The following is a 53,409-nucleotide window of genomic DNA, read 5'->3' as shown; positions in this document are numbered from 1 at the left end:
AATGGCCATATCGATGTGGTCGAAGCGGGCAAGGGCTGGACCGTTGATCCGTTTGGTGGCGAGGTGCGCGGCAACAAGCTTTATGGGCGCGGTACCTGCGACATGAAGGGCGGCATCGCGGCCTCCATGATCGCGGTCGAGGCGATCCTGCGCGAGAATATCGACTTTGCCGGAGCGCTGGAAATCAGCGGCACGGTGGACGAGGAAAGCGGCGGTCATGCCGGTGTCGCTTGGCTGGCCTCGAAAGGCTATTTCTCCCCGCCCCGCGTCGATCATGTGATCATCCCCGAACCGCTGAACGTCGACCGCATCTGCCTCGGCCATCGCGGCGTCTGGTGGGCGGAGGTCGAAACCAAGGGCCGCATTGCCCATGGTTCCATGCCTTTCCTCGGCGTCTCAGCCATCCGCCATATGGGCCAGTTCCTGGACCGGGTGGAGGAACGGCTTTACCCTCAACTCCTGGCCCGCACCACCAATATGCCGGTGGTGCCGGAGGGCGCGCGCTCCTCGACCCTCAATTTCAACTCGATCCATGGCGGCCAGCCAGAAGGGTTCGACGGTCTGCCATCCCCTTGTGTCGCCGACAGCTGCCGCCTGATCCTCGACCGCCGCTTCCTGATCGAGGAAACCGCCGATGGCGTGAAGTCCGAGATCACCGACCTGCTGGATGAACTGGCAGCCGAACTGCCCAATTTCGCCTATTCCATCAAGGATCTGATGGTTGTCCACCCGACGATGACCAAGGCCGATGCCCCGGTGGTCAAGGCCCTGGATGGCGCCATTCAGGATATCCTGGGTAAGAAGGCAGCCCATATCTGCTCGCCCGGCACCTACGATCAGAAGCATATCGCCCGGATCGGTAATCTGCATGATTGCGTCGCCTATGGGCCGGGTATCCTCGATCTTGCCCACCAGCCCGACGAATATGTCGAGATCGACGCCATGATCGCCTCGGCCAAAGTCATGGCCGCTGCCAGCCTGCAACTGCTTTCCGCGTGAGTTCCCGTCCATGAGCGGTCCTGGACGTTTGAACCTCATCACCGATGTCCCCGGACTGTCGGTCGGCAATGCCGAAGATCAGGCGGCAATGAGCGGCGCCACGGTGCTGCTGGCCGATAGCTCCATGGTCGCAGCCGTCGATGTGCGCGGCGGCGGTCCGGGTACCCGTGAAACCGATGCCTTGTCGCCCGCCGCCGTGGTGGATCGCATCCATGCGATCTGCCTATCCGGCGGTTCGGCCTATGGGCTCGCGGCGGCCGATGGCGTGATGAGCTGGCTTGGCGCTCAAGGGCGCGGTCTCAAGGCAGGTGGCATGACGGTTCCCATCGTGCCGGGGGCGATCCTGTTCGACCTTAACAACGGCGGCGACAAGTCCTGGGGGATGGAGCCGCCTTATCGCGCGCTCGGTATCCAGGCGGCCAAGACAGCGGGCAAGCGGTTCTTTCTCGGCAATAGCGGTGCTGGCCTGGGGGCGAAGGCCGGACGGCTGAAAGGGGGCCTGGGATCGGCCTCCTGGCTGCTGGGCGACTGGAGCGTCGGCGCGCTGGTCGCGGTCAATCCGCGCGGTTCGGTGGTGCATCCCGGCACCGACAGTTTCTATGCCTGGTATCTGGAACAGGACAGCGAGCTTGGCAATCAGCGCCCGCCCGGCAAGCCGATCCAGGATCTGGCCGATATGGAAGAACTGGCGGCCCCTGCCCTTGGCACCAATACCACCCTTGCCATTGTCGCGACCGACGCGCCGCTGACCAAGGATGAGGCAGCCCGGCTTGCCATCATGGCCCAGGACGGCTTTGCCCGCGCGATCCGCCCGGTCCATACGCCCTTTGATGGCGATATCGTCTTTGCCGTCTCGACAGGGGATGGCTCAGGTGTCGGCGCTAATGCCTTGGTGCAGTTGGGAATGGTGGCAGCAGACTGTGTCGCGCGCGCCATTGCCAGAGGTGTATTTGAAGCCAAGACTTCGCCGATATATCCATGCTACCGTGACCACTATGGACGTTGAATTTTCCTTTTAACGTCAGAAGCTTGCATAATTGCGGAGGGTTCCGATGAGACTGCGCCTCGCCTCTACCCTTGTGGCCTCCCTGCTGGCCGGTGCGGCAGCCTTTCCGGCCGTTGCCCAGACCAAGGACACCTTGACGGTGGGCATGCCCATCGAGCCCCCGAACCTCGACCCGACTGCCGCCGCCGCCTCGGCCATTCGCGAAGTCACCTACCGCAATGTCTATGAAGGTCTGACCCGCCTCGACCGCAACGGGCAGGTACAACCGGCTCTGGCCGAAAGCTGGACGATTTCGGACGACAAGCTCACCTATACCTTCAAGCTGCGCCAGAATGTCAAATTCCATAACGGCCGCGCCTTTGTCGCCGACGATGTGAAGTTCTCGCTGGACCGCGCCAAGGACCCGCAGAGCACCAATCCGCAAAAAGCACTTTTCACCGCCATCGACTCGGTTGATGTGGTTGATCCGCATACGGTCACGGTGAAGCTTAAGGCACCGACCGGCCTCTTCCTGTGGAACATGGCCTGGGGCGACGCTTCGATCTTCGCCAAGGAAACGGTGGAAACCAACAAGACCAATCCGGTCGGCACCGGCGCCTATAAGTTCGTCTCCTGGACCCGCGGCGATCGCGTGGTGCTGGAGAAGAACCCCGATTATCGCGATGCCGCCAACGTCAAGATGCGGCAGGTGACCTTCCGCTTCATCGCTGACGCCCAGGCGCAGTCCGCCGCCCTCAAGGCCGGTGACGTCGATGCCTTCCCGAACTTCGGCGCGCCGGAATTGTTCGAGGAGTTCAAGAAGGACTCCAAGTTCACCGTTGTCGCGGGCAATACCGAAGGTGAGATCGTCGCGGGCATGAATAACGCCCGCAAGCCCTTCGATGATGTGCGCGTGCGCCGGGCGCTCGCCATGTCCATCGACCGCAAGTCCTTGATCGAGGCGGCCTATTCGGGCATCGGCATTCCCATCGGCGCCCATTTCTCGCCTGCCCAGCCCGGCTATGTCGATCTGACCGGCGTCTATAAATATGATCCGCCTGCCGCCAAGAAGCTGCTGGCCGACGCAGGCTATCCGAACGGCTTTACGGCCACGATCAAGATGCCGCAGATGACCTACGCCACCCGGTCGGCGGAGATCCTATCGTCCTTCTTTGCCGAGATTGGTGTAACTCTGAAGCTGGAGCCCATCGAGTTCCCGGGCCAATGGCTGGATCAGGTCTATAAGCGCACCGAATACGACATGACCATCGTCGCCCATACCGAGCCGCTCGACCTCGGGATCTATGCCCGCGACAACTACTACTTCAACTACAAGAACGACGCCTTCAAGGCGATCATGGCCAAGGTCACCACGGCAACCGACGACAAGCAGCGCTTCGAGTTCCTGGCCGAAGCGCAGAGGAAGCTGGCCGAAGATGAACCGGCCCTGTTCCTCTTCCTGCTGCCCAAGCTCGGCATCTGGAATGCCAAGTTGAAAGGCATGTGGGAAAACCAGCCGCTGCCCGTGAATGATGTTGTCGAGGCTTCGTGGCAATAACATCCGCGTCCGGTAAAGGTGGGGCGGCATGAGCAGTTTTCTGCTCCGCCGCCTCTCCTCTCTGATCCTGACCCTGGCGGTAACTTCGCTCGCGATCTTCCTGGTCATGGAGGTGCTTCCCGGTGATCCAGCCGCGATCATGCTGGGGCTGGAGGCGCGTCCGGATACGCTCGCAGCTCTGCGGACCGAACTCGGGCTCGACCGGGGATTGTTCGAGCGATATTTCAGCTGGGTCGGCGGGCTGCTGACCGGCGATTTCGGCGTCTCCTACACCTATCGGGTTCCGGTCGGACAATTGATCGGCGAGCGGATGGTCGTGACCGTCCCGCTGGCGCTGATGGCGATCTGCGTGGCCGCAGGCATCGGTGTGCCGCTGGGGGTTCTGGCGGCGTCGGCCCGTGGCAAGCTGACCGATCAGGCGGCGACTGCTTTCAGCCAGCTCGGCATCGCGGTGCCGAATTTCTGGATCGGACTCGTCCTGATTCTCGTCTTCGCCCTCTCGCTCGGCTGGTTCCCCGCCGGCAGCTTCCCTGGATGGAGTTCCAGTATCCCTGGAGCCCTTCAGGCCCTGGTCCTGCCTGCCATCGCCCTCGGCTTGCCCCAGGCGGCGATCCTGACACGCGTCACCCGGTCCTCGGTGCTGGAAGTGCTGACGGAGGATTTCATCCGCACCGCCCGCGCCAAGGGCCTCTCCCGCCGCACCGTCCTGCGCCGCCACGCCCTGCGCAATGCGCTGATCCCCGTCATCACGATCCTGGGGCTGCAGCTCGCGACACTGATCGGCGGCACGATCCTGATCGAGAATGTCTTCGCGCTCGCCGGTTTGGGGCGCCTGATTTATCAGGCCATGACCCAGCGCGACCTGATCGTTGTCGAAAGCGTCGCCATGCTGATGGCGGCCCTTGTCATCACGGTGAATTTCCTCGTCGATCTCGCCTATGGCTGGCTTGACCCCCGCCTGAGGGCTGGGCGATGAGCCGCTTCTGGCGCAACCCGACCCTGATGATCGGCCTGGTGCTCACGCTTCTGATGGTCGGCATCGCCCTGGTGTCCCTGGTCTGGACGCCGGAGGTGCCGACCCGGCTGCGCCTGCCCTTCCGTCTGCGTGCACCCTTTGGCGAATCAGGGCTGCTTGGCACCGACCATATGGGCCGCGATGTGGTCAGCATGCTGATGGCGGGGTCCTGGAACTCCCTGGCCGTGGCGATCCCCTCGGTCCTCCTCGGCCTCGCGGGCGGGGTATCCCTGGGCCTGATTGCGGCGGCACGCGGCGGCTGGCTGGATGAAGCCATCATGCGGGCGGCCGATATCACCTTCGCCTTCCCGGCCGTGCTGACCGCCATTATGCTGGGCGTGCTGATCGGCGGCGGCGCTCATACCGCCATCCTGGCTATCGGCATCTTCAATATCCCCGTCTTCGCCCGCGTCAGCCGCGCCGCCGCCCTGCAGGTCCTTGCGCGGGAGTTCATCGCTGCAGCCCGGGGAGCTGGCAAAGGGCCGATCCTGATCGCGGTTCAGCATGTGCTGCCGAATATCGCGGGCATCCTGATCGTGCAGGCGACGATCCAACTGGCCCTGGCTGTCCTGACCGAAGCAGGACTCAGCTATCTGGGGGTCGGTATCGCCCCGCCCGCCCCCTCCTGGGGCCGGATGCTGGCCGAGTCCCAGACCTTCATGAGCCGCGCACCCTGGCTGGCTTTGCTGCCGGGTCTGTGTATCGCCATTGCTGTGCTGGGCCTCAATCTGCTGGGCGACGGGCTGCGCGACGCCCTCGACCCCAAGCTGAAGGCGAGGCGCTGATGCTGCGGGTGAAGACTCTTGACGTCAGCCTGCCCGTTCCCGGTGGCCGTGCCGCTATCCTGGAGGGGATCGACTTTACGCTGGAAGCAGGCGGCAGCCTCGGTATCGTCGGCGAAAGCGGCTCGGGCAAATCGATGCTGGCGCTGGCGTTGATGGGTCTCCTGCCGGAGGGCGCGCAGACAAAGGGGCAGATTTTCCTTGATGGAGAGAATCTACTTACCCTGCCGGAAAGCGAGATGTGCCGCAGGCGGGGCAAGAGCCTGGCCATGATCTTTCAGGAACCCATGACCAGCCTGAACCCCACGATGAGTGTCGGCGATCAGGTGGCCGAGGCGGTGCGCTGGCATGAGGCGTCAGGCTACGCAGCGGCGCGGGCCAGGGCCTTGGACCTATTGACCCGCGTGGGACTGCCCCAGCCCGAGCGGCGGATCGACAGCTATCCCCATGAACTTTCGGGCGGGCAGCGGCAGCGCGTCGGTATCGCCATCGCCCTCGCCTGCCGACCCAAGCTGCTGATCGCCGACGAGCCGACAACGGCCCTGGACGTCACGGTTCAGGCCCAGATCCTGCGTCTGCTGAAGCAATTGGCGGCTGAAGACGGCATGGCCCTGATCCTGATCAGCCATGATCTGGGCGTCGTGGCCCAGATGGCTCAGCGCACGATGGTGCTGTATGCCGGGGCGACCGTTGAAGCCGGATCGACAGCCGCCCTGTTCAAGCGGCCACTGCATCCCTATACCCGCGGCCTGCTGGGGGCGATGCCCCGGCATCTTGGGCTTGGAGGCCGTTTGGCGACCATCCCCGGCCGCGTCCCCAGTCCAAACGAGCGCCCCTCCGGCTGCCGCTTCCGCGACCGATGCGAGTTGGCAGAACCCGAATGCGCAGACGCCGCGCCGCTGATAGCCCTGGAGGGTCGCTCGACGGCCTGTCGACGGTGGGAGGCGCTGGCATGAGCGAACCCTTGCTAAATGTCACGGATGTGCGCCGCTGGCACCGCCTGCCCGCAACGCATCTATTCGCCGCACGGCCGGTTCTGAAAGCCGTCGATGGTGTCAGTTTCAGCCTGAAGGCCGGGGAAAGCCTGGGGATCGTCGGGGAAAGCGGCTGCGGTAAATCCACTCTTGCCCGTATGGTTATGGGCCTCGACAACCCCGATGGTGGCAGCATCCAGATTGACGGCGGGGAGATTGCGACCTCGCGTGCCAAGGTCCAGATGGTGTTCCAAGACCCCTATGGCTCGCTGGATCCCCGCTGGCCAGTCTGGCGCATCGTCACCGAACCGCTGCATCTGCTGGGCGGATTGAAGCGCAAGGCTGCCAAGGCCAAAGCAGCAGAGATGCTGCAATCGGTCGGCCTGGACCCAAGCCACATCGACCGCTACCCGCACGAGTTTTCCGGCGGTCAGCGCCAGCGCATCGCCATCGCCCGTGCCCTGGTAACCGACCCGGCGCTCCTGATCGGGGACGAGCCGGTATCGGCCCTCGATCTCTCCGTCCAGGCGCAGGTACTCAATCTGCTGGCCGACCTTAAGGAACAGCGCGGCCTCGCCCTGCTGCTGATCAGCCATAACCTGTCGGTCGTCGCCCATGTGACGCAGCAGGTAGCCGTGATGTATCGCGGCAAATTCGTCGAAACCGGCCCGACAGCGCGGATATTCGAGCATGCGCGCCATCCCTACACTCGCGCCCTGCTGGCGGCCGAACCCTCACTCGACCCAGCTGAGGAACTGCCCCCCGCTCCCCCCGGCGAAGCTGGCATGGAGCCGCCACCCGAAGGCTGCGCCTATGTCCCGCGCTGCCCGCTCGCGACCGACCGCTGCCGCAGCGAAGCCCCCGTGCTGACAGAGGGCGTCGCCTGCCATCATGCGTGAGTGCGCTTACCGGCCCGGCGCAGATAGATGATTTGGGCGGTCAATCCCAGGATGAGCATCAGCAGAAGCGCGCCCTGAGACCCAAGCAGCAAAGGAGACTGCAGGTCGGTCACAAAGGGGTGGCCTTCGGGGACCCGGCGTAGGGTTTCGCTCACTGTCGGCACCATCAGCAGGAAAACGGTCAGGCTCAGAGAGATTGTTTCTACATATCGGGCGGCGCGACCCAGCGCAGGAACTCGTCCGGCGGCATAGCCAACCAGCAAAAACAGGATCGTCGCGATCGCGATCCCGAAGCTGACCGGCTGGTGCGCAAAAAGAAAAAGCGACGCAGCGCCGATCAGCATCGACACGAAATAAACGGCCCCCGGAAGCGACCAGGGTACGATCCGGCCATGGCGGACAATCATATAAATCGCCACCGGAATGGCGGGCAGGCTGCCAAGCGTATGCAGCCAACCGAGCGTAGAAATGCCAAACATCGGATTAGTCCCTTCCTTTGATTGCTTACCTATCAGTAGGTAGGTATTTTGCAGACAACAAAACCGATGAGAGCCATGTAGCTCTACATCAGCTGCGAGAGGTCAGCCGGTCCAACTGCGGATACATAACGGCGCCGAACATCTTCACATCGCCATAGGCGCGCGCCGACAGCATGGCCCCATGAACGGTAGCGAGAAACACTTCGGCTTCAGCCCGGGCCGACCCGGTCAATGTCAGACCACCTTGCCGCGCGCCACGTTCAAGAACGGATGTCAGCCATGCGGAGAGGGATCGGAAATGGGCCCGCACCTCCAGCACCACTTCCTCTGGCAGCACCGGTATCTGGCTGGCCAGCAAGGCACATACGCAAAAAGGTGCTGTCTGATTGAGGATGCAGGCTTCCCAATAGCCGACATAAGCGCGCAACTGCCCCACGGGATCGGAGATCCGCCGCTCCATCTCGGCTATCCCCGCTTCCGCCGCCTCGCGATACTGCACAACCAGCGTGCGGACCAGATCGACTTTGCTTGGGAAATGGTGGTGGATGCTGGCCTTGCGAATACCGACCACTTTGGAAATATCGGCATAGCTGAAACCGTTGTAGCCGCCTTCGAGAAGGAGGGAACGGGCGCAGCTCAGGATCTCGTCGGATGTGGTCGATAGATTTGCCATGGCGTCTACCTACCTACTAGTAGGCATTCCGTCAAGATCAGAAGACTGAACGACGATTTGGAGGCAATCGGTTCCGATTGATCCGGAACCACGGCTGGGCTTAACTTAACCCTTATGAGCGTTGAAGTTGCAGCCCTGCCTTTTCCCCGTTTGCGCCATGCCGTTCCGACGGATGCCGACAGATGTGCGGAGATCTATCTCGCGAGCCGTCGGGCCACCTTCACCTGGGTTGAACCAGAGCGGTTCCAGTTGGCGGATTATGCAGAGTCGATAAAAGGGGAAGAGGTCTGGGTCGCGGAGCTTGACGGCGAAGTCAGGGCCTTTGCCTCATTCTTCCTGCCGGAAAGCTTCCTACATAACCTGTTCGTGATGCCGGGATGGCAGCGGCGCGGCCTGGGCCAGGCGCTGCTGGGCCAGGTTCAGCGGATATGTCCGCCGCCGGTGCGGCTGAAATGTCTGGCGAATAATATCTCGGCCCGCATGTTCTATCAGTCCATGGGCTGGACAGAAGAAGGCCAAGGCCGCAGCGACCTTGGCTTCTACGTCAATATGCAGGCTCCGGTAACCACGCTCTAAAGCTTGACGGCAGCTACGCGACGATAAGCGGCGAGCTTGCGTCGTAGAGCCGCCCCGCGACGTTCAGCGAGTGGCGCGACAGCCATAGCGCCGATAGCGCCGGCGAAGGCACTGCGCTGATCGGCGGTTGCTGCCGCCTGGACCGTGGCATTGCTTCGCATCTCACCAGCCAGAACCCCGGCAAAACTCCCCCCTGACCGCGCCGCCTGATGAAACCGCATCTGAGCGGCCAGCGGACGATCGGCGAGAGCATAGATGGTGGCGCCCGATAGCAGACCCGTCATCTCAATATCCTCCAATTTGGGCGCGCGACGAGAGCGGCATGACCCGCACGTATCGCGGCAGGGGGTCCTGCGCCAGACGCCATGTCGGCATCTCGACGCGGGCACCCCGTTCCTGGTGAGGATCGGGATCGGCCGCAGCCAACCCTGGTCCGATCAAGGCCGTCGCGGCGATCGCGAAAGCCACAAGTAAGAGACGAAGCTCGACGGTCATTGGTTCCCCGCCTTACTTCGTCAGGGCGCCGATAGCGGCACCACCGGCACCACCAATGACAGCCCCGGTGATCAGTGAACCGCCGGTAAGAGCACCGACGACCGCACCGGCACCGGCACCGATTGCACCACCCGAGAGCGCACGTTGTTGCTGGCGCGACATGTCGGAGCAACCCGACACCATCAATCCGCCAACCGCCAGCAGGACCACCACAATCGAAGTAGACGGCTTTTTAGACGATTTCATTTCCATTTTTCGCCTCCTTCATTACGGGTTTTTCTCCCGACGCATGATGAGACTTAAACGCCGCAGAACGATTACTGCAACCTCTGCCCCGGTCTTCTCACAAGGGGTAGAAATCAAGGCTCCGATTATCACACCTTGGTCACACCATTTTTTGTCACAGCGGCGGTAGACACGGCGTAGACCCTTGATATCAGGCCAAAGGATGGGCTTTTCCGCTGAAAGACGCCGACCGCTTTTTGTCAAACTTTAGCCACGGAAAGCCTGACAATGAAAAAGATGAAGGCTGAGGCGAAGTTGACACACAGGAGAGCCTGGATGCGCGGCACGGTGAGTGCGGCGCTGCTGTTGGCTCTTGCTGCCTGTGAAACTCAACCGGTGCTGGTCTCGCAGGAGCCCGTGCCGACCGTCAGCCATTCGCCCGCCCTTCAGGAACAACCCGTCGCCAAACCGGCCCCCAAGCCGCGCCCGGCGGCGACACGTAAACCGACGACTCTGAAACCGGATCCGGTTGCTCCCGTCGAAACGATCCCCGCCGATCAGATGGCCGCGATCACTCCCCCGGCTATCGCCCCGTCGTCAGTGCGGGTGGTGGGGCAATCTGCAGAATCGGTTCGCGCCCGCTTAGGCGCACCGATCAATGAACGAAGCCAAGGTCCCGCCAGAATTTGGCGATACCTTGGGAACGAATGCGCGGTCGAAGTCTATTTCTATCTCGATACCGCGCGCGGAGATTTCTTCGCACTCGATCAGCGATTGAGCGGCGCCGCCGCCGACGCAGAGACATGTCTTGGAACGGTACAGGGAGGCACCCGTGGTTGAAATGATCACCAGCCCGACGCAGATTGCTCCGGTTTCCGCAATGCGCCCGCGCATTGCCCTCATCGACGACGAAAAGCTCTTCCGGGAGAGCCTCGTCTGGAACCTGGAAGACGCCGGGTTCTCGGTGAGCGATTACTCGGGGGCAGAGGCCGCCCGCGCCGCCTTTGCCAGCGGCGAGAGGTTCGATGCCATCCTGCTCGACTGGCAGATGCCCGGCATGGACGGTATGAGCTTCCTGAAGGAACTCCGTGCGTCAGGCGATCAGACGCCGGTCCTGTTCCTCACCGGACTGCAGCAGCCGATCTATGAAGAACGGGCGCTGGCCGAAGGCGCCGTCGACTTCATCGAGAAAACCCGCTCGGTCACCATCATCGTCTTCCGGCTGCAGCTTGCCATCGGCGGCTCCAAGACGGGGACCGGCGACGGTGCCATGCCGTCGCTCAATACCCCGCTGGACCTTGATATCGACAGCTGCCGCGTGGAATGGCGCGGACAGCGGGTCGATCTGACCCTGTCGGAATTCAAAGTCGTTCAGTTGCTCTTCGAACGCCCAGGCCGCGACATCACCTATCGCGAAATCTATGACAGCGTGAAAGGTGAAGGCTTCATCGCCGGATCGGGGTCAGAAGGCTATCGCGCCAATGTGCGCGCAATGGTCAAGCGCATCCGTCAGAAGTTCAAAGAGATCGATCCTGACTTCTCGGCGCTCGAAAACTACCCCGGCTTCGGTTATCGCTGGTCTACAGAAGTCCAGTAACGAGGTCAGATGAGTGGCGGACCCGGCAATAACCGGAAGTTTCATGCAGAGTAGCCCCGCCAAACGGTGGCGGCGGATGGGCGGTTTTGCCACCCGGTCTCTTCTGGTCCGGTTGGCGCTTCTGGTCGTAGTATTCGCCGTCGTCCCGATCCTTGTTTACGATCGCTTCAAGGAAGCCGACGAGCAGCGACGCGAGTTGCTGCTCTCGGCTATCCGTCTGCGTGGCGAAACGGTAGCGGCGGCGATTGCGCCGCTGCTCATTGGCGGCTCGCTCCCGCTCGAGATGTTACAGGACGAACTCAATCGCTACGCCCAGCCTACTGACAGTCTGAAACTGCTTTTCCAACCCTCCGGCACGACCGCTGGGACGGCTGAAAGCGGTTTTTTCTATATCGCCTCCGTCCCTCCGGTACCGCCCGAGGCGCTGGAGCCCGAACGCCAGCTGCTGATTGAGGCAGGCCTGCTGCAACGCCTGTCGGAAAGCTGCTCTGGCGCTTTCCCGCTCGCCATCCAGGCCAATGTGGGGAACGGGAAGGCGGAGCTGGTCACCTCTCTTTCCCCGGTGCGCACCACCAAGGGCTGTTTTGTCCTGATCGCTGCCAGCCTGCTGGGCGAGGATGCTGCACAGCGGCTGACGATGCCCTATTGGCGTCTGCCCGAAGTGCAGTTGGCGATGGCCGTTTATCTGCTGGTGGCGGTAATTGCCATCGTCCTGCTGCTGGACCTCTGGAATTCGCTGCGGCGTTTTTCCCGTCTCGCCATGGACGTGGCCCGCGCCCGCGCCACAGGCGGTTTTGCTGCTGGAAACCGGGTGCCGGAACTCAAACCCGTCGCCCTCGCCTTCGACCGGATGGTCGATACTTTGCGCGACGCCGCCCGCTCGCTCCATGACGCGGCAGAAGAAAACGCCCATGCCTATAAGACGCCGATGGCGACCATCCGGCAGGCGACCACCCAATTGCGCCGCCGTGTGGACGAGGAAGACGAGCGCGGCCAGCGGGCGCTGTCCGTCATCGATGCCTCGCTCGACCGGCTGGAAGATCTTGTCACCGCCGCCCGCCAGATCGACCGGGGCATGGCCGAACTGCTGGACCCGCCCACCGACCGGGTGGATCTCGTTCCGCTGCTCCGCGCGATCTCCGACGGCATTCGCCGCACCTTGCCGTCGGGGGGCGCACAGTTGCTGTTCGACCTTGGCCCCGGCACGGCGCGCGGCATCGCCATTCGCGGCTCGGCCAATCTGATCGAAACCGCTGTCGAAAATCTGATCGAGAATGCCGTCAGTTTCTCGCCCCCCGATGGGGTGGTGACTGTCCGCCTCGCCATTGATGGGCGCGACGCGCTGGTGGAAGTTTCCGACCAGGGCACAGGCGTCGCGTCGGAGGATCTGCACAAGATCTTCGACCGCTATTATTCCAAGCGCGACCATGACACCCGCCCCTATGGCGCAGGCAATTTCGGCCTTGGTCTCTGGATCGTGAAGCGCAACATCGAGGCGCTTGGCGGCCAAGTCTCCGCCCGCAACCGCCCCAACTCGGGCTTGGCGGTCAGTCTTAGATTGCCGAGGTTGAGTTAGCGAAAATAAGGAGGCGGCAGCGTAGTCGGATCAAGGACAGAGGCGATTACAGCATCGTAGTGCGACGCCAGCAACTCGCACCAATCAGACATATGATCGCTATAGGGGCCTTTTGAGATTCCCCTGAAAGGTCTAGGCTTGCAGCCATTCAAACCGAGTAAATGATCGAGCCCGATCCACGGTCCACCCGGCCGCCTAGCTTCCAGCCAAACTTCCTGCCGATCCTTCACCAGACGCCAAGTTACCTCTCCGTCAACCATATCAACATGTCGGTTATCGAAGATGTCTGGTCGGTGCGACTCTTCTATGACCCTGCAGCCCCGTTCCGTCAGCAACACTTTCGCGTCCCGGAAGCGAGCATCGCTGAGAATATTTATTTCGCCCAAGGTCATCATCACGCCAATCCCGTTGTCAGCCTTGCAGAAACCAGTCTAGCCTGCTCCCGCTAACAAAGGGAGCAGCACAGCATGTCGGACACCTATTGGGATCGTCAGTATAATAACCGGCTGATCGTGCCCGATTTCGCCGACTATTTTGCGGCCTGGAAAACCCGCACGGCCGAAGCGCGCGCGGCTTATATGCCGCTGCATATCCCCTATGGCGACCATGCCCGGCAGGCGGTCGATCTTTTCAGGGCGCCCGCCCCCCGTGGCACGTTGTTCTTTATCCATGGCGGCTATTGGCGGGCCTTCTCGCGGGAGGATTTTGCCTGGATCGCGCCGCCGTTCCTGGCCGCTGGCATCAGCGTCGCCCTGCCCTCCTATCGCCTGTGCCCGGAGGTTGGGATCAGCGACATCGCCGCCGATATCGAGCAGGCGCTGACCACCACCTGGAGCCGCCTCGGACAGCATGAGCGCCGCCGCCTCGTTGTCTCCGGTCATTCGGCGGGTGGTCATCTGACCGCCCATTGCCTTGCTACCAAGTTCGAGGGCAAAGATGCGCCCTACATTACCAGCGGCCTGTCGATCAGCGGGTTGTTCGATCTGGCGCCGCTGATGCGTACCTCGATGAACGACGATCTGAAGCTGGACCCGATCAGCGCCGACACACTCTCGCCGCTGCATCGCCCGCGCGTCAGCGCCGCGCCGCTGCTGTCCGTCTATGGCGGATCGGAGCCGCCGGAATGGCACCATCAGTCCGACCGTCTGGCCAGCCAATGGCCCGACGTGACCTCGGCCGCCCTGCCGTTCCGCAACCATTTCACCGCCCTCGACGCCCTGGCCGATCCGGAACACAGCCTGCACGAACAGGCGCTGGGCATGTTCGCCTGACATCATGCGGGCGCTACTAGTCATCGACATGCAGCGCTGGATGTTTCGGACGCCGGACCGGGCAGCCCAACTTCCGGTTCTGCTCCAAGCGATTGAGCGGCTGAGCCTCGATTTTGAAGCACGGAATCAGCCCCTTTTTGATATTCGGACTGAACATAAGGCAGACCGCAGCACCTGGAGTCGCCTGATGCTGCGATACGACTACCCTTGCCTATTGGAGGGATCAGAGGACACCGATACGGTAGATGGTCTTGTTCCTAGGGGAACTCGCATCACAAAGACCGCCAATGATGCGTTCCTAGGAACGGATCTCGAAACAGAACTCCATCGACAAGGAGTGTCAGAGATCGTTCTTGCCGGTGTCTTCATGGATGGCTGTGTTGGCTTAACGGCCGCCGCTGCCGCCCAACGCGGGTTCGCCGTCTGCTTTGCTGATCGAGCTATCGGGGTCCGCGACCAGACTCAGGCGATCGCGATCCGAAGTTGGCTTATCGAGATGTATGAACTAAGTACCTGTTAGCCTTTTTTGGCGCACATCTTTGCCAGCTCTGCGCCGCATGCATTGGCACAAACTCAGATTGCCGAGGTCGCGTTACTTGGCCTAGCTTGGCGCCTCATTTTGAGGGCGTCGGAGAAGTTAGCGTGAAGGCCAGGGATCAAATCCGCACCGTTGGACTTTTTGGTCATGGTGCTTTCGGCAGATTGATCGTCAGGCATCTCGGCCCGCGCTTCGATCTACATATCCACGACCCGAACCCCGCAGGCACACCGGAATTCGGCCGCTTCTGCTCGATGCAGGAGACGGCCGCCTGCGATGTTGTCATCCTGGCGGCTCCGGTCGAGAGGCTGGCACAACTCATTGCGGATATTGCGCCCTCGCTGCGGCCCGGCGCCCTGGTGCTGGACGTCGGCTCGGTCAAGACGCGCCCGGCCATCCTCATGCGTGACGGTTTACCGTCCAACGTGGAGATCATCTGCACACACCCGCTTTTTGGCCCCCAGAGCGCGGCAGGCGGCTTAAGCGGGCTAAAGATGGCCCTTTGCCCGGTCAGCGGCAGGCGCTGGCGGCTGGTCGCCCGCTTCCTGGGTCAATTGGGCCTTCAGGTTATCACCACCACGCCGGAGCGCCATGATCGCGACATGGCAATGGTCCAGGGTCTCACCCATCTTATCGCCAAGGTGCTGGTGCAGATGGAACCCCTGCCAACCGGCATGACGACCCGCAGCTTCGATCTGCTGATGCAGGCCATCGACATGGTACGCCACGATTCGCTGGAGCTGTTCCTGACCATCGAGCGCGACAATCCCTATACCAAGGATGTGCGGGAACGATTCTTCTCCCTAGCCGCCGAACTGAACGAGACCTTGAGCGCCCATGATCGGGCCTTGACGACGGGTTAGCGTTTAACTGGCTCTTCCGAGAAACGCGCCGCCTGCGGCGACAACTCATGCCCCTGCCGGACGGTTAGCGGACTATAGAGTTCAGGCCTCCGCCCCCGAATCCAGCGTCGTCCGGTTGCCAGCGGCAACAGATCGAGATCCAGATCGGCCACCACCATCCGATCCTCTGCCGCCCAGGTTTCCCCCAGGATGCGGCCGTAGGGATCCAGGATCATGGCGTTACCGGTGCGAACCTCGCCGTTATCCTCGCCGACGCCATTGCTGAAGACCAGGAACATGCCATTGTCATGGGCGCGGGCAGGCAACCAACGCAGCAGCCATTCGCGGCCTTTCGCCCCGCGAAACTCGGCTTCTATCGCCTCTGGATCGGCCTCCCGGTTGCGCCACAGCTGCGGATCGATCAGCCCCATGGCATGGGGACTGCGGGAATTGCAGCCGCCGGTCTGATGGGGCGCCAGTAGGATATCGCAGCCCAGGAGGGCGGTCGCCCGGGCGTTTTCGACCAGGTTATTGTCCCAGCAGATCAGAATGCCGACCTTCGCACCCCAGGGCGTGTCGAAAACCGTGTAGCTGTCGCCGCTCGCAATCTCCGCATGCTCGAACGCATGGAGCTTGCGGTGCACCTGCCAGGAACCGTCCGGCAGCGCGGCCAGATAGGAATTATAGAGGCGTCCGTCCGGCGCCCACTCCAGCAGCCCGGCGCCAATCAGCATGCCGCTCTCCACGGCCAGCCGTCGGATTTCCAGCGCCGCCGCGCCATCCTCCACCGACTCCGCCAAGGATTCGAGGCCATCACGGTCCAGAAACGGCACATGCCAATAGCCGGTGATGCACATCTCGGGAAAAGCCAGGATCTGCACTCCCTCCGCTTGGGCCTTAGCCACGAATTCCCGCATTAGCGCGAGGTTGTAAGCCTTGTCGTTGGCGCGATGGCAGAATTGGACGCTGGCGGCGCGGAGATGGGTCATGGCTCTCTCTTTGATGGATTGAGCCTCAACCTATCCCCTGGCACAGCGTGCGAAAATGCACCAATAATGCACCATGAGCGCTCAAAAATTCACAGACCCGGATTGGGAAGACTTGCGCGTTTTCGCCGCTCTGGCCGATACGGACAGCCTCTCGGCTGCCGCCCGGCGCCTCGGTATCACCCATGCGACCGTGGGTCGGCGGATCGCCCGACTGGAGGAACATCTTGGCGGGCTATTGTTCGAACGGGTCGAAGGGCGATTGCAGCTTTCCCCGCTTGGGCAGCGGGTCCGGCAGGATGTCGTCGCCATGCAGGCGCGGGCGGAAGCCGTCCTTCAGACCGCCAAACTCGAAAATCGGACGTCGACGGTTGTCAGACTCAGTCTGCCCAGGACGATGGCAGACCATTTCCTCGCCCCCAACCTCGACGGTGTTGTGGGGCCTGAGGTCGAACTGCTGCTTTCCACCGACAGCAGGATCGTGAGTATCGCCAAGGACGAAAGCGATATCGCGATCCGTCTCGGCAGGCCGAAGGATTCGGAGACCATCGGGCGGCGTGTGGCCGACATCCGATATCGGGTCTATGCCCATCGCGATCTCATGACGCCGGAAACCGCCTGCCTGATCGATGCGGAGGCCGAAGAAGACTATGCCGAAGTTCAGTGGTTCCGCAGGCAGTATCCAGACCGGCCCGTCGCTTTTCGCAGCGGCAGTCAGATCGCCCGGCGAGGAGCGGCCGAGGCGGGCTTGGGCTTGGCCCTGCTGCCGAGTTTTATCGTCCAGCCCGGCAGTCCGTTAACGGCTCTCCCCCTGAACGGGCAGGAGCCGCCGGTGCGTGAGGTCTGGCTGCTCGCCCGGCAGAATAAACTGCGCTCGCCGGAGATCCGGGCGACCTACGACCGGCTGGCGCAGCTTTTCAAAGACCGTTTTCCCTAGCCTTTCAGCAGATCGAGATATTCCTTGGCAAACCCGACATAGCGAGTGGCCGAGCCTGCGATATTCTCGATTTCCGCCGGGCGCATGTCGCGGAGCTTCTTAGCCGGATTGCCCGCCCAGAGTTCGCCGGTCGGCACGACCTTATTCGGCGCCAGCAGCGCCCCCGCCGCCACCATGGCATCGGTCTCGACCGTCGCTTCGTCCAGGATCGTCGCGCCCATGCCAACAAAGCAGCGATCCTTCAGCACACAGGCATGCAGCACCGCGCCATGGCCGATGGTGACATCGTCGCCGATATAGGTGCCCGCGCGGAACTGGGTCGCGTGAACGACCGTGGCGTCCTGCACGTTGGTGCGGGCGCCGATCTTGATCTCATGGACATCGCCACGGATAACGACACCGAACCAGATCCCCGCCTCCGGCCCGATCTCCACATCGCCGATGACCACCGCCCCCGGCGCGATAAAGGCGGTCGGATGGATCTTCGGCCATTTGCCATGCCAGGGCATGATCACCGGCGCGGGCAGGTTTTTCGGGTCGAAGGACATGGCCAACTCCTAATGCCAAAAAGGCGTTCCTAACATAGGAACGCCTTTTATTTAAATTCCTGTCTGCGATCTCAACTTTCGTCGATCAGGCTTCGGATTGAAGGCTCGTCCCGCATGACTGACAGAATTTTGCTGTTTCGGTATTTGGGCTCTCGCACTTCGGGCAGAAATGCGTTTGCGCATGCTGCCTGATGTACGCGATCTGAATAACGCACGGAATAGTTACCCGGTAAGCGGGGCCTGCCAAATCTACCAAGGTCCAGATTGCGGTGATCGCCCAACCGACCGGCCCAGCGAACATCTTGATGCCCTTCATCATCATATTGGAGGTAGCCAACGTAAGACCACGGCCAATCAAGATCTTCGCAACCGCATTGGCAATAATGGCGGCCATTTTGTAGGCTGCAAAACCACTCATCCTAATAGTAGTCTGCAAGGCAGCCATGGGTAGGGCCGCGGGAATGACGTTCGTGACGCTGACACCCAAATTAGTCAGAAGCTCGGACTTCTCTTTGTCGTCCATCTTCTCATAAGCCTTTTCCAACACCTTCAGTTGGATCTGGCTTTCGATAGTAGCCGCATCTGAATTTTCGGAGTAATTGACCTTCAAGCTATCTGCGACATCCCGCAGAACCTCGATATAGGGAACCCCTTTACCGCCACGAAAGGCATTAGAGAATGAATTTCCACCATACCGCTGAATTTCAGCTGCGATATCATCTGCATAGATCCGGTGATCCCCTTCATAGATCTTCTCACCAGCCCTAGGATTATGGAGTTTGAAATCAGGGACGTCATTTAGATCTTGATTGAAGTCCTTATGGATATATTCCACTAAGATCCCCAGATCTTCTGAGGAAGCTTTCCGAAGGAGCGGAATGAGATCTTCATCGGGCTCGCGAAGCGGAAGGTGTGCCATCTCTCTTTTCCTTTTTTTAAGCTGAAATAATGGCGGCAATTACGCCATTAAGAACGGGAACATTCGGTATAAGATCGGTCGCCATTCCCGCGCTTGCGATCATTGAATTTTTTCTCTTCTGTGTAACCTCACCCTCATCACGAAATATTATTCCAGAAACAAGAGCGCTAGTTTCTTGAGATGCCCAGCGCCTGTCTTTTGCATCCCTTGATTTTGATTTTCTCTCTATTTGATCTACCTTTTGAGAAAAGGTACTTCCCGAGTCTAAAAACTGCCGAGCTAGATCGGTGATTGATTGGATATGGGTCAGTTTTTTCCAATCCGTTCCACGCATCAACAGCATGTGGAGCGGCACCCCAAGGGCGTCAGCTATATCGGCAAGAGTGGTAATTCCCGCCGAATTATGGCTTTCGATCTTACCGATCGTGCCTCTGCTGACCCCGGCCAAATCGGCGAGTTCAGATTGCTTCCACCCCAGCGCGTTCCGGGCGGCTGCAATATTGTCCCCTATGACCTTATCGATATCTTCTGATTGGCGTTCTTTCATCATTGCGCATCCAGCCTATTGAGCTGCAGCCTGATCGCTCTGCCCCCTAGCTCTCCACCAGGAGATCAACCCGCGGGCAGCAAAGCCATAGACGACGATTGCACCAATAATCTTGAACATGATCGCTCCCAAGATCTGCAAAGTACTGAGAATCTGGAACGGTTGACAGATGCCCACCGACCAAGAATTCCGTACTATTTTTTCTTGACGTGATCGTATAGATCGCTGGCGGCGCGAACCGCGACGGTCGCAGCCACTGCGGCAATAATTGTTTGAAAAATGGCAGGTATTAGAACAATTGGCATATTGAGATCCTCTCTGCTTGGCGAGTAGGGTCGCCGTTTCGGTGATCTCAAGGTAACGCCCGAGCTTGGCCGCAACAATTACGTGTTATCGGCAGGAACAATGTTCCGTACAGTATACATTGCTTCCTTTGAATAAAAAAAGGCCGCAGGTTTCCCTGCGGCCTTTTTGCAGTAGGGGCTTGAAGCCCCAGGCGACTAGCGCTTCGAGAACTGGAAGCTACGACGGGCCTTGGCCTTACCGTACTTCTTACGCTCGACGACGCGGCTATCGCGGGTCAGGAAGCCAGCAGCCTTCAGGACGCCACGCAGGGCGGGTTCCTGGAAGGTCAGGGCCTTGGACAGACCGTGGCGAACCGCACCGGCCTGACCCGACAGACCGCCGCCGGTGACCGTGCACCAGACGTCGTACTGGGCCAGACGATCCGAGATCAGGAACGGCTGGTTGATGATCATGCGCAGCACGGGACGGGCGAAATAGACGGCGCCGTCGCGACCATTCACGGTCAGCTTGCCGGTACCGGGCTTAACCCAGACGCGAGCAATTGCGTTCTTGCGCTTGCCGGTAGCGTAGGAGCGACCCAGCGCATCCTTCTTCGGCTCGGCCGGAGCGGCATCGGCAGCCGGGCTACCGGCGCTGACGGCCTTCTTGAGGGACTCGAGGCCCTGCATGGTCTGAGCCATGGTTACGCGCTCCGCTTGTTCTTGGCGTTCAGGCCAGCGACGTCGAGGACGGCAGGAGCCTGAGCTTCATGGGGATGGTTCGGACCGCCGTAAACGCGCAGATTCTTCATCTGGGTACGGCCGAGCGGGCCACGGGGAACCATGCGTTCCACGGCCTTTTCGATCAGACGCTCCGGGAAGCGACCGTCGAGAATGTTCGCCCAGGTACGTTCCTTGATCCCGCCGGGATGGTTGGTGTGCCAGTAGAACTTGTTCTGCTCGCGCTTCTGACCGGTGACCTTCACCTTCTCGGCATTGATCACGACGATGTTGTCGCCGCAATCCATGTGGGGGGTGTAGGTGGTCTTGTGCTTACCGCGCAGATGATTGGCGATGATGCTGGCGAGACGACCAAGAACCACGCCATCGGCATCGATGACGAACCACTTCTTTTCGATCTCGCTCGGCTTCGCGGAGTAGGTCTTCATGGCCCGTCCTTGAGCTTGGCAGATGGTCGACATTGGGAACCGTTCCCGAGCCGACCGTTGAATGGAGGGGTGTTTACGCATTTCAGGGGCTCGCGTCAAGCGCTGAAACACCATATTTTCCGCGCATCAGAGCGGATTTTTCAGAGTGCGGTATTAAAATACCGCATCGCTAAGCCGCTGTGGCACTGGGCTTGAGGGTTGCCGCCAAAGGACACGTTATCGGGTTGATACCTGCCCTATCCCTCTCCTATCGTCCAGGGGCTTTCATGCCGGGAGGGTTCAAGCGATGGACGGTTCTGTTGCCAACGAAGCGCTGGTCATGCGGTCCGACGCCGATGGCGTTACAACCCTCACCCTCAATCGACCAGCCCAGCGCAACGCCCTGTCCGTCGCGCTCATGGGCGCCCTCATCGAGGAACTGGCCCACATCCGGCAGGATAGCGGCTGCAAGGTAGTGATCCTGGCCGGTGCAGGGCCCGCCTTCTGTTCCGGCCATGACCTCAAGGAAATGCGCGCCACGCCCGAGCCCGCCTTTTACGAGGCGCTCTTCGCACAATGCAGCGTGCTGATGCAGGCGATTGTCACCCTGCCCCAGCCCGTCATCGCCCGCGTCCATGGCATCGCCACCGCCGCCGGCTGCCAGTTGGTCGCCAGCTGCGATCTTGCGATTGCAGCCGAAGACGCCCGCTTTGCAACGCCGGGGGTCAATATCGGCCTCTTCTGCTCCACCCCCATGGTGGCGCTATCGCGTAACGTGTCGCGAAAAGCGGCAATGGAGATGCTGCTGACCGGCGAGATGGTGGATGCGGCACGCGCCCAGCAGATCGGCCTCATCAACCGCGCTGTTCCGCCGCAGGCCTTGGAGCAGGAGGTGCAAGCCCTGGCGCAAAAGATTGCGGCCAAGTCCGCACTGACGGTGAAAACCGGCAAGGAAGCTTTCTATCGCCAGCTCGAAATGCCCCTGGTCGAGGCTTATGCCTATACCGCCGGCGTCATGGCAAAGAACATGATGGCGGCGGATGCCGCTGAAGGAATTGATGCATTCCTGACCAAACGCATGCCAGTGTGGCGCAACTGCTAAACAGAAACGAAGCGAAGGGATCAATGAGCCAGGTCGATCTTACCCGCCGCCTTGCCCTGCTGGGCATCACTCCCGATGACGCCAAGGTGATCGAGCCGTTTCGCCTCAAGCTCTATGATGCGATGGACGGGATCGTCTTCCGCTTCTACCGCTTCCTGCAGTCCCAGCCCGAAGGCCAGCGCTTCTTCCCGGATGACAACCGCATCAATCAGTTGGTGCCCAAGCAGCGCGAGCATTGGCGGCGCCTGTTCAATTGCGAATTTGACGAGGCCTATATCAAAGGCTGTCAGGCAATCGGCCATGCACACCTGGTCAATGGCGTCGCGCCCTATCTTTACATCGCAGGCTATACTTTCTTCCTGGTTGAACTGCAGAATTTCGCAGTCATGAATTTCGCCAATCCGCAGGAGTTACGGACGATTTTGGCGGTCGTGACGCGACTGGTTCATCTCGACATGGACCTCGCCCTATCGGTCTATACGCGTGAAGTCGTTCAATTGGTCGCCGCCAAGGCGGCACAAGGACACTGAAACCATGAACCACGACGATTATTCGGCGAGTTATCTGCGCAGCATCCTGACTTCGGTCAAGACCATCGCCATGGTGGGCGCCTCGACCAACTGGAACCGCCCCAGTTTCTTCGTGATGAAGTATCTCCAGCTCAAGGGCTACCGCGTCATTCCGGTCAATCCGGGGGCAGAAGGCCAGGATCTGCTGGGCGAAAAGGTCTATGCCAAGCTGAGCGATATCCCCGTGCCCGTCGACATGGTGGATATGTTCCGCAAGTCCGAGGCAGCCGATGGCGTGGTCGAGGATGCGATCAAGATCGGCGCCAAGGTCGTCTGGATGCAGCTTGGCGTGCGTAACGACGAAGCCGCTGCCAAGGCCGAAGCCGCTGGCATCAAGGTCGTCATGAACCGCTGCCCCAAGATCGAATATAGCCGCCACTGCGGCGAGCTCGGCATGTCCGGCATCAATACCGGCGTCATCAGCTCCAAGCGCCGCCGTCTTTAAGGGAAGAAGCAGATATGTCCGCCAATCGTCAGCCCGGCTTCGAAACCCGCGCCATTCATGCGGGCGGTGCCCCCGACCCTGCCACCGGCGCCCGGGTCACCCCGATCTATCAGACCAGTTCCTATGTCTTTGACGATGCGGACCATGCGGCCTCGCTCTTCAATCTTCAGACCTACGGCTATATCTATACCCGTCTGACGAACCCGACAGTTTCGGCGCTCGAAGAACGGCTTGCCTCGCTGGAAGGCGGTCGTGGCGCCACCTGCACCGCTTCGGGCCATGCGGCGCAGTTGGTCGCCCTCTTCCCGCTGATGACGTCCGGCGATCATCTCATCGCCTCCAACCGTCTCTATGGCGGATCGATCACCCAGATGGGTCGCTCCTTCAAGAAATTCGGTTGGGAAGTCAGCTTCGTCGATGTCGACGATCCGGCCAATATCGCCAAGGCCGCAACGCCCCGCACCAAGGCGGTGTTCGTCGAAAGCCTCGCCAATCCCGGCGGCGTCATCACCGATCTGGAAGCCGTTGCCGCCGAAGCGCACAAGCTGGGTGTGCCGCTGATCGTCGATAACACCATGGCGACGCCCTATCTGTGCCAGCCCTTCCAGCATGGCGCCGACCTGATCGTCCATTCGACGACCAAGTTCTTAGGGGGCCACGGCAATTCGGTCGGCGGCACGGTCATCGACAGCGGCAAGTTCGACTGGTCGGCCAATGACAAGTTCCCCAGCCTCGCCGCGCCCGAGCCTGCCTATCACGGCCTGAATTTCCATGAGACCTTCGGCGATCTCGCCTACACGGTCTATGGCCATGCCGTCTCGCTGCGCGACCTCGGCCCCGCCATGGCACCGATGAATGCCTTCCTGACCATGACCGGGATCGAAACCCTGGCCCTGCGCATGGAACGCCATTGTGCCAACGCCCAGAAAGTCGCCGAGTTTCTGGCGAACCATCCCTCGGTCGCCTGGGTCAATTACGCAGGCCTGCCGTCGAACAAGTACCATGGGCTGGCCAAGCGCTATCTGCCCAAGGGCGCGGGCAGCGTCTTCACCTTCGGCGTCAAAGGCGGCTATGCGGCGGGCGTGAAGATGGTCGAGAGCATCGAGCTCATCTCCCATCTCGCCAATATCGGCGATGTACGCAGCCTGATGCTCCACCCCGCCTCCACCACTCACCGGCAATTGACCGAGGAACAGCGCAAGAATGCCGGTGCCGGTGACGATGTGCTGCGCCTCTCCGTGGGTCTGGAAAGCATCGACGACATCATCGCCGACCTTGATCAGGCACTGAAGCTGTCGGCAGGTTGAGCCTTTATATCGTCGTCATCCCGCACTTGATGCGGGATCCGGCCGTTGCTTGTTGCCAATCCTCTTCATCGGAGAATTGCCATTCTGACGGCCGGATCCCGGCTCTAGGCCGGGATGACAGGCTGTGTTTAATCCCAATCCCCCAGATCCCGGCGCATCCAATCGGGCAATTGATGGAACCAGACCGTACGGAGCTTCCCGTTCTGCTTCACACGGCGGAACGGGAACACTAACCACATTAGAATATCAGGCATAACGGGAGTCCTTCCGAGGCTTAAGGGTCAACCGACCGGATTGACTGGATTTTTTGCCAAAATCCGCATCCTGGCATTCCCCTAAAATCAGAAGCGCGTTATTCATTTTCGAATGAAACAACCACCGCTTAATTGGGATGACCTGCGTCTGTTCCTGGCCGTCATGCGCGCTGGCAGCCTGCTGGCGGCTGCCCGCGACTGTGGCCTGAGCCAACCGACCTTGAGCCGCCGCATCAAGGCGTTGGAGGATTGGGCGGGCGTGGCCCTCTTCGACCGGGTCGGCACCAGCTTGCGCCCGACTGAGGATGCCGCAGCCTTGCTGGCCCTGGCAGCGCCAATGGCGGAAGCAGCGGATATCATCACCGAAACCCACGATTGGGATGCCCGCCGGATCAGCGGCACCGTACGCATCGCCTGCGGGGAATCCACCGGCAGTTTCCTGGCCCGCATCATGGTGGACCTCGGCAAAGCGCTGCCCGACGTGCATTTCGAGCTGCGGACCGGTTACGCCTATCCCAACCTTGCCAAGCGCGAGGTCGATATCGCCGTCATCGACCAGCGGCCGACGGCGGGCGCGCTCAAAGTGCGCTCGGTCGGCCATATCGCCTATACGGCCTATGCCCACAAGGACTATGCCGCCGCGCACCCGGAGGCCTTCACCGAAGAGCGCTTTGCCCGCTGCGCCTGGGCTACCCTCGACATCGGCATGATCGAAATGCCCATCGCCGCCTGGCTGGAGCCGCGCCTGACACCCCAGACGCCAGTTCTGCGCTGCTCCCAGCGGCGTACGATCATCGACGCCGTTCTAGGCGGCTATGGTTTAGGCTTCCTGCCCTGCTGGCTGGGCGATGGCTACAACCGGCTGACCCGTGTGATGGCACCACCGACCGAACTGCCGAAGGAGATTTTCCTGGTGGTGCCGGAACAGGTGGCCAACCGCCCGGCGATCCGACAGACACTCGATTGGCTCGCCGAACGATTCCGCAAGGAAGCTGCCCTCTTGAATGGTACCGAACCTAGACTATTGTAAGCCTATCGACAGAGGAGAGACGGCGATGCGCATGGTCATGGCACTCACACTCGGAGGATTTCTGATGATGGGCAGTCTTTTCGCGCCCAAGACCGTACAGGCGGGTTCCGCCCATGACTTCAGCTTCAAGACCATAGACGGTCAGCCGATGCCGCTTGCGCAGTACAAGGGCAAGGCCGTGCTGGTGGTGAATACCGCCTCGCAATGTGGCTTCACCAAGCAATATGACGGCTTGCAGGCGCTCTACGAGAAATACAAGGACAAGGGCCTCATCGTCCTGGGCGTTCCGTCGAACGACTTCGGCGGTCAGGAGCCTGGCACCGCAGAAGAGATCAAGGATTTCTGCGAGACCAATTTCTCCGTCGATTTCCCCCTGGCCGACAAGCAGGTGGTCAGTGGCGACGACGCCCACCCCTTCTATAAATGGGCTGGCGAACAGGTGGGCGTAGCCGGTCGCCCCCGCTGGAATTTCCACAAATATCTGATTGCTCCAGATGGTCATCTGGCCGACTGGTTCTCGACCGTGACCGATCCGGGTTCCGACAAAGTGACGGCGGCCGTCGAGAAACTGCTGCCCGCCAGCTAGGCTGATTAAGCGATATTATTCAGTCGCTTGCACCTTGATGCGCAGGCGGCTCCGGCGCCAATTGTTACGATAACAAGGTTGGCATTGACGAGCGCTAGGCGCTCTGTTTTACATTCCATGCATGGAAAATAATAACCGAATCGCCGTCTGGCGTCTGGTCGGCGCCCAAGCTGTCAGCATGACCGCCAGCAACATCGTTACGGTCAGCGTCGCCCTCGCCTCCCTCACGATCTCGACCGATCCGTCGCTTGCGACCCTGCCCTTTGCCTTGCAAATGCTCGCAACGATGCTTGCGACGGTCCCGGCATCAATGGCGATGCAGCGGTATGGCCGCACGCCTATCTTTGTTCTGGGCGCCATCATAGGCGTCATCGGCGCTCTGCTTGCGACCTGGGCACTCTGGAAAGCCAATTTCGCGCTTTTTTGTGTCGCAGGCTTCTGCATGGGGGGAGCCAACGCTGTCGCACTCTACTATCGTTTCGCCGCAGCGGAGGCAGCGGACGAGGCCTATCGACCGCGCGCCATCGCGCTGGTCATGGGCGGCGGTGTCATCTCTGCTCTGTTCGGCGCGGAGGTTGCGAAATTCGGTCGTGATCTGCTCGCCCCGGCCTTTTTTGTCGGCACCTATATCATCATCGCCGCGATGCAGGTGCTGAACGCCATAGCGATCAGCCGCATTCGCCTGCCGAGGCCCCCCGTCGCCAAATTCGGTGCGGGTAGGCCGATGGCGGAAATCGCGCGCACCCCCGGCTTCACCGTAGCGCTGCTCTCGGGCGTGATCTGCTACTCGATCATGGTGCTGCTGATGACAGCGACGCCGCTTGCCATGGCAAGTTGTGGGCTGGCTTTCGAGGATTCGGCTTTTGTCATCCAATGGCATGCGCTGGCGATGTACGCGCCCTCCTTCGTTACCGGGCGTCTGATCCAGCGCTTTGGCGCGCAGAATATTCTGGCATCAGGCATCCTGTTGATGGCAGGGGCGATCACCGCGGCCCTATCTGGGGAATCGGTCGGGCATTTCTGGGTCAGCCTCGTTGCGCTCGGTCTTGGCTGGAATTTCCTCTTTGTCGGCGGCACAGCCCTGCTAACGGTCTGCTATCGGCCCGAAGAACGCGCCAAGGTCCAGGCAGTGAACGATCTTTCGATATTCACCGTCACCGCTATCGCCTCATTCGCTGCGGGATACCTTCAAAGCCATATCGGCTGGCAGGCGGTCAACTTGAGTGTCCTGCCCTTGCTCGGCTGCCTTGCGCTGGTGCTGGTTCTGCGGTGGCAATCCCTGGTCAAGGCCCGGGCTTAACGACCGCCGGGGGCCTGATAAACCGGCTTGCCGCTGTTGAAGCGGCCGAGGTTGCCGAACAGTTGTTCCAGCAGAGTTAGCGAGTGACCAGAGGTGGGCGTAGTGCGGCTGACATGCGCCACCTCCTGCTTGCTTTCCATCCCGGCCAACGCCACATCGCTCACCACACCCTGCTCATCGAAAGAGACGGTGACGACTTGCTGTTCGATGGTTTCCGGCTTGAAGAAGGCAGTCGTCTGCGTGCGGCGGCTGATGTAGTACCAATTCTTGTCGTTGAAGGTCGACATCACGGTCGGCGAACCGATGAGTTGCACAATGTCGGAACGGGTATGAACACCGGGACGGATAACCTCTACCGTTTCCAGTTCGACTTCGTTTCCTCGCACATCGACGTTTTGCGAGCAGCCCGAAAGACCGGCAACGGCAATGGCGGCAAAAACGAAACGGCGCATCAAAATAACTTCTCCCGTGAGCAGAGGCCTAGAGGTCGCACTGACAATCCCATCTGTCAACCATCCGCACACGCGTCAGCGTGACGGGAGCCTTGACCGGAAAAGGCTTAGCTCGCACTGTCCGCCCCATCGGCCCTGCTTGTAACAGGGCAAGCAGTCAGGACTTCAGAGATGGTTTTCAATTTTTTTCGCCGCCGAAAAAGCCCGGCAGAGGCGGCAGCGAACTCCCTATATGCGTCGATCTGTGCCGCAGCACGCGAGCCTGCTTTGTTTGCGCCCGATCTGATACCGGACAATGTGGATGGCCGCTTCGATGCCATCGTCCTTCATACCCATCTGGTGCTGCGCCGTCTGTCCGCCGCCAAGGCGCCGGAGGAATTTGGTCAGGCGCTTTTCGATACGCTCTTTGCCGATATGGATCAGTCCTTGCGCGAAATCGGCATCTCCGACGTGGTGCTGGGCAAGGAGATCAAGAAGATGGCCCAGGGCTTCTTCGGTCGTGCCGAAGCTTACGAGCTGGGCCTGCGGGGCGATGACAATGATCTGGCTGGGGCGGTGCGCCGCAATCTGCTGGCCACGCGCGAGCCAGAAGCATCAGATGGTGCCGTTATGGCCCTCGCCCGCTATATCCGGCGACAGGCAGACCATCTGGCATCCCAGGACACCAGTGATATAATTGCAGGTAAAGTCGATTTCGCGGCCCCGGCGATTGACCTGCCGGCCACGCAGCCTTAGGTATCCCCGCATGATCACACCAGAATTCTCCCACCCCGTCTCCGTCGACGGCATCAACCGGAATTGGAGCGAGTATAAGCTTGCTGCCAGTCCCGAGGAGCGCGTAGCGCTGGCCGAGCGGTTCGAACTGATCTCGCTCGACAAGCTCGAAGGAACCATCCGGCTGCGCCGTGGGCGCGATGGCGAGACCATCGATATGCTCGCGTCCATCGACGCCGACGTGGTCCAGCCCTGCATCGTTTCTCTTGCGCCGGTACCGTCGAAAGTCGCTGAGGATTTCGAGCTGACGTTCCTTTCCTACCCTGTTGGGCAGGAACCGGACGACCATGATCTCGAAGCACCGGAGCCCATTGAGGGCGGAAAAATTGATCTGGGCGAGGTGCTGGCACAGCAGCTTGCGCTCGCGCTGGATCCCTTCCCGCGCGCACAAGATGCTGAAATCCCTGAATCTTATCGCGGCGACCCCAATGCCGTGGATAGCCTTCCGAGCGAAGAAGACCGACCGAATCCCTTCGCTGCTCTGGAGGCCCTGAAGAAGCGGTAATATTTTACCGCTCGGCTTTCTCTTGCAGGGAGCGGCGCTTTCGGCTAAAGAAGCGGCCTCTTTTTGCGTAGTCCTGTTGACGCGAGTTTTAGAAAATGGCTGTTCCCAAGAAAAAAACCTCCAAGTCGCGCCGCAACATGCGCCGTTCGCATGATGCTCTGACTGGTTCGGCTTATGCCGAATGCTCGAACTGCGGCGAACTTCATCGCCCCCATCACGTCTGCACCAGCTGCGGTCATTATGATGGGCGTGAAGTTGTCGAAGGCGCCGCTGCCTAACGGCGGCGGGCTTCTTTGACTGGCATTGATCGACGGTTAAGGTACGTATCGTGACAGCTCGAACGCTCATTGCTCTCGACGTGATGGGTGGGGATCGGGCTCCCGATATCGTTGTAAATGGTGCGCATATTGCGCGCGAACGCTTTCCCGATGTCGATTTTCTGATGGTCGGTGACGAGGCGAAAATTCGCCCGTTGCTCGACCGCCTACCAGGCCTTGCGAAGGTTTCTCAGATTCTGCACACCGATCAGGCAGTGCGGAGCGACGAGAAGCCTTCCGTTGCCTTGCGTTCGGGCCGCAAAAGCTCGATGCGCCTGGCCCTGGATGCCGTCTCCAAAGGCGATGCCGCTGCTGCCGTTTCGGCAGGCAATACCGGCGCCCTCATGGCGATGGCCAAGCTTTCCTTGCGTATGCTGCCGGGCATCGACCGCCCCGCCATCGCCTCCTTTTTCCCGACCCAGCGCGGCGAGAGCGTCATGCTCGACCTTGGCGCGAACGTCACCTGCGACGCTGACAATCTTGTGCAGTTCGCTCTGCTCGGCGATGTGTTTGCCCGCACCGTCCTTGGACTTGTCGCCCCTTCCATCGGCATCTTGAATGTCGGCGAAGAGGAGATGAAAGGCCGCGAGGAAGTGCGCGAGGCGGCTATCCGCCTGCGCCGCACCCATCTGGCCCCTCGCCTGCATGGTTTTGTCGAAGGCGATGATATTCCCAAAGGTACCGTCGACGTCATTGTGGCGGACGGCTTCACCGGCAATATCGCCCTGAAGACGGCGGAGGGAACTTCGCGTCTCGTCGGCCATTTCCTGAAAGAGAGCATTCAGAGCAATCTGCTTGCGAAGATCGGTTATCTTTTCCTGCGCCCTGCCCTGACGCAGTTCCGCAGCCGGATCGACCCGCGCCGTTATAATGGCGCTGTGTTCCTGGGTCTGGGCGGCATCGCAGTCAAGAGCCATGGCGGCACCGATGCGCTGGGCTTTGCCAATGCCATCGGCGTTGCGGTCGACATGACGATCAACGGCTTTATCGAAAAACTGCGCGCGGAGTTGGAACAAGTGCAGTCAGTGCTGGCGCAAACAGGCGACGACGCGGTCGCCGAATGACCATTCGCTCGCGTCTCGTCGGTACCGGCTCCTATCTGCCGGAGAAATGCCTAACCAACGCCGAACTCGCGACCCTCGTCGATACAACTGACGAATGGATCGTCCAGCGCACCGGCATCAAGTGCCGACATATCGCTGCCGAAGGCGAGTTCACCTCCGATCTGGCCGTGAAGGCTGCCGAGCGTGCGCTGGCAGCCGCCGGTATCGAGGCCTCGGCCGTCGACTGCATCGTGCTGGCAACGACCACGCCCGACCGTACCTTTCCGGCGACCGCCGCTATCGTTCAGCAGCGCCTGGGGATAACCCAAGGGTTCGCGCTGGATGTACAGGCCGTCTGCGCCGGATTCATCTATGCCCTGTCGGTCGCCGACAATTTCATCCGCTCCGGCCAGGCCAAGACGGCGTTGGTCATCGGGGCAGAGACTTTCACCCGTCTGCTTGACTGGACCGATCGCGGCACCTGCGTGCTGTTTGGCGACGGCGCAGGCGCGGTGGTGCTACAGGCCTCCGAAGGAAGCGGCAGCACCGAGGATCGCGGCATCCTGACGACCCACCTGCATTCGGACGGTCGTTATAACGACATTCTCTATGTCGATGGCGGTCCGTCGAGCACCAAGACCGTCGGCCATGTCCGCATGGAAGGCCGCGAGGTGTTCCGTCATGCCGTCGTCAATCTGGCGGCTGTGGTCGATGAGGCCTTAAGCGCCGTCAACCTGCCTATCGAGGCTGTGGATTGGCTGGTTCCCCATCAGGCGAACCTGCGAATCATCGAAGGCACCGGCAAGAAGCTGGGCATCGCGCCGGAGAAAGTGGTCGCAACCGTCGACCATCACGCCAATACCTCGGCGGCATCGATTCCGTTGGCTCTCGACGAAGCTGTTCGTGATGGCCGCATCAAACCGGGTCATATGGTGCTGATGGAAGCCATCGGCGGCGGTCTCGCCTGGGGCTCGGCCTTGGCGCGAATCGGCTGAATACCTACAGTTTTGCTACAGTTTACCCCAGCCCCGCACCTATGGTTGCGGGGCTGTCTCGTTCCAGCTGGCAAGACCGCGATCTTAATCCTATATATAGCTCAAGCAATTTCTGGCATCCTCTTGGAAACAATTGGAATTGACTAGAACTTTCCCCACTTGCTAGGGTTCATGTTGAGGGTTAGGGGGAATGGGTATGGCGGAAGAAACCGTTACACGCGCCCAATTGAGTGAGGCCGTCTATCACGAGGTTGGCCTCTCGCGGAATGAATCCGCGCAGTTGGTCGAAACGGTCTTGAACGAGATTGCCGAGGCTTTGACGCGCGGCGAGATGGTCAAGATTTCGTCATTTGGCAGCTTCCAGGTCCGCCAGAAGGGTCAGCGCATCGGGCGCAACCCCAAGACGGGCGAGGAAGTTCCTATTCTACCGCGACAGGTCCTGGTGTTCCGGCCGTCGCATGTTTTGAAGGCGCGCATTAACGGCGAAGAAGCTGTTGATAAGGGGTATGAAGAATGAGCATCGCCGAGGCCAGCGATAATAGTGGCCGCCGTTCGGCCTCTAAATCGGCCGCCGCCTTTCGGACGATCAGCGAAGTTGCGACCGAGCTGGATGTGCCGCCCCATGTCTTGCGCTTCTGGGAATCCAAGTTTCCGCAGATCAAGCCGCTGAAGCGTGGCGGCGGTCGGCGTTACTATCGTCCCGAGGATGTGGATCTGCTGAAGCGGATCCGCGAGCTGCTCTATCAGGACGGCTACACGATTAAGGGCGTTCAGAAGCTGCTCAAGTCCCCCGGCGCCAAGGTTCTGCCCGGCGAGGATGACGACGGCCCCGATATGGTCGACGGCAGCGAGCTGCCGATGGCCGCGGCCCCTGCCCCGGTTGTCCATCAGCCCGAGCCGCGCCTGCCGACGCTGGCGCTGGCCACCCCGTCCGCTGCGCCTACCCTGGACGCCGAGAGCCGCATGGCGATCGAGGATGTGGTTGCCGAGCTGGAGATGATCAAAAGCCTGCTGCTGGCCCGCTAGAAGCCCCGGCATGGACGTTTTGTAGGGCCGCCCCAAAAGGGCGGCCTTACTGTTTCTGGTATATCGCACTTTTATGTGTATCAAGCTGTTGCAGCCTGTCGATCACGTCGCTATAGTCCGGCCCACATTGACCGGGCGGCAACGTCCGGACGGTGCAAGGTCGGAGCGTAGCGCAGCCTGGTAGCGCATCAGACTGGGGGTCTGGGGGTCGCAGGTTCGAATCCTGTCGCTCCGACCATTTATCCCCAAAGGGTCATCAAGGGGCCGGAACTCACGTTCCGGCCCCTGATCTTTTTTGGGAAAAGCCCGGCAGCTCCCACCCATAACGAAAAAGGGGAAACCACAAAGGACATTCCCTCAAAAATTGTGCTAATTAGTAGCTAGCACTGCTTCAATTGGCGCTCGCATGACCAGAAAACCCACTTTATCGGCAAAAGAAAATCCGCTCGATGAGCAGATAGATCTTCCACCTCTATATAAGTATGTATCGCTTTCCAGAGCGCTTCAGATCTTTCGGGATCGCGAGATCAGAATGACGCAACCGCGTTTTTTAAACGATCCACACGAAATGAGCATAGAAATAAATCCAGAGACCTTAATTAGAGAATACTATCAAAGCATCATAAAAAATCTTGGCTATCCACCCAAGAAAGCAGCCGAAATGGCTAAAAGGGGACTATTAGATTTATCTCTGGATATTGTTAACGATATAGTCAAAAAAAGAGAATCCTTCGGAATTCTTTCCTTATGCGACAGCCCTGACAACATGCTCCTGTGGGCCCACTATGCAAACGAGCATAAAGGGGCTGTAATAGAAATAGATATTTCAAAAATTTTAACTCAAGAAATTAACGATGATGACATTCAGTGTTTAGCAGAAGTTCAATATGAAGAAAAAAGAATAGATTACATTGCAAAAAAAATCCGCCCCTGGATGACATTAATTTACAAAGGGTCTTCTTGGTCATATGAGCGCGAGTGGAGATTAATAAAATCCCTCACTCTTCTAAAAGAGAAAATCCCTGATATCTTCGTCGCAGAAATTCCTCCTACCGCTATCAAGCAGGTATTTCTTGGAGCTCGAGCCGAAGGTCCAGAGGAAGAGGCCATCCTCAATTTATCATCAATCTCTCCAGACTATCAGCACGTCAAAATTCATAAAGCCATGTTCAGTAGCGAACTTGTTGGTTTAGATTTTCGTCCGGCAGAAAAATATGGATGGACCATACTGCATGGTGAACACCATTTTGGAGATCAATGGCGTGAAGTTCGGCAATGGATCAATTTTGATAAACTAGAACAAGCAGAAAAAGGAATCGGGCTTCTGTAAGCTTGAACTTCAGGAATTTGGAACTATGTTGCAAATAATAACAAAACATAGACACACCTGAAAGTAGACTTGATGCCTTTCGACTCTCTTGTTCCGATTAATGACAATATCCCTCAAAGCCTTACCCAAGATCTCGTCACCCAAGTTCAGAACTTGCACGAACAGGCCGATGCTCTTGCTGGGATTCATGGCGAGCTGCGGAGCGCCGCGCCGATCCTGATCCAGGAACTCGACGCAATCGCCGATGCTTTCCGCAATTTTGCCCAGCTGATGGCGGACGCGCGCACCGCTGACGGCGCGCGCTAATCCGGTCTAGGCCGCGATCCGCGAAGATCGCACCTGGCTCAGGAACCCGCCCACCTGTCCATTGAGCTCGTTGGAGCCGATGGAGAGTTGGCGGACCCCACCCAGGACGGTTTCGGCGGCTTTACCCGCCTCGCCCGCCGCAGCCCGCACGTCATCGAGGCGCGCGGTCATGGATTGGGTTGAGCTGGCGGCCTGCTGGATATTATCGGCGATCTCTCGCGTGGCCCGCTGCTGCTGTCCAACCGCATCGGCAATCGCGCCGGTGATGTCGGAGACGCGGCGCACCGTCTCGCGGATCGCCCCGATTTCCCCGGCCGCCTTGCTGGTTTCCGCCTGGATAGAGGCCACCTGGGCCGAGATCTCGTCGGTTGCCTTGGCGGTCTGCCCGGCGAGGCTTTTGACCTCGCCCGCAACCACCGCAAAGCCCTTGCCTGCATCCCCCGCCCGCGCTGCCTCGATGGTCGCATTAAGGGCCAGGAGATTGGTCTGGCGGGCGATGTCGTTGATCAGCTTCACCACCGCGCCGATGCGTTGCCCCGCCTGGGCAAGGCCCGCGATCACCTGATTTGTACGCTCCACATCCGCCACAGCCCGTTCGGTTATTATGGTCGATTCCGCCGTTTGACCAGCGATAAGCTCGATGGAGTTCGTCAGGGCGTCGGTCGCCGCCGCCGCCGTTTCCACCGTGCGGCTGGCATCGCGCGCCGTTTCCGTCACCACATCCGCCTGCTGGGCGGCCCGCTCCGCCGTCGAGGCCATACCTTCCGCCGTCTCCCGCATGCGGTCGGTCGAGGCAGTAACAGTATCGACGACGGATTTCACCCCATGCTCAAACTGATCGGCCAGCATGGTCAATTGCCGCTGATAGGTGCGTTGGCCTTCCTCGATATAGACGGTAATGGCGAAATCGATATCCAGGCCGATAGCCTGATTGATGGCTTTGATCCCGGCAACAGCGGCCTTGGAGTTTCGGCCATAGTGATTGACCGTGACCTCCACCAGCTCGTTCAGCGCCAGGATATAGCCGCCGATATACCAGCGCGGCTCCAGACCGATACGTTCATGGGTCCGGCCGATGCGCTGCACCCGTTCGATATAGGCATCATCGAACTGGGCATCGAGCAGCTTCTGCCAATGCTGCTTCTGCATCTCACGGGCGTGACGGCGAGTAGCCTCGTTCTTGAACAGGGCCGATAGTTCAGGGTGTTTTCCAAGGTGGTTATAAAATTTATCGAGGATCCGGTCGAGGTGCCCGCTGGCGACGGCTCCCACCTCTTTCAAGGCCTTGATGGCCTCCGCATCCGATCCAATGAACTCGAGACGTTGGCGCAAAATATCCGGTACCATCGGATGAGCCCTCCCCGACTTTCCAATTTCGTTGAACGGCATTCAGGCAACATTCGAAGAGCAGTCCCGCTCGTTAGAATGGCGGAACCGTCACAGCGAGTCCGTAATTAGGTACCCTAATATGCATAAAATGCAAACCTATCCTGCGTAAATGGACGAACTTCTTCAGCAATCCAATTGTATGCAAACAAAAAGACCCCGAGTCGCCTCGGGGCCTTCTCTAATGCATCTGATAAAAGATAACAGTTAAGCTTTACCCGCCAACATCTTGATAATGCCGGAAAAGTCAGCCCCCGCGTTCCCCTCATCGCAATAGCGTTGATAGAGATCCTGTGCGGCCTTGCCCAATGGTGTGCTGGCGCCCGAGGCCTCGGCAGCTTCTTGGGAAAGCTTCAGATCCTTCAACATCATGGCAGCGGCAAAACCGGGCTGATAATCGCGGTTGGACGGTGCGGTCGGCACCGGGCCCGGCGCGGGGCAATAGGAGGTCATGGCCCAGCATTGGCCGGACGCTTTGGAGGAGATGTCGAACAGCGTCTGAGCGTCCAGCCCCAGCTTCTCGCCCATGGCGAAAGCTTCACTGACGGCGATCATGGAAATGCCCAGGACCATGTTGTTGCAGATTTTCGCCGCCTGCCCGTTGCCGGACTGGCCAGCATGCACGATGGTCTTACCCATGGCCCCCAGGATCGGCAGAGCCTTACCATAGGCGGCATCCGGCCCGCCGACCATGAAGGTCAGGGTTCCGGCGGCTGCCCCAGCCGTGCCGCCAGACACCGGGGCGTCCAGCATGGCAAAGCCCCGATCGGCCGCGATGCTCCCGACCATGCGGGCAGTTTCTACATCGATGGTGGAACAATCGATCAGCAGAGCGCCCGCAGGCGCGCTATCAAACAAGGTGCCATAGACGGCCTTCACCTGCTGACCGGCTGGCAGCATCGTGACGACGACATCGGCATCCTTGGCAGCCGTGCCGGGCGAGTCGGCCTCCTTGGCACCGGCTTCCTTCAGCGCGGCAACGGCATCGGGATTAAGGTCGAAAACGGTCAGGGCATGCCCCGCCCGTACCAGATTCAATGCCATCGGGCGGCCCATGTTTCCAAGGCCGATGAAGGCGATCTTGCTCATAACAGACGTCCCCCACTTCTTCGCTTTTTTTGGTCGTTCAACTACCCGAGGATAAGCTCGTTCTCCGGCAGCGGCAGGAAATAATCCGCGACATCGTCGCCGCTCACCTCGTCCAGGCTGGCCGGATTCCAGTTCGGCTTGCCGTCCTTGTCGATCAGCAGGGCGCGGATCCCTTCATAGAATTCGCCGCCCTGCATGAAGCGCTGCGTCATGCGATATTCGCGCTGGAACACTTCCTCAATGGAAAGGTCGCGCCCGCCCCAGATCTGTTCGAATGTCACCTTCAGGCTGGTCGGCGACTTGGTGGCGAGGATTGCGCGTTGTTCCTCGGCCCAGGGGGTATTTTCGATCCGCAGGGCGGCCAGGATCGCCTCGATGGACCCTAGACCGAAACAGCGGTCGATGGCCGGGCGGTGGGGCGCCAGCATGGCAACCGACAGCACGCGCTTCTGGAACTCGGCCAGTACCGCATCGACCCCCGCCTTATCGGCCGGACTCCTTTCGAGCAGCGCCGCCTTCACGGCGTCGAAGTCCTCATCCTTCACGATGTGAGTCGCATAGCCGACGTAAAAAGCATCCTCCGACCCCAGGCGCGCGCCGGTCAGCGCCAGATACATGCCCGTCGCGCCGGGGCAGCGGGTCAGCATCCAGGTGGCGCCTACATCGGGAAACAGGCCGATGCCGGTTTCCGGCATGGCGAAGGTGAGGTTCTGCTCTGCCACTACCCGGTGGCTGCCATGGACCGACAGGCCGACGCCCCCGCCCATGCAGATCCCCCGCACCAGCGCCACGAAAGGCTTGGGGAAGGTGTGGATCAGATGGTTGAGGGTATATTCCTCGGCAAAGAAGTCGGACGGCAGACGGCTGTCCGGATCCCGGGTCGCCATCGCCACCGCGCGCACATCGCCGCCTGCGCAGAAGGCCCGCTCGCCCGTCCCTTCGATCAATATGAAATCGACCTCGGGATCCACCGCTGCCGCGCGCAGGGCGGGCGTGATGGCGCGGATCATCTCCAGCGACAGAGCGTTCAACGCCTTGGGGCGGTTGAGCGTGATGACAAGGGCGCCGCGGTCGCGGGTCAGCAGAACGTCTTCGGTCATGGAAGCTTCAAGCTTTCAGCAAGTTGCGGGCGATGATCAGGCGCATGATCTCGTTGGTGCCTTCCAGGATCTGATGCACCCGGACGTCCCGGAAGAAGCGCTCGATCGGATATTCCTTGATGTAGCCATAGCCGCCGTGAAGTTGCAGCGCCTGATTGCAGACCTCGAACCCGATATCGGTGGCAAAGCGCTTGGCCATCGCCGCATGGGTGGTCGCCTGTGGGCTGCCGCTGTCCAGGGATACCGCGGCCCGATGCACCATGAGGCGCGCCGCCTCTAGCTCCGTCGCCATATCGGCAAAGCGGAACTGCAGCGCCTGGAAATCACTCAGGCTTTTGCCGAACTGCTTGCGGACCTGCATATAGTCGCGTGTCGCCTCCAGGCTGGCGCGCGCCCCACCCAGCGAGCAGGCGGCGATATTGATGCGCCCGCCATCCAGGCCTTTCATCGCGAACTTGAAGCCGTCCCCCTCGTTCCCCAGCAGGTTTTCCGCCGGAACCACGCAGTCTTCCAAATTCACCATGGCCGTGGGTTGGGAGTTCCAGCCGAGTTTCTTTTCCTTCTTGCCGAAGCTAAGCCCCTTGGTGCCCTTTTCGACGATGAAGGTGGAAATGCCGCCCGCACCTTCCCCGCCCGTGCGCGCCATCACGACATAGACGTCAGATGTCCCGCCACCGGAAATGAAAGCCTTGGTGCCGTTCAGAATATAGGCCGCATTGCCGTCCTTCACCGCGCGGGTGCGCAGGCTGGCGGCATCCGACCCCGATCCCGGCTCGGTCAGGCAATAGCTGGCGAAACTCTCGCAAGACAGCATTTTGGGCAGCAGACGCGCCCGCTGCTCGTCGTTACCAAAGCTGTCGACCATCCAGCAGGCCATGTTGTGGATCGAAAGATAGGCCGCCGTGGACACGCAGGCCGCCGCCAGTTCCTCGAAAATAATCGCGGCATCGAGGCGGGTCAGACCCGAACCGCCGCTTTCCTCGCGCACATAGATCCCCGCGAGGCCAAGCTCTGCCAGCTCGCGCAGGGTATCGACCGGAAAGATCTGCTGCTCGTCCCATTCAGCGGCATGGGGGGCCATTTTGGACGCGGCAAAATCGCGCGCCATCGCCTGAAATTGGCGCTGCTCTTCCGTCAGCTCGAAATCCACGCTACATCCTCCCCCTAGAGGTCTTTGAAGGCTTGACGCGCCTGTCAGCGGTTTACCGGCTCTTTTCGGCCAGCTCTTGGCAAGAACCGTCGCCGTAACTTGCCGCGCACGTCAAGTGCCAGTTGGTTAAATGAGGTCGTTGCCATGTCCCGTCCGCAGAGTTTTCCGCTCGCTCCCTTTCCCTATTCGCGCCCGCGCCGCACCCGCATGCAGCCCTGGAGCCGCAATCTGGTGCGCGAGAACAGGCTGTCGCCCCATGATCTGATCTGGCCGGTCTTCATCGTGGAAGGCACCGACCGTGCGGTGCCGATCAATGCCATGCCGGGTCAATCGCGCCTCTCCATCGATCTGCTGGTGAAGGCGGCCGAGAAATGCCGCGACCTCGGGATTCCCGCCATGGCGCTGTTCCCCTTCGTCGAACCCGACAAGAAGTCGGAAGCGGCCGAGGAAGCCTGGAACCCCGATGCCCTGATGCAGCGCGCCATCCGCGCCGTCAAAGCCGCCGTGCCGGAAGTCGGCCTCATCTGCGACGTTGCCCTCGACCCCTATACCACCCACGGCCATGACGGGTTGCTGGTCGACGATGAAATCGACAATGACGAAAGCATCGATGCCCTGGTCAAGATGGCCCTGGCCCAGGCCGAAGCCGGTGCCGATGTCGTCGCCCCGTCGGACATGATGGATGGTCGCATCGGCGAAATCCGCGAAGCGCTGGAGGATGACGGGCATGTGAATACCCTGATCCTCTCCTATGCCGCCAAATTCGCCAGCGGCTTCTATGGTCCGTTCCGGGAGGCACTGGGTGTTGTCGGCAACTATGGCCCCCAGGGCAAGTCCACCTATCAGATGGACGCGGGCAATGGCGACGAGGCTTTACGCGAAGTCGCGGCCGACCTCGAAGAAGGCGCCGACTGGGTGATGGTGAAGCCCGGCCTGCCCTATCTCGATGTCTGCCGCCGGGTGAAGGATGCGTTCGGCGTGCCGACCTTCGCCTACCATGTGTCGGGCGAATATTCGATGGTCAAGGCCGCCGCCGCCGCCGGTTACATCGACGGCGACCGGGTGATGATGGAAAGCCTGCTCTGCTTCAAGCGTGCTGGCTGCGACGGCATCCTGACCTACGCCGCCATCGAGATCGCGGAGAAGCTGCGGGGGTAACGCCCCTACAACCTGTCGCCCTGACCGCGAGTTAGGGTGACAGGCTTTGCCGCTATAGCCTAAACTCGCTTCGCCATGCGCCTCTACACACTTATCATCACCGTCTTTTGTCTTGCTGGTTTCCCGGCCTTTGCGGGGCCTTTAACCAAGCGGGAAACCTCCGATCTGCGGTTCTGGCAGACGGGTGATTTTTCCGAGGATAATAGAGAAGTAGCGGAGCGCGGACGCATTGCAAAACACGCGACTAATGTCAGAAAGACACCCGATAGCCTATGGCTAAAATTACGCGACAAAGGATGGCGCGAGTTTCCATTTGACCCGGTTCCTGATGATGACAGTTCAACCCTTGGGTTCAACTACGTCTTCCTGACTCATATAGCCTCAAAACACGGCTATCTTATTGGTATCCTCTATTATGAGGGCCTTGACTACCTCTGGATCGATGATCGCAATGGCCAGGTGACGCAATTCTGCTGTACCGCACCAATCTTTTCGCCTGACGGCGGCCGAATGCTGATCCTAGGCAGTACGGCTGAGGGCGAAGATTCAGAGTACACCCGGCTTTATAAGCTTCAAGATAAGCGGATGGTGTTGGATAGGCAGTGGTTGATTCCAGGCGGTGACGTCGCGTTGATCTCCTGGAACGATGACAGGCTTCGGTTAAAACCACGCTATGCGAGTCTCGAGGGAGTTCCTTCCATCACGCTGAACCTTTCGACGGGAGTGTTGGAGTGAAAGCCCTGATATTGATTTGCATGGGCCTGCTACCACTCCCACTGCAGGCAACGCCCTTGAGTACAGCTGACGGGCAAACTCTCGCCGTCCTACGCAAGCTTGATTTAAGCACCCGCGCTCTGCGCGAAGAGGAACCGCAGCGGCTGGCACAAAATGCTGACCGGGTCCGTAAACTTCCCCACAGCATCCAGCTCAATTTGGACAGCAGAGGTTGGCGCAAATTCAACTTCATCCCGCTGGAAAGGGATCTGACAAATCAGGTCATCGCTTACGAGTATGTTTTCCTTGCACATCTGCGATCGCAAGGCGCATTTCTGCTTGCCCACATCAAAGCCGGTCGACTGAATTATCTCTGGATCAATGATCAGACCGGGGCTTCTGAATGGCTTGACAGAATACCTTATATTGCGTCTGACGAACAATAAATGGTCTTAGTCCGCCTGGATCGATCAGACGGGAAGCCTTGTACTATAATAAGTCATTGGTAGTCTGCCATCATGCGCCTACGCCCCGGAAGTTACATCGAAGCCGCCGCCTTGCTGTTCGATCTGGACGGCACCCTGATCGACTCGAGCGGAATCATCAACGCGCTCTGGCGGCGCTGGGCGGAGCGTCATGGGCTCGATCCCGCTCCCATCATCGCCGCCTCTCCGGGGCGCAGGATCAGCGATACGGTGGCGGAATTCCTGCCTGCAGGCGCGGTCCTGGACGATGAAGTCAATTGGATCGGCGAGCGGGCACGGACCCAGCCCGAGGGGATCGTGGCGATCCCCGGCGCTCTCGATCTGGTGCAGACCCTACCCGCCCACCGCTGGGCCGTGGTAACTGCCGCCAGCCGCCCGGTTGCTGAACAATGGCTGCAAGCCGCCCATCTGCCGGTGCCGAAGGTACTGATCACGGCCGAGGATGTCGAACGCGGCAAGCCCGATCCCGAAGGTTATCGCCTCGCCGCCCAACGCCTGCGGGTTCACCCACGCGACACGGTGGTATTCGAGGATTCGACCAGCGGTATCGCTGCCGGTCGCGCCGCCGGATCCCGGATCGTGGCGCTTGCCACCACCCTCACGCCCGAGGCCTTACAGGGCGAGGATTGGATCGCGGACTATACGCCGCTGGCCTTCGACACCGACGAAGGCGACTTTCAGATCCGTCTCAGGGTCTATTGAGCCAGTCGCCCACCAGCTTGATCTGATCGGGCTGCATCAGGGATGGCGCATGGCCGCAATCCTTGATTTCCGCCAGCGCCACCTTGGGGGGGCTCGCTACCATGCCCAGGGCCGTGGCGCGCGGCAGCAGGGCGGATCGTTCGCCGCGCAGGATCAGCGTCGGCACCGTCACCTTGCCCCACATGTCCCAGAGATTGGCATCGACCGGCGGCTTGCCGGTGAAGGCGCCATAGATCTGCGGGTCGAAATGCAGCGTCAGCTTGCCGTCTTCGAGCGTGCGGACCGAGGTTTCGGTCAGGCGCCGCCAGCCCGCATCGTCGATGGGACCGAAATCGGCATGGCGGGCACGCAGATGCGTTTCTGCTTCCGCCATATCCGCAAAGACGGGCGAAGGATCGGCACCCCAGATGCCGGTCAGGCTTTCCTTCGGAATGAAGGCCCCTACATCATTCAGGATGAGCCGCCCAACGCTGCCGGGCACATGGGCCGCCAGCGCCATACCGATAATCCCGCCCATGGAGGTGCCGAGCCAATCGACGTTGGAGAGGCCTCGGGCCTGCAGGAAGGCGGCAGCCTGAGCCAGGTAATTTGGATAGTCGTAGAGGGCCGCCTCGGGCAGCCAGCCCGACTTGCCCCGCCCGGCCACATCATAGGCGATGACTTTCCGGTTCTCCCCCGCCAGCGCCAGGGCCAGCCGCTCGAAATCATAGGCATTGCGGGAAAGCCCATGGACACAGACCAACGGCCGCCCTTCCCCGACTTCAAAGCCCGCGATCTTGAGGCCGCCCGGTAGGTCGACGGTGAATTCGGTAAGCTGCATTGAGGACTCGACGTCAGAGAGGAAGGGCTGGTGGATGAGATGGTAGGAGCGCGCAGCACAGAAGCGCAGCGTACGTCACGTACGTGAGCATTCGAGCAGCGTAAGCGACGCACCAGATCGCCGCCAGACCTTCCTCTCAAATCTCCAGCGGTTCGTCCTCGACAGTCACATAGGCATCCGGGAAGAAGCCGTTGAAGCGGGTCGTCAGTGCATTGGAATAGGCGCCGACGCGGCCGAATTCGATCCAATCGCCTTCCTTGATGTCGCTGGGCAGGCGGATCGGCATAGGCAGCACGTCCGTGGAATCGCAGGTCGGGCCATAGACCGTGAAGTCCATATGATCCTCGGCGAACTCCGGGCCTTCCAGGCGGATCGGCCGCACCGGGAAGCGCAGGCGCGCCGTGACGGTCTCCGACAGCGAGCCATAGATGCCGTCGTTGATATAGATCGTATCGCCCCGGCGCTGATGCACCTGGGTCACCAGCGACATACTGTCGGCCACCAGCGCCCGCCCCGGCTCGCACATCAGCACGCAGTCGCGGCGAAGCTTCAGCTCCTTTACGCCCGCGTCGATTTCCGCAAAGAAATCGGTCAGGGGCGGCACATCATGGCCGATATATTTGGCCGGGAAACCACCGCCGACATCCAGGTAGTGGATATCGACCTTCGCGGCCTCCAGGATCTCGCCGACAATCGACAGCGCCGTTTTGAAAGCACGCGGGCTGGGGCATTGCGAGCCCACATGGAAGGCGATACCCGCCTGGCAGCCCTCGGCCTTGATCGCCTGTAGCAGTTCCACCGCCTCGGCCTGACGCGCGCCAAACTTGGTCGACAGCTCATAAGCCGCACCGGCCGAGGGCGTCGCGATACGCACGATGATCGCCAGCCCCTCGCCGCCCGCTTCTTCCAGCACCTTGTGCAGTTCGTCCATCGTGTCGACGACAAAATGCTCGACCTGATAGACCTCGTCCGCCAGACGGATGGCGCTGCGGCCCTTGACCGGATGCATGAAGTAACATTCGGCATCGCGGAACAGTTCGCGCACCTGGGCCACTTCGGTCAGGCTGGCGGTATCGAAATGGCGCACCCCCGCCTCATAGAGCGGGCGCAGGATCAGCGGGTGCGGATTGCATTTCACCGCATAAAGCACCCGGCCGTCGAACTCTTCCAGGAAGGAGGTCGCAACCCGCTTCACCACATGCGGGCGCATGCAATAGACGGGATAGCCAGGCTTCAGCGCCCGCACCATCGCCACCGCATCCGGGTAACGCGGTTGCACCGGGCGGCGGCTTTTTTCAGGCGGAACAACAGCTTCGAGGGGATCTTGCGGCAGCGGCTCAACGGACATCCGGGGTCCTTCCTTGACGGAAATGCTGAACTATCCTGCGCGGACAATGCGGCAATCCCTGGGCGTAACGCAATTGCCACCGTGTGAAGCTTGCGTGAAGGCAATAAATAGTGCATCCGCGCTCCCTCGCCGGACGGATGCACGACTCATTAGTTCAACAGATCATTCGCTTGCAATTGATCCATTAAACTAATGAGTCAGACGTTCCTTTGGATTGGTCAGACCGCCTCTCGCGCGGCATGCTGAGGCCCCCGTGACAGGAGCTTTGCAGCCATGACCAATATTCTCGCCCTCCCCACCATCAGCGCCCGCCTTGAAGCCCTGGGCCACAAACTGCCGGAAGCGGCAGCGCCGGTGGCCAACTATGTCCCGACCACGCAGATCGGATCGACCCTGTTCGTAGCGGGCCAGATCAGCATAGAGAACGGCCAACCCGCCGTGCTAGGCCTGCTGGGCGACGGCATCAGCCTGGAGGAAGGCCAGCGCGCCGCGCAGCTCTCGGCCCTCGGCGTCATCGCCCAGATCGCCAAGGTCGTGGGGAACGATGCCCGGCGCGTGAAGCGTATTGCCAAACTGGGCGTCTTCATCGCCTCCACCGCTGATTTCACCCAGCATCCGCAAGTCGCCAATGGCGCCTCCGACCTGATGGTGGCGGTATTCGGCGATGCCGGGCGCCATGCCCGCGCCGCCGTCGGTGTCGCTGCCCTGCCGCGTGGTGTGGCGGTGGAGATCGATGCCATCGTCGAGATCGCCGATGCTTGATATCGCAAGCATCCGGGCCGATGCGCCGGGCGTCGCGAACGTCCGGCACTTCAATCACGCAGGCGGCTCACTCCTCTCTGCCCGCACCCTGAAGATCATCACCGGCCAGTTGGAGCGCGAGGCGGGTTTCGGCGCCATGGAAAGCCAGCCGCCGGCCGCCGAAGCTGTCGAAGTCGCCCGTGCCACCGCAGCTCGCCTGCTGAATGCCGACGCATCGGAAATCGCCTTCACCAGCAGTAACTCCGCGGCCTATGGCCTAGCGCTGGCTGCCCTGCCGCCGCTTCAACGCGGGCAACGCATTCTGGTTGGGCGGCAGGAATGGGGCGGCAATCTTTCGAGCTTCGAGGCCAAGGCCGAAGCGGCGGGCGCCACGGTGGAGCAGATCCCCTGCCTGCCTGACGGCAGCGTCGATGCGGGCGCCCTCAAGCATATGCTCGATAGCCGGGTTGCGCTGGTCGCCCTCACCTGGGCACCTGCCAATGGCGGCTTGCTGAATGATGCCGAGGCGGTGGGCGCCGCGCTGGCAGGCAGCGGCATTCCCTATTTCGTCGACGCGGCCCAGGCGATTGGTCAGATCCCGGCAGACGTGCACAAAATCGGCTGCGATGTCCTGACCGCTGCTGGGCGGAAATATCTGCGCGGGCCGCGCGGCACCGGGCTGCTCTATGTCCGCCAGGGTTTTCTCGACCGGCTCAATCCGGCCTATCTCGACGTTATCTCCGCCCCCTGGAACAAAGGCCCGCAGGTGCGCCCCGATGCCCGCAGGTTCGAGACCGCCGAACGGTCCCTCGCCCTGCTGATGGGGTTCGGCGAAGCGCTGCGGCAGGCCGAAGATTATGGCATCCCCGCCATCCGCCAGCGCATCCAGACCCTATCGGAGGATCTGCGCACCCGCCTTGCCGGGATTGAGGGCGTGAGTATCGAGGATCTAGGCGCCATCCGCACTGGCATCATCTCCTTCCAGATACGCGGCTGGCAGGCCGTCGAGGCCATGCAGGAACTCGCCCGGCGCCAGATCAATGTCGGCGCCAACGGCCTTGCCTATACGCCCTTCGATATCGGTGCACGCGGGCTGCCCGACCTGATCCGCGCCTCCGTCTCCTATCTCAATACCGAGGAGGAGCTTGCGGAGCTGGTTGCAAATGTTCATGATATGTCCCGCATGAGGTGAGCTTGGGGACGGGAGTGGGATGCGTACATCGAAGGATCTGCCGCCGCTGATCGCCCTGCGGGCCTTCGATGCCGTCGCCCGCCATTTGAGTTTCCGCAAAGCGGCCGAGGAACTGCTGATCGGCCAGAGCGCTGTCAGCCATCACATCCGCGCGCTTGAGGAAGACCTCGGGCTGCCGCTGTTCGAGCGGGTGGGACGCGGCGTCGCGCTCACCTCCAGCGGCGCAGCCTATCATCAGGCGGTGACCAACGCTTTCGAAGGACTTGCGACGGCGACGCGCCAGGCACGGGCGCTGGCCTCGCCGGACAAGCTGACGGTGACCACAGTCCCCTCCTTCGCCAACTACTGGCTCGCCCCGCGCCTCGGGCGGTTTCTGGCGGCCCATCCGACCGTGGAACTGTCGCTGCGGCCCGGCCTGGATGTGGTGGATATGGACAGCGGCGCGGCAGATATCGCCATTCGGTATGGCGGGGGGAACTGGCCGGACGGTACGGCGAGCCTGCTGATCGGCGAGCAACTGGCGCTGGTCAGCGCGCCTAAATTCGTCTTCACCCATGAGCAGATGCGGGACTGGAGCTTTCCCGTCGCGGTCGCCCGCCATCAGGCAGATTTCGACGTCTATCGCGAGACGGTCCGGCAGCCCCCGATCCGGCTGACCAACGTGCTGCAGGTGGATGATTATACGAGCGTCGTGTCGCTGGTGGAAAATGGCAGCGCAGTCACCATGGGGCGGCTGCAACTCTTAAGCGACAAACTGGCGGCGGGCAGCCTGGTGCTGCTGGCCAACCAGCGGACGGCGGCTCCCCGGAACCATGGCCATTGGGTCGTCCTGCCTAAGCGCGATCCCAAGCCGGTCGCCCTGCTGTTCGCAAAATGGCTGGAAACCGAGGCTAAAGCCTCGCTGCGGCCGGTGCGGGTCGGATGACCATTAGACGCAGCGGGTATCGCTTTCAAAGTAATAACCCGCGCCGGTGATCATCATGAACACACGCGAGAGATCGGGCGCCGGATGCACATCGCCCAGCGCCGCAATGAACATCTGCCGCGCCGCCTCGATATCATTGCCGTTATAGATGACGGTGGTATCGGGCAGCTCTTTCAGCTGGCCCTGCCCGTCTTTCAGACATTTGAAGAACCCCTTCTCCAAGAGCTTCGCCTTGAAGATTTTGTGGTTCTGCTTGATGTCATAGGTAACCAGGATCGCCATGATCTTCCCCGTTCTAGGCGGGCGATATTATAGAGATGTCACAGCACTTGGGGAAGATCGGCACAGAAGATTACAGGGAGTTAATGTCCGTTGAATTGCTGTCCGCAAGCAATGTTGCACCTCTCCTCTTGCGACCTTAACGGACACAGATTCTGTCAATTTCCAGATGTCCGTAGGGGTATAAGCATATGGACACCCCACCCGCCTTACACCCCTTCCATCATCGCAACCGTAAAGACACAAGAAGCATGCCAGCATGCTCAGTAATGCACGTCGCTAGATGGAAAGAGCCACCCGATGGGGGGGGAATTTGTTGTGTCGGGTGGTATAAATACCCCCACGGAAAAATGCGTCATATTGGAATGGGCAATTTTTGAAGTTCTAGCAATGCGTACACGACCGTCGTTTGATAAGCTAAGCCATGCAAAGTTTAGATGATTCTCGCTTACTCGTAAGGATAGGCGCTGCTGTGCGGGCGCGCCGCAAGGAGTGCGGCCTTTCGCAGCATCAACTTGCCTTACTCTCCGGTCTCGATCGAACCTTTGTTGGGGGTGTGGAGAGGGGTGAACGAAATTTGTCAGTGATTACCTTACACCAAATCTCAAAAGCTCTCGATGCCAGTATCACGCTCTTTCTGCAGGATAAATGATGATAGATTCTTTGATATCTAAATTAAAAGAAGCGAGAGAACGAGAAGACATAGACCCCGCTGATCTTGACGAAATATTAGGCGTAGGACCAGGCTGGATTGAGACTTTCGAAGCAGGAAAAACCACACCGACAGTCGATTTTATATTGGCAATAATCCGGTCTCTAGGCATGGATATTGCCGATGTTTTTAAGGACATAGATAAATCAACAGCAAAATCCATACTAAGCAGAAGCATAGAAGTAGAGAATAAAAAATCCCATGGCGTTAAAGGTGCTGAAATGCGCTTTCGCTATAATAGTTATCTTGCTAAAGTATTTATTCCCAGCGCAAATGAAGAGACCTTTGAGAAGGTCAAGAAAACTTTTCGGGATAATCTTGGCGCAGGGCGCAAGACAGAAGCTGTTGTTGAAGCCTTCATGCAACTGGTGTCGCTATGGCCGCGCGCCAATCCATCGGATATATGGTGGTTCATGATGCAGCGCTTATATTCAGACCCGTATTTCCATCCCGCAACCGAAGCGCATAGGGACTTTGGGCAGAGTTGGAAGCGGACAGCGGGTTGGGCTCTTGAGCGGATAATAGTTGAGCACTATCGAGAACGACTGCTCAAGAGTGACATCGAGATCGGCATATTCCGGCGAGAGCAAGTCACCGAGTTTTTAGAGGCCATGAAGCTCAACTTCCATGCCGAGGCTCACAAAGCCGACATACTTTTACTTGATACCTCCGGACGAACAAAGCAATGCTTCGGCGTTGCTCACGTTAAGGCAAGCATCGCGGAACGCCGGCAGAATGATCAGAGTTTCAGCAGCGCACTCCTAAGCAAGAATTTCTACTCTCCATTTGTGACAATGGATTGCAAAAGCGCACCATCTTCAAAACCCCACAACAAAGGTGAGTTTGGTCTACCTTTAGATGATGCAGATGACCGCAGGGGCGATAAGCGGAAAGAGTTTGAGGAGGAGGGATATTATTCCGGTTGCTATTCGTTCAACTCAAACACGATACCCACTCCCGTTGGACAGAAGGCCACAGCACGAATCTTCGTCATAAACTTTCAAACCGCTGATGATGCTTTCACTAAAGGCGCGGTCGCCGCAAGAAATCGGCTTCATCGAGGCTGACGCATCTGGGGGTGATACTTTTTAAGCGCCTCGTTAGACGCATGGGCGTGAGTTGGGTCTATTTCGAAGCCGATATAGGAGCAGTTAAGATCTCTAGCCGCAAAGCCTGTGGTGCCAGACCCAGAAAATGGATCAACCACAAGGACGCTCTCGCCCAGATGGCCATAGGCCTCAATGCATCTGGTAGGCAGTTCTTTAGGGAACCTTGAGTAATGACGTTCGCCGATTGCTCTTTCATTTGCAAATTCCCAGACTGATTTAACCGGGGGGCTAACCCTGAAACGGTGCTGGTCTGTTTTGGAAAGAAGGAAGATTGGCTCATGTCCTCTGTGAGGCCTTCGGCATCGTCCTTCAGGCATAGGATTGGATTTCTTCCAGATTACCTCCCCCCTAAACAAGTAACCATTCTCACACAACGCAAACACTAGCCTCATAGGCAGGCCAAGTAGATTGCCATAGCTCAGCCAGCCGCTCTCTTTTTCAACGAAGGCTTTTCTGGCTTTGCGAGGTTTTGTATAGGCGGTGTTTAACGGTGATAGCCCGTCTTGCGAGTGGCCTAGGGAGCTATATTCGTAGTCTTCGTAACGCCAGTTGATTGGGGTGTTGTAGGCGTCACCAAGATTGATCCAGAGCACGCCCTCATTTTTCAGTTTTGGAAGAAGCTTCTTGAAGACATTTACGAGAAAACGCAGGTAGTCGCGAGGATCGTCCTCCACGCCTGCGCCATAAGAGAATCTCTGGCCCCAGTATGGTGGGCTTGTCACAATTATGTCCACTGATTGGTCTTCGAGAGTGTCAGCCAACTCAAGGCAATCACCACAGCGCACGAAATCCGCCCTTGCAAGCATGAGCCCCCCATAAAGACGCATATAATCATCAAACCGGTCTGGTAAGATTTATAGCGTTCACCCCCGAAGTCAAGCGATGGGTCGAACTAACAGTTTCGGCGTGGCCAAATTTTTCTAACGAAGGTCGCTGAATTAGCTTCCAGCATTGGATGCCTACGTCAATCAGCTGTCAGAAACTGTGTCGAAAATTCATCGACAAGGGCGCTCGCGCGCCCATGAGGAACACACATTGCCATTGTGTGACCTTCCAACTTGTGCAACGCAAGAGACGCAAAAGAGGGACATCCTGTCCCCTTCCCGCCTTCGGACCTAACGGCAAGCTGCCGATTTCGGAGTGTGGTGGGTGACCCTGTCGCGCCCACCATCTCGCCGAGCGGCCACCTCCCCACCGCATAAACCTTGACCCCGGCCTCGCAACAGGACAAAGCACCTCCTTATGCGAGTCTGCCGATGAAGATACTCTTTGAAAAAGCCGGGGCGCGGTATTCCGGGCGGGTGGTGTTGGAGCCGCTGTCGCTGGAGCTGTCCGAGCGCCGCATCGGCGTCATCGGCCTGAATGGGTCGGGCAAAACCACCTTTTCCCGGATGATCAACGGGCTGGTGCTGCCATCGTCGGGCCGTGTCCTGACGAACGGGCATGATACGGCCAGCGATGGTGCGAAGGTGCGCGCCGCTGTCGGCTATATCTTCCAGAACCCGGCGAACCAGATCGTCCTGCCGCTGGTGAAGGACGATATCGCGCTTGGCCTCCAGTCGCGGCGATTGGGAAAAAATGAGGTGGCGCTGGCGGTTGCCGCAGTGCTGAAAAGGCTGGGCGTTCCCCATCTGGCAGAGCGCCGGGCGCATGAGCTTTCAGGCGGCGAAGTGCAACTGGCGGCACTCGCCTCGGTTCTCGTTACTGCGCCGGAGATCGTGATCATGGACGAGCCGACCAATCAGCTCGACCTCCGCAACCGGAATATCGTGGAACGCACCATCCGTGATCTGTCCGAAAACGTGATCGTCATCAGCCACGATCTGTCGCTGCTGACGGGCTTTGACCGCGTCCTCCTCTTCCATGAAGGCCGACTGATCCGGGATGGACAGCCGGAAGAGGTCATCGCGCATTACCTGACGCTGGCCGCATGAAGTTCGATGCGGAGAATGATACCGGCGCGCTGGGCAAACTGCCGCCAGCCGTGAAGCTGCTGGCGCTGTTCGTCCTCAGCATCCTGCTGTTTGCGACGACCTCGCCGAGCGTGCTGATACCGGCGGCGAGCCTGGTGCTGATCGGATCCCTGCTCCTCTGCCCCAGCGCGGTCTGGCAGTGGCTGCGGTCCTGGGTTCTGCTGTTCACGATTGCGGTTGTCGTGGGGTGGACCGCCTATGCCCAGAGCCTCGACGCTGCCCTCGTTACCTTCACGCGGCTGACCACCCTGACCCTGCTCGCAACGCTGGTTACGACAACGACCAGGATTGCAGAGTTTATCGACACGATAACCACCCTCGCCCGCCCTCTGGAGAGGATCGGCATCGGCAATGCCCGGGATATCGGGCTGGCCATCGGTCTTGCGATCCGCTTCATTCCCGAGGTGCAGGCGCGCTACCAGTCGATAGCGGACGCCCATCGCGCGCGGGGCCTGAAGATGCGGCTTTCCACAGTGATTGGACCGATGGTGATCGGCACGCTGCAAAACGCCGAAGAGATCGCGAACGCCATCGACGCACGCGGCATCCGCGCCACAAAAACCCACGATCAGACATAGGTTATAAAGAGTGCAGACTAAATCCCTGGTCCTCATCGCTCTGTTCACTGCGATCATCGTCGTGCTGGGCTTCATCCCCCCCATCATGCTGGGATTCATCCCCGTCCCAATCCATGCCCAGAGCTTAGGTGTTCTGCTGGCCGGCGTGGTGCTGGGCGCACGGGGCGGCCTTTTTTCCGTCCTGCTGCTGATGGTGCTCGTCGCCATCGGAATGCCGTTACTCGCGGGCGGCCGGGGTGGGCTCGGGGTCTTCACCAGCCCCACAACGGGCTATCTGATTGGATATCTCCCCGCCGCCTTTGCCGCAGGCTGGATCGCTGCCAGGGTGGCCCGCAGCACCAGCGGCGGCTGGAAACTTTTTGCGGGCTTCTTCCTGGCCGGCGCCGTCGGCGTCGCCCTGGATCACATCTTCGGCATTGCCTGGCTGATCGGCTATTCTGGCCTGTCGCCTAAAAGCGCAATCGTCGGCGATCTGGCCTTCGTGCCCGGCGACTTGATCAAGGCAGCCATCGCCGCCTACGTCGGGCAGTTCGTGCAGGCCAACTTCGGTAATCGTCTGCGGGGCGGCTGAGCTTCCGGGCCAAGGGGCGAACTTGACGCGCACGTAAACTTCGCCCCTTGGCGCCCCGCTCTATCCGCGCTACCGTCCTTCCCCTGAATAAGCCGGAACCGGCATCAAACCCTGGGGGAAACATGAGCGTTGCTGGGCCGCTGAGCGGCGTGACCGTCATCGATATGACGCGGGTGCTGGCTGGCCCCTATTGCACCATGGTGCTGGCCGACCTTGGCGCGCGGGTCATCAAGGTCGAAAATCGCGCGGGCGGCGACGATGCCCGCCAGTTCGGCCCGTTCCTGAAAGGCAAGTCCGCCTATTTCATGTCGCTCAACCGCGGCAAGGAGAGCATCGCCCTCGATCTGAAGAATGCCGAGGATCGCGCGGTGTTCGAGGAACTGCTAAGCCACGCCGATGTGCTGGTCGAAAACTATCGCGGCGGCACCATGGAGAAGCTGGGCTACGGCTGGGAGGTGCTGCACAAGAAGCACCCGCGCCTGATCTATGCCTCGGCCAGCGGGTTCGGCCACAGCGGCCCCTATTCCCACCGTCCCGCCTACGACATGGTGGTCCAGGGCATGGGCGGCATCATGAGCCTGACCGGCCACCCCGGCAGCCCGCCCACCCGCGTCGGCACCTCGGTCGGCGATATCACCGCCGGGCTTTTCACCACCATCGGCGTCAATGCCGCCCTGCTGCACCGGGAGAAGACCGGCGAAGGCCAGAAGGTCGATGTGGCGATGCTCGATTGCCAGATCGCGATCCTGGAAAACGCCATCGCCCGCTACATGGCAACCGGCCAGATCCCCGGCCCCATCGGCGCGCGCCACCCGTCGATCACCCCGTTCGAGGCCTATCAATGCGCCGACGGCCATATCGTGATCGCGGCGGGCAATGATGCCCTGTGGCAGCGGCTGTGCGAGGCGCTGGAAGTACCGGCGCTGGCCAAGGATCCGCGCTTCCTGACCAATCCCCAGCGCACCGAACATGTGGGCGAGCTGAAAGCCGTGCTGGAGGCCCTGCTGGTTGAACAGAGCGTGGCGGAGTGGCTGGAAGTGCTGGAAGTCGCGGGCGTCCCCTGCGGCCCGATTAATAACGTCGAACAGGCCCTGACCGATCCGCATGTGCTCTCCCGCAACATGGTGGTGTCGATGACCGACCCTGAAGTGGGCGAACTACGGATGGCGGGCAACCCCATCAA

At 60.2% G+C, this 53,409-nt stretch carries 66 protein-coding genes and 1 tRNA gene (2 of these 67 running past the window's edge); 46 read left to right on the top strand and 21 right to left on the bottom strand.

All coding sequences use genetic code 11. The annotated features are described in order from the left end of the window. The 7 genes in view from ACFSM5_RS06105 to ACFSM5_RS06075 are tightly spaced (at most 46 nt apart) and all read left to right on the top strand, a layout consistent with a single transcriptional unit that may run on beyond the window. Positions 1-999 carry the 3' portion of an acetylornithine deacetylase/succinyl-diaminopimelate desuccinylase family protein gene (locus tag ACFSM5_RS06105; protein ID WP_379875415.1) on the top strand. It extends 291 nt beyond the left edge of the window, so the window shows 999 of its 1,290 coding nt (coding positions 292-1,290); its start codon lies beyond the left edge, outside the window; it ends in the stop codon at positions 997-999. Positions 1,000-1,009: 10 nt separating this feature from the next. After that, complete coding sequence (locus ACFSM5_RS06100; RefSeq protein WP_379875414.1) at positions 1,010-2,005, top strand: P1 family peptidase; 996 nt, start codon at positions 1,010-1,012, stop codon at positions 2,003-2,005. Positions 2,006-2,051: 46 nt separating this feature from the next. Beyond that, the gene (locus ACFSM5_RS06095; protein ID WP_379875413.1) at positions 2,052-3,542 is read left to right on the top strand and encodes an ABC transporter substrate-binding protein; all 1,491 of its coding nucleotides are present in this window, start codon (positions 2,052-2,054) and stop codon (positions 3,540-3,542) included. Between the two features lie 28 nt (positions 3,543-3,570). Beyond that, on the top strand, positions 3,571-4,518 hold the full coding sequence (locus ACFSM5_RS06090; RefSeq protein WP_379875412.1) for an ABC transporter permease: 948 nt from the start codon (positions 3,571-3,573) through the stop codon (positions 4,516-4,518). Then, positions 4,515-5,342, top strand: a complete 828-nt coding sequence (locus ACFSM5_RS06085; RefSeq protein ID WP_379875411.1) for an ABC transporter permease — start codon at positions 4,515-4,517, stop codon at positions 5,340-5,342. Before ACFSM5_RS06090 ends, ACFSM5_RS06085 begins: the two co-directional genes overlap by 4 nt. Beyond that, positions 5,342-6,295 carry an ABC transporter ATP-binding protein gene (locus ACFSM5_RS06080; RefSeq protein WP_379875410.1) on the top strand — a complete coding sequence of 318 codons (954 nt, stop codon included), beginning with the start codon at positions 5,342-5,344 and terminating at the stop codon, positions 6,293-6,295. Before ACFSM5_RS06085 ends, ACFSM5_RS06080 begins: the two co-directional genes overlap by 1 nt. Further along, entirely contained in the window at positions 6,292-7,212 is a 921-nt protein-coding gene (locus ACFSM5_RS06075) for an oligopeptide/dipeptide ABC transporter ATP-binding protein (RefSeq protein WP_379875409.1), read from the top strand. The genes ACFSM5_RS06080 and ACFSM5_RS06075 overlap by 4 nt, the downstream gene beginning before the upstream one ends. On the opposite strand, the gene ACFSM5_RS06070 is transcribed toward ACFSM5_RS06075, so the two are convergent. Next, positions 7,203-7,691 (bottom strand): hypothetical protein, encoded by a 489-nt coding sequence (locus ACFSM5_RS06070; RefSeq protein WP_379875408.1) that lies wholly within the window; start codon positions 7,689-7,691, stop codon positions 7,203-7,205. The two genes, ACFSM5_RS06075 and ACFSM5_RS06070, sit on opposite strands and share 10 nt — an antisense overlap. A gap of 88 nt (positions 7,692-7,779) precedes the next feature. After that, a complete protein-coding gene (locus ACFSM5_RS06065) occupies positions 7,780-8,364 on the bottom strand; it encodes a TetR/AcrR family transcriptional regulator (RefSeq protein WP_379875407.1) in 585 nt (194 codons plus the stop codon). Between the two features lie 114 nt (positions 8,365-8,478). On the opposite strand from ACFSM5_RS06065, the gene ACFSM5_RS06060 reads away from it, so the two are divergent. Continuing rightward, positions 8,479-8,940 carry a GNAT family N-acetyltransferase gene (locus ACFSM5_RS06060; protein WP_379875406.1) on the top strand — a complete coding sequence of 154 codons (462 nt, stop codon included), beginning with the start codon at positions 8,479-8,481 and terminating at the stop codon, positions 8,938-8,940. On the opposite strand, the gene ACFSM5_RS06055 is transcribed toward ACFSM5_RS06060, so the two are convergent. From ACFSM5_RS06055 to ACFSM5_RS06045, 3 genes are read right to left on the bottom strand one after another with little or no spacing between them, the layout of a single operon-like run. After that, entirely contained in the window at positions 8,937-9,224 is a 288-nt protein-coding gene (locus tag ACFSM5_RS06055) for a hypothetical protein (RefSeq protein ID WP_379875405.1), read from the bottom strand. The genes ACFSM5_RS06060 and ACFSM5_RS06055 overlap by 4 nt on opposite strands. 1 nt (position 9,225) lies before the next feature. Continuing rightward, entirely contained in the window at positions 9,226-9,435 is a 210-nt protein-coding gene (locus ACFSM5_RS06050; RefSeq protein WP_379875404.1) for a hypothetical protein, read from the bottom strand. Positions 9,436-9,447: 12 nt separating this feature from the next. Continuing rightward, on the bottom strand, positions 9,448-9,687 hold the full coding sequence (locus ACFSM5_RS06045; RefSeq protein ID WP_379875403.1) for a hypothetical protein: 240 nt from the start codon (positions 9,685-9,687) through the stop codon (positions 9,448-9,450). A gap of 309 nt (positions 9,688-9,996) precedes the next feature. On the opposite strand from ACFSM5_RS06045, the gene ACFSM5_RS06040 reads away from it, so the two are divergent. From ACFSM5_RS06040 to ACFSM5_RS06010, 7 genes are all read left to right on the top strand, one after another. Then, positions 9,997-10,500 (top strand): hypothetical protein, encoded by a 504-nt coding sequence (locus tag ACFSM5_RS06040; protein ID WP_379875402.1) that lies wholly within the window; start codon positions 9,997-9,999, stop codon positions 10,498-10,500. Between the two features lies 1 nt (position 10,501). Further along, positions 10,502-11,257 carry a response regulator transcription factor gene (locus tag ACFSM5_RS06035; RefSeq protein ID WP_379875593.1) on the top strand — a complete coding sequence of 252 codons (756 nt, stop codon included), beginning with the start codon at positions 10,502-10,504 and terminating at the stop codon, positions 11,255-11,257. A gap of 43 nt (positions 11,258-11,300) precedes the next feature. Continuing rightward, positions 11,301-12,833, top strand: a complete 1,533-nt coding sequence (locus tag ACFSM5_RS06030) for a sensor histidine kinase (protein WP_379875401.1) — start codon at positions 11,301-11,303, stop codon at positions 12,831-12,833. 161 nt (positions 12,834-12,994) lie between these two features. Further along, positions 12,995-13,282 (top strand): hypothetical protein, encoded by a 288-nt coding sequence (locus ACFSM5_RS06025; RefSeq protein WP_379875400.1) that lies wholly within the window; start codon positions 12,995-12,997, stop codon positions 13,280-13,282. Positions 13,283-13,300: 18 nt separating this feature from the next. After that, positions 13,301-14,104 (top strand): alpha/beta hydrolase, encoded by an 804-nt coding sequence (locus ACFSM5_RS06020; RefSeq protein WP_379875398.1) that lies wholly within the window; start codon positions 13,301-13,303, stop codon positions 14,102-14,104. A 4-nt stretch (positions 14,105-14,108) separates the two neighbouring features. Beyond that, positions 14,109-14,624, top strand: a complete 516-nt coding sequence (locus ACFSM5_RS06015; protein ID WP_379875397.1) for a cysteine hydrolase family protein — start codon at positions 14,109-14,111, stop codon at positions 14,622-14,624. A 122-nt stretch (positions 14,625-14,746) separates the two neighbouring features. Continuing rightward, a complete protein-coding gene (locus tag ACFSM5_RS06010) occupies positions 14,747-15,505 on the top strand; it encodes a prephenate dehydrogenase/arogenate dehydrogenase family protein (protein WP_379875396.1) in 759 nt (252 codons plus the stop codon). Here the strand turns inward: ACFSM5_RS06010 and ACFSM5_RS06005 are convergent. Beyond that, positions 15,502-16,473, bottom strand: a complete 972-nt coding sequence (locus ACFSM5_RS06005; RefSeq protein WP_379875395.1) for a nitrilase family protein — start codon at positions 16,471-16,473, stop codon at positions 15,502-15,504. The genes ACFSM5_RS06010 and ACFSM5_RS06005 overlap by 4 nt on opposite strands. A gap of 112 nt (positions 16,474-16,585) precedes the next feature. Between ACFSM5_RS06005 and ACFSM5_RS06000 the strand changes: the two genes are divergently transcribed. After that, positions 16,586-17,407 carry a LysR family transcriptional regulator gene (locus ACFSM5_RS06000; RefSeq protein WP_379875393.1) on the top strand — a complete coding sequence of 274 codons (822 nt, stop codon included), beginning with the start codon at positions 16,586-16,588 and terminating at the stop codon, positions 17,405-17,407. Here the strand turns inward: ACFSM5_RS06000 and ACFSM5_RS05995 are convergent. The 5 genes from ACFSM5_RS05995 to rplM all read right to left on the bottom strand — a co-directional run bounded on the left by ACFSM5_RS05995 (position 17,404) and on the right by rplM (position 20,874). Continuing rightward, the gene (locus ACFSM5_RS05995) at positions 17,404-17,955 is read right to left on the bottom strand and encodes a gamma carbonic anhydrase family protein (protein WP_379875391.1); all 552 of its coding nucleotides are present in this window, start codon (positions 17,953-17,955) and stop codon (positions 17,404-17,406) included. The two genes, ACFSM5_RS06000 and ACFSM5_RS05995, sit on opposite strands and share 4 nt — an antisense overlap. An 85-nt stretch (positions 17,956-18,040) precedes the next feature. Then, complete coding sequence (locus ACFSM5_RS05990; protein ID WP_379875390.1) at positions 18,041-18,874, bottom strand: zinc-ribbon domain-containing protein; 834 nt, start codon at positions 18,872-18,874, stop codon at positions 18,041-18,043. A gap of 16 nt (positions 18,875-18,890) precedes the next feature. Continuing rightward, positions 18,891-19,424 (bottom strand): helix-turn-helix domain-containing protein, encoded by a 534-nt coding sequence (locus ACFSM5_RS05985; RefSeq protein ID WP_379875389.1) that lies wholly within the window; start codon positions 19,422-19,424, stop codon positions 18,891-18,893. Positions 19,425-19,921: 497 nt separating this feature from the next. Next, complete coding sequence (gene rpsI, locus ACFSM5_RS05980) at positions 19,922-20,407, bottom strand: 30S ribosomal protein S9 (protein ID WP_379875388.1); 486 nt, start codon at positions 20,405-20,407, stop codon at positions 19,922-19,924. A gap of 2 nt (positions 20,408-20,409) precedes the next feature. Next, positions 20,410-20,874, bottom strand: coding sequence for a 50S ribosomal protein L13 (rplM, locus tag ACFSM5_RS05975; protein ID WP_379875387.1), 465 nt, complete (start codon positions 20,872-20,874; stop codon positions 20,410-20,412). 286 nt (positions 20,875-21,160) lie between these two features. On the opposite strand from rplM, the gene ACFSM5_RS05970 reads away from it, so the two are divergent. Genes ACFSM5_RS05970 through ACFSM5_RS05955 form a run of 4 tightly spaced genes read left to right on the top strand, consistent with a single transcriptional unit; the run spans position 21,161 to position 24,276 of the window. Continuing rightward, entirely contained in the window at positions 21,161-21,955 is a 795-nt protein-coding gene (locus ACFSM5_RS05970) for an enoyl-CoA hydratase (RefSeq protein ID WP_379875386.1), read from the top strand. Between the two features lie 23 nt (positions 21,956-21,978). Then, entirely contained in the window at positions 21,979-22,485 is a 507-nt protein-coding gene (locus ACFSM5_RS05965; RefSeq protein WP_379875385.1) for a protoglobin domain-containing protein, read from the top strand. 4 nt (positions 22,486-22,489) lie between these two features. Continuing rightward, complete coding sequence (locus tag ACFSM5_RS05960; protein ID WP_379875384.1) at positions 22,490-22,969, top strand: CoA-binding protein; 480 nt, start codon at positions 22,490-22,492, stop codon at positions 22,967-22,969. 14 nt (positions 22,970-22,983) lie between these two features. Then, entirely contained in the window at positions 22,984-24,276 is a 1,293-nt protein-coding gene (locus tag ACFSM5_RS05955) for an O-acetylhomoserine aminocarboxypropyltransferase (RefSeq protein ID WP_379875383.1), read from the top strand. A gap of 128 nt (positions 24,277-24,404) precedes the next feature. On the opposite strand, the gene ACFSM5_RS05950 is transcribed toward ACFSM5_RS05955, so the two are convergent. Further along, positions 24,405-24,530, bottom strand: coding sequence for a hypothetical protein (locus ACFSM5_RS05950; RefSeq protein WP_379875382.1), 126 nt, complete (start codon positions 24,528-24,530; stop codon positions 24,405-24,407). 112 nt (positions 24,531-24,642) lie between these two features. Between ACFSM5_RS05950 and ACFSM5_RS05945 the strand changes: the two genes are divergently transcribed. The 3 genes from ACFSM5_RS05945 to ACFSM5_RS05935 all read left to right on the top strand — a co-directional run bounded on the left by ACFSM5_RS05945 (position 24,643) and on the right by ACFSM5_RS05935 (position 27,446). Continuing rightward, entirely contained in the window at positions 24,643-25,560 is a 918-nt protein-coding gene (locus tag ACFSM5_RS05945) for a LysR family transcriptional regulator (protein ID WP_379875381.1), read from the top strand. 67 nt (positions 25,561-25,627) lie between these two features. Further along, positions 25,628-26,146: a glutathione peroxidase gene (locus ACFSM5_RS05940; RefSeq protein WP_379875379.1), complete on the top strand. Its 519-nt coding sequence runs from the start codon at positions 25,628-25,630 to the stop codon at positions 26,144-26,146. A gap of 121 nt (positions 26,147-26,267) precedes the next feature. Further along, positions 26,268-27,446 (top strand): MFS transporter, encoded by a 1,179-nt coding sequence (locus ACFSM5_RS05935; protein WP_379875377.1) that lies wholly within the window; start codon positions 26,268-26,270, stop codon positions 27,444-27,446. On the opposite strand, the gene ACFSM5_RS05930 is transcribed toward ACFSM5_RS05935, so the two are convergent. Beyond that, positions 27,443-27,898: an outer membrane protein assembly factor BamE gene (locus ACFSM5_RS05930; RefSeq protein WP_379875376.1), complete on the bottom strand. Its 456-nt coding sequence runs from the start codon at positions 27,896-27,898 to the stop codon at positions 27,443-27,445. The two genes, ACFSM5_RS05935 and ACFSM5_RS05930, sit on opposite strands and share 4 nt — an antisense overlap. A gap of 171 nt (positions 27,899-28,069) precedes the next feature. Between ACFSM5_RS05930 and ACFSM5_RS05925 the strand changes: the two genes are divergently transcribed. From ACFSM5_RS05925 to ACFSM5_RS05880, 10 genes are all read left to right on the top strand, one after another. Beyond that, positions 28,070-28,633 (top strand): ubiquinol-cytochrome C chaperone family protein, encoded by a 564-nt coding sequence (locus tag ACFSM5_RS05925; protein ID WP_379875375.1) that lies wholly within the window; start codon positions 28,070-28,072, stop codon positions 28,631-28,633. A 10-nt stretch (positions 28,634-28,643) separates the two neighbouring features. Next, positions 28,644-29,177 (top strand): YceD family protein, encoded by a 534-nt coding sequence (locus tag ACFSM5_RS05920; protein WP_379875374.1) that lies wholly within the window; start codon positions 28,644-28,646, stop codon positions 29,175-29,177. Positions 29,178-29,272: 95 nt separating this feature from the next. Next, a complete protein-coding gene (gene rpmF / locus ACFSM5_RS05915; RefSeq protein ID WP_379875373.1) occupies positions 29,273-29,455 on the top strand; it encodes a 50S ribosomal protein L32 in 183 nt (60 codons plus the stop codon). A 50-nt stretch (positions 29,456-29,505) separates the two neighbouring features. Beyond that, a complete protein-coding gene (gene plsX, locus ACFSM5_RS05910; protein ID WP_379875372.1) occupies positions 29,506-30,558 on the top strand; it encodes a phosphate acyltransferase PlsX in 1,053 nt (350 codons plus the stop codon). Next, positions 30,555-31,532 carry a beta-ketoacyl-ACP synthase III gene (locus ACFSM5_RS05905; RefSeq protein ID WP_379875371.1) on the top strand — a complete coding sequence of 326 codons (978 nt, stop codon included), beginning with the start codon at positions 30,555-30,557 and terminating at the stop codon, positions 31,530-31,532. Before plsX ends, ACFSM5_RS05905 begins: the two co-directional genes overlap by 4 nt. Positions 31,533-31,728: 196 nt before the next feature. Then, positions 31,729-32,049 carry an integration host factor subunit alpha gene (locus ACFSM5_RS05900; protein ID WP_379875370.1) on the top strand — a complete coding sequence of 107 codons (321 nt, stop codon included), beginning with the start codon at positions 31,729-31,731 and terminating at the stop codon, positions 32,047-32,049. Continuing rightward, positions 32,046-32,558 (top strand): MerR family transcriptional regulator, encoded by a 513-nt coding sequence (locus ACFSM5_RS05895; protein WP_379875369.1) that lies wholly within the window; start codon positions 32,046-32,048, stop codon positions 32,556-32,558. Before ACFSM5_RS05900 ends, ACFSM5_RS05895 begins: the two co-directional genes overlap by 4 nt. A gap of 161 nt (positions 32,559-32,719) precedes the next feature. Further along, positions 32,720-32,796, top strand: a tRNA-Pro gene (locus ACFSM5_RS05890). Positions 32,797-32,964: 168 nt separating this feature from the next. Continuing rightward, the gene (locus tag ACFSM5_RS05885; protein ID WP_379875368.1) at positions 32,965-33,888 is read left to right on the top strand and encodes a DUF2971 domain-containing protein; all 924 of its coding nucleotides are present in this window, start codon (positions 32,965-32,967) and stop codon (positions 33,886-33,888) included. Positions 33,889-33,960: 72 nt separating this feature from the next. Continuing rightward, positions 33,961-34,194: a hypothetical protein gene (locus ACFSM5_RS05880; protein WP_379875367.1), complete on the top strand. Its 234-nt coding sequence runs from the start codon at positions 33,961-33,963 to the stop codon at positions 34,192-34,194. 6 nt (positions 34,195-34,200) lie between these two features. Here the strand turns inward: ACFSM5_RS05880 and ACFSM5_RS05875 are convergent, their stop codons facing one another. From ACFSM5_RS05875 to ACFSM5_RS05860, 4 genes are all read right to left on the bottom strand, one after another. After that, positions 34,201-35,541 (bottom strand): protoglobin domain-containing protein, encoded by a 1,341-nt coding sequence (locus ACFSM5_RS05875; protein WP_379875366.1) that lies wholly within the window; start codon positions 35,539-35,541, stop codon positions 34,201-34,203. Between the two features lie 246 nt (positions 35,542-35,787). Next, a complete protein-coding gene (mmsB, locus tag ACFSM5_RS05870) occupies positions 35,788-36,669 on the bottom strand; it encodes a 3-hydroxyisobutyrate dehydrogenase (RefSeq protein WP_379875365.1) in 882 nt (293 codons plus the stop codon). Between the two features lie 41 nt (positions 36,670-36,710). Continuing rightward, positions 36,711-37,769, bottom strand: a complete 1,059-nt coding sequence (locus tag ACFSM5_RS05865; protein WP_379875364.1) for an enoyl-CoA hydratase/isomerase family protein — start codon at positions 37,767-37,769, stop codon at positions 36,711-36,713. Between the two features lie 7 nt (positions 37,770-37,776). Beyond that, a complete protein-coding gene (locus tag ACFSM5_RS05860) occupies positions 37,777-38,919 on the bottom strand; it encodes an isobutyryl-CoA dehydrogenase (protein ID WP_379875363.1) in 1,143 nt (380 codons plus the stop codon). Between the two features lie 144 nt (positions 38,920-39,063). Between ACFSM5_RS05860 and hemB the strand changes: the two genes are divergently transcribed. The 4 genes from hemB to ACFSM5_RS05840 all read left to right on the top strand — a co-directional run bounded on the left by hemB (position 39,064) and on the right by ACFSM5_RS05840 (position 41,978). Next, on the top strand, positions 39,064-40,077 hold the full coding sequence (hemB, locus tag ACFSM5_RS05855) for a porphobilinogen synthase (protein WP_379875361.1): 1,014 nt from the start codon (positions 39,064-39,066) through the stop codon (positions 40,075-40,077). Positions 40,078-40,152: 75 nt separating this feature from the next. Next, positions 40,153-40,812: a hypothetical protein gene (locus ACFSM5_RS05850; RefSeq protein WP_379875360.1), complete on the top strand. Its 660-nt coding sequence runs from the start codon at positions 40,153-40,155 to the stop codon at positions 40,810-40,812. After that, entirely contained in the window at positions 40,809-41,237 is a 429-nt protein-coding gene (locus tag ACFSM5_RS05845) for a hypothetical protein (protein WP_379875359.1), read from the top strand. The genes ACFSM5_RS05850 and ACFSM5_RS05845 overlap by 4 nt, the downstream gene beginning before the upstream one ends. Positions 41,238-41,309: 72 nt before the next feature. After that, positions 41,310-41,978 (top strand): HAD-IA family hydrolase, encoded by a 669-nt coding sequence (locus tag ACFSM5_RS05840; RefSeq protein WP_379875358.1) that lies wholly within the window; start codon positions 41,310-41,312, stop codon positions 41,976-41,978. On the opposite strand, the gene ACFSM5_RS05835 is transcribed toward ACFSM5_RS05840, so the two are convergent. After that, positions 41,965-42,798, bottom strand: coding sequence for an alpha/beta fold hydrolase (locus ACFSM5_RS05835; RefSeq protein ID WP_379875356.1), 834 nt, complete (start codon positions 42,796-42,798; stop codon positions 41,965-41,967). The genes ACFSM5_RS05840 and ACFSM5_RS05835 overlap by 14 nt on opposite strands. A 136-nt stretch (positions 42,799-42,934) precedes the next feature. Continuing rightward, entirely contained in the window at positions 42,935-44,146 is a 1,212-nt protein-coding gene (locus ACFSM5_RS05830; RefSeq protein ID WP_379875354.1) for a type III PLP-dependent enzyme, read from the bottom strand. A gap of 273 nt (positions 44,147-44,419) precedes the next feature. Here ACFSM5_RS05830 and ACFSM5_RS05825 point away from each other — a divergent pair, with 273 nt between their 5' ends. Genes ACFSM5_RS05825 through ACFSM5_RS05815 form a run of 3 tightly spaced genes read left to right on the top strand, consistent with a single transcriptional unit; the run spans position 44,420 to position 47,004 of the window. Continuing rightward, positions 44,420-44,908 (top strand): RidA family protein, encoded by a 489-nt coding sequence (locus tag ACFSM5_RS05825; RefSeq protein ID WP_379875351.1) that lies wholly within the window; start codon positions 44,420-44,422, stop codon positions 44,906-44,908. Next, complete coding sequence (locus tag ACFSM5_RS05820) at positions 44,901-46,079, top strand: aminotransferase class V-fold PLP-dependent enzyme (protein WP_379875349.1); 1,179 nt, start codon at positions 44,901-44,903, stop codon at positions 46,077-46,079. Before ACFSM5_RS05825 ends, ACFSM5_RS05820 begins: the two co-directional genes overlap by 8 nt. Before the next feature lie 19 nt (positions 46,080-46,098). Then, positions 46,099-47,004, top strand: coding sequence for a LysR substrate-binding domain-containing protein (locus ACFSM5_RS05815; protein WP_379875347.1), 906 nt, complete (start codon positions 46,099-46,101; stop codon positions 47,002-47,004). Positions 47,005-47,007: 3 nt separating this feature from the next. On the opposite strand, the gene ACFSM5_RS05810 is transcribed toward ACFSM5_RS05815, so the two are convergent. Continuing rightward, positions 47,008-47,286: a hypothetical protein gene (locus ACFSM5_RS05810; RefSeq protein WP_379875346.1), complete on the bottom strand. Its 279-nt coding sequence runs from the start codon at positions 47,284-47,286 to the stop codon at positions 47,008-47,010. 421 nt (positions 47,287-47,707) lie between these two features. Here ACFSM5_RS05810 and ACFSM5_RS05805 point away from each other — a divergent pair, with 421 nt between their 5' ends. Beyond that, positions 47,708-47,935 carry a helix-turn-helix domain-containing protein gene (locus ACFSM5_RS05805; protein WP_379875345.1) on the top strand — a complete coding sequence of 76 codons (228 nt, stop codon included), beginning with the start codon at positions 47,708-47,710 and terminating at the stop codon, positions 47,933-47,935. Further along, on the top strand, positions 47,935-49,062 hold the full coding sequence (locus ACFSM5_RS05800; RefSeq protein WP_379875344.1) for a helix-turn-helix domain-containing protein: 1,128 nt from the start codon (positions 47,935-47,937) through the stop codon (positions 49,060-49,062). The genes ACFSM5_RS05805 and ACFSM5_RS05800 overlap by 1 nt, the downstream gene beginning before the upstream one ends. On the opposite strand, the gene ACFSM5_RS05795 is transcribed toward ACFSM5_RS05800, so the two are convergent. Next, entirely contained in the window at positions 49,050-49,910 is an 861-nt protein-coding gene (locus ACFSM5_RS05795; RefSeq protein ID WP_379875592.1) for a DNA-methyltransferase, read from the bottom strand. The two genes, ACFSM5_RS05800 and ACFSM5_RS05795, sit on opposite strands and share 13 nt — an antisense overlap. A gap of 450 nt (positions 49,911-50,360) precedes the next feature. Here ACFSM5_RS05795 and ACFSM5_RS05790 point away from each other — a divergent pair, with 450 nt between their 5' ends. The 4 genes from ACFSM5_RS05790 to ACFSM5_RS05775 form a co-directional block, all read left to right on the top strand. Next, positions 50,361-51,038, top strand: a complete 678-nt coding sequence (locus ACFSM5_RS05790; RefSeq protein ID WP_379875343.1) for an energy-coupling factor ABC transporter ATP-binding protein — start codon at positions 50,361-50,363, stop codon at positions 51,036-51,038. After that, positions 51,035-51,655: an energy-coupling factor transporter transmembrane component T gene (locus ACFSM5_RS05785; RefSeq protein ID WP_379875342.1), complete on the top strand. Its 621-nt coding sequence runs from the start codon at positions 51,035-51,037 to the stop codon at positions 51,653-51,655. The genes ACFSM5_RS05790 and ACFSM5_RS05785 overlap by 4 nt, the downstream gene beginning before the upstream one ends. 10 nt (positions 51,656-51,665) lie before the next feature. Next, positions 51,666-52,226, top strand: coding sequence for a biotin transporter BioY (locus ACFSM5_RS05780; protein ID WP_379875341.1), 561 nt, complete (start codon positions 51,666-51,668; stop codon positions 52,224-52,226). A 122-nt stretch (positions 52,227-52,348) separates the two neighbouring features. After that, a protein-coding gene (locus tag ACFSM5_RS05775) for a CaiB/BaiF CoA transferase family protein (protein ID WP_379875340.1) crosses the window boundary here: on the top strand, positions 52,349-53,409 show its 5' portion. It continues 109 nt past the right edge of the window; 1,061 of the gene's 1,170 nt are visible here — the first part of the coding sequence; its start codon is at positions 52,349-52,351; its stop codon lies off the right edge, out of view.

The organism is Lacibacterium aquatile (assembly GCF_042683105.1).
Classification (GTDB): domain Bacteria; phylum Pseudomonadota; class Alphaproteobacteria; order Elsterales; family Elsteraceae; genus Lacibacterium; species Lacibacterium aquatile.
The sequence above is the reverse complement of the archived record's forward strand: the minus strand, read 5'-3'. Positions and strand labels throughout refer to the sequence as shown.

Coding starts and splice junctions, on each gene's coding strand:
- ACFSM5_RS06100 (WP_379875414.1), top strand. CDS start 1,010: ATGAGCGGTCCTGGACGTTTGAACCTCATCACCGATGTCCCCGGACTG.
- ACFSM5_RS06095 (WP_379875413.1), top strand. CDS start 2,052: ATGAGACTGCGCCTCGCCTCTACCCTTGTGGCCTCCCTGCTGGCCGGT.
- ACFSM5_RS06090 (WP_379875412.1), top strand. CDS start 3,571: ATGAGCAGTTTTCTGCTCCGCCGCCTCTCCTCTCTGATCCTGACCCTG.
- ACFSM5_RS06085 (WP_379875411.1), top strand. CDS start 4,515: ATGAGCCGCTTCTGGCGCAACCCGACCCTGATGATCGGCCTGGTGCTC.
- ACFSM5_RS06080 (WP_379875410.1), top strand. CDS start 5,342: ATGCTGCGGGTGAAGACTCTTGACGTCAGCCTGCCCGTTCCCGGTGGC.
- ACFSM5_RS06075 (WP_379875409.1), top strand. CDS start 6,292: ATGAGCGAACCCTTGCTAAATGTCACGGATGTGCGCCGCTGGCACCGC.
- ACFSM5_RS06070 (WP_379875408.1), bottom strand. CDS start 7,691: ATGTTTGGCATTTCTACGCTCGGTTGGCTGCATACGCTTGGCAGCCTG.
- ACFSM5_RS06065 (WP_379875407.1), bottom strand. CDS start 8,364: ATGGCAAATCTATCGACCACATCCGACGAGATCCTGAGCTGCGCCCGT.
- ACFSM5_RS06060 (WP_379875406.1), top strand. CDS start 8,479: ATGAGCGTTGAAGTTGCAGCCCTGCCTTTTCCCCGTTTGCGCCATGCC.
- ACFSM5_RS06055 (WP_379875405.1), bottom strand. CDS start 9,224: ATGACGGGTCTGCTATCGGGCGCCACCATCTATGCTCTCGCCGATCGT.
- ACFSM5_RS06050 (WP_379875404.1), bottom strand. CDS start 9,435: ATGACCGTCGAGCTTCGTCTCTTACTTGTGGCTTTCGCGATCGCCGCG.
- ACFSM5_RS06045 (WP_379875403.1), bottom strand. CDS start 9,687: ATGGAAATGAAATCGTCTAAAAAGCCGTCTACTTCGATTGTGGTGGTC.
- ACFSM5_RS06040 (WP_379875402.1), top strand. CDS start 9,997: ATGCGCGGCACGGTGAGTGCGGCGCTGCTGTTGGCTCTTGCTGCCTGT.
- ACFSM5_RS06035 (WP_379875593.1), top strand. CDS start 10,502: ATGATCACCAGCCCGACGCAGATTGCTCCGGTTTCCGCAATGCGCCCG.
- ACFSM5_RS06030 (WP_379875401.1), top strand. CDS start 11,301: ATGCAGAGTAGCCCCGCCAAACGGTGGCGGCGGATGGGCGGTTTTGCC.
- ACFSM5_RS06025 (WP_379875400.1), top strand. CDS start 12,995: ATGATCGAGCCCGATCCACGGTCCACCCGGCCGCCTAGCTTCCAGCCA.
- ACFSM5_RS06020 (WP_379875398.1), top strand. CDS start 13,301: ATGTCGGACACCTATTGGGATCGTCAGTATAATAACCGGCTGATCGTG.
- ACFSM5_RS06015 (WP_379875397.1), top strand. CDS start 14,109: ATGCGGGCGCTACTAGTCATCGACATGCAGCGCTGGATGTTTCGGACG.
- ACFSM5_RS06005 (WP_379875395.1), bottom strand. CDS start 16,473: ATGACCCATCTCCGCGCCGCCAGCGTCCAATTCTGCCATCGCGCCAAC.
- ACFSM5_RS05995 (WP_379875391.1), bottom strand. CDS start 17,955: ATGTCCTTCGACCCGAAAAACCTGCCCGCGCCGGTGATCATGCCCTGG.
- ACFSM5_RS05990 (WP_379875390.1), bottom strand. CDS start 18,874: ATGGCACACCTTCCGCTTCGCGAGCCCGATGAAGATCTCATTCCGCTC.
- ACFSM5_RS05985 (WP_379875389.1), bottom strand. CDS start 19,424: ATGATGAAAGAACGCCAATCAGAAGATATCGATAAGGTCATAGGGGAC.
- rpsI (WP_379875388.1), bottom strand. CDS start 20,407: ATGGCTCAGACCATGCAGGGCCTCGAGTCCCTCAAGAAGGCCGTCAGC.
- rplM (WP_379875387.1), bottom strand. CDS start 20,874: ATGAAGACCTACTCCGCGAAGCCGAGCGAGATCGAAAAGAAGTGGTTC.
- ACFSM5_RS05970 (WP_379875386.1), top strand. CDS start 21,161: ATGGACGGTTCTGTTGCCAACGAAGCGCTGGTCATGCGGTCCGACGCC.
- ACFSM5_RS05965 (WP_379875385.1), top strand. CDS start 21,979: ATGAGCCAGGTCGATCTTACCCGCCGCCTTGCCCTGCTGGGCATCACT.
- ACFSM5_RS05960 (WP_379875384.1), top strand. CDS start 22,490: ATGAACCACGACGATTATTCGGCGAGTTATCTGCGCAGCATCCTGACT.
- ACFSM5_RS05955 (WP_379875383.1), top strand. CDS start 22,984: ATGTCCGCCAATCGTCAGCCCGGCTTCGAAACCCGCGCCATTCATGCG.
- ACFSM5_RS05950 (WP_379875382.1), bottom strand. CDS start 24,530: ATGCCTGATATTCTAATGTGGTTAGTGTTCCCGTTCCGCCGTGTGAAG.
- ACFSM5_RS05945 (WP_379875381.1), top strand. CDS start 24,643: ATGAAACAACCACCGCTTAATTGGGATGACCTGCGTCTGTTCCTGGCC.
- ACFSM5_RS05940 (WP_379875379.1), top strand. CDS start 25,628: ATGGGCAGTCTTTTCGCGCCCAAGACCGTACAGGCGGGTTCCGCCCAT.
- ACFSM5_RS05935 (WP_379875377.1), top strand. CDS start 26,268: ATGGAAAATAATAACCGAATCGCCGTCTGGCGTCTGGTCGGCGCCCAA.
- ACFSM5_RS05930 (WP_379875376.1), bottom strand. CDS start 27,898: ATGCGCCGTTTCGTTTTTGCCGCCATTGCCGTTGCCGGTCTTTCGGGC.
- ACFSM5_RS05925 (WP_379875375.1), top strand. CDS start 28,070: ATGGTTTTCAATTTTTTTCGCCGCCGAAAAAGCCCGGCAGAGGCGGCA.
- ACFSM5_RS05920 (WP_379875374.1), top strand. CDS start 28,644: ATGATCACACCAGAATTCTCCCACCCCGTCTCCGTCGACGGCATCAAC.
- rpmF (WP_379875373.1), top strand. CDS start 29,273: ATGGCTGTTCCCAAGAAAAAAACCTCCAAGTCGCGCCGCAACATGCGC.
- ACFSM5_RS05905 (WP_379875371.1), top strand. CDS start 30,555: ATGACCATTCGCTCGCGTCTCGTCGGTACCGGCTCCTATCTGCCGGAG.
- ACFSM5_RS05900 (WP_379875370.1), top strand. CDS start 31,729: ATGGCGGAAGAAACCGTTACACGCGCCCAATTGAGTGAGGCCGTCTAT.
- ACFSM5_RS05895 (WP_379875369.1), top strand. CDS start 32,046: ATGAGCATCGCCGAGGCCAGCGATAATAGTGGCCGCCGTTCGGCCTCT.
- ACFSM5_RS05885 (WP_379875368.1), top strand. CDS start 32,965: ATGACCAGAAAACCCACTTTATCGGCAAAAGAAAATCCGCTCGATGAG.
- ACFSM5_RS05880 (WP_379875367.1), top strand. CDS start 33,961: ATGCCTTTCGACTCTCTTGTTCCGATTAATGACAATATCCCTCAAAGC.
- ACFSM5_RS05875 (WP_379875366.1), bottom strand. CDS start 35,541: ATGGTACCGGATATTTTGCGCCAACGTCTCGAGTTCATTGGATCGGAT.
- mmsB (WP_379875365.1), bottom strand. CDS start 36,669: ATGAGCAAGATCGCCTTCATCGGCCTTGGAAACATGGGCCGCCCGATG.
- ACFSM5_RS05865 (WP_379875364.1), bottom strand. CDS start 37,769: ATGACCGAAGACGTTCTGCTGACCCGCGACCGCGGCGCCCTTGTCATC.
- hemB (WP_379875361.1), top strand. CDS start 39,064: ATGTCCCGTCCGCAGAGTTTTCCGCTCGCTCCCTTTCCCTATTCGCGC.
- ACFSM5_RS05850 (WP_379875360.1), top strand. CDS start 40,153: ATGCGCCTCTACACACTTATCATCACCGTCTTTTGTCTTGCTGGTTTC.
- ACFSM5_RS05840 (WP_379875358.1), top strand. CDS start 41,310: ATGCGCCTACGCCCCGGAAGTTACATCGAAGCCGCCGCCTTGCTGTTC.
- ACFSM5_RS05835 (WP_379875356.1), bottom strand. CDS start 42,798: ATGCAGCTTACCGAATTCACCGTCGACCTACCGGGCGGCCTCAAGATC.
- ACFSM5_RS05830 (WP_379875354.1), bottom strand. CDS start 44,146: ATGTCCGTTGAGCCGCTGCCGCAAGATCCCCTCGAAGCTGTTGTTCCG.
- ACFSM5_RS05825 (WP_379875351.1), top strand. CDS start 44,420: ATGACCAATATTCTCGCCCTCCCCACCATCAGCGCCCGCCTTGAAGCC.
- ACFSM5_RS05820 (WP_379875349.1), top strand. CDS start 44,901: ATGCTTGATATCGCAAGCATCCGGGCCGATGCGCCGGGCGTCGCGAAC.
- ACFSM5_RS05815 (WP_379875347.1), top strand. CDS start 46,099: ATGCGTACATCGAAGGATCTGCCGCCGCTGATCGCCCTGCGGGCCTTC.
- ACFSM5_RS05810 (WP_379875346.1), bottom strand. CDS start 47,286: ATGGCGATCCTGGTTACCTATGACATCAAGCAGAACCACAAAATCTTC.
- ACFSM5_RS05805 (WP_379875345.1), top strand. CDS start 47,708: ATGCAAAGTTTAGATGATTCTCGCTTACTCGTAAGGATAGGCGCTGCT.
- ACFSM5_RS05800 (WP_379875344.1), top strand. CDS start 47,935: ATGATAGATTCTTTGATATCTAAATTAAAAGAAGCGAGAGAACGAGAA.
- ACFSM5_RS05795 (WP_379875592.1), bottom strand. CDS start 49,910: ATGCTTGCAAGGGCGGATTTCGTGCGCTGTGGTGATTGCCTTGAGTTG.
- ACFSM5_RS05790 (WP_379875343.1), top strand. CDS start 50,361: ATGAAGATACTCTTTGAAAAAGCCGGGGCGCGGTATTCCGGGCGGGTG.
- ACFSM5_RS05785 (WP_379875342.1), top strand. CDS start 51,035: ATGAAGTTCGATGCGGAGAATGATACCGGCGCGCTGGGCAAACTGCCG.